The sequence below is a fragment of the Mangrovimonas sp. ST2L15 genome (genome assembly GCF_001280515.1).
GTDB classification, from domain to species: Bacteria; Bacteroidota; Bacteroidia; order Flavobacteriales; family Flavobacteriaceae; genus Mangrovimonas; species Mangrovimonas futianensis.
Genome location: NZ_LBIQ01000030.1, coordinates 1,440,172 through 1,497,842 on the forward strand (window position 1 = coordinate 1,440,172; position 57,671 = coordinate 1,497,842).

Genomic DNA, 57,671 nt, shown 5'->3' on the forward strand with positions numbered 1-57,671 from the left:
TGCCATTTTCATTGTAATCACCGGTGGTAAGTGTTATTTCTACGGTAGTATCCCCGATATTGATATAATTTTGAATGTTATAAAAATCGATATCACAATTATAAAGTTCGGAAGAATTGGTGAACGAATTAGTGCCATTAAAAGCATTATTACTTGGGTTTAATGGAGGATTGGACAAGAGGTTGCCATTTAGGAAAAGTGATTCTCCGTAATTTAGTGCGGTGTCTCCTTCCCAAGCTAAGAAACCAATTTTAGCTCCTTCGTTGTCTAAAATGTTAACATCTTCGAGGTAAATAGTTTTTTCTTGCACATTCCTATTAATTATTTCCAAACCTTGAAAAAGATTTATTTGGTTTAAAGGAAGTGTTTCATCTTCAAAGACAACATATATAGACCATCCTGCAAAATTGGTTCTATTAGCACAATACCCAGGATTAGATTCTAGCACTTCAGAAAGATCTAAATTGGATAATGTGTAATCTATATTTCCGTTCTCAAGTATAAATTCCGTTATATCTGCAAAACAAGAAAAATAGGTCAAGGTACCATTGATAGCATCTTCATAATCCACGGTATATGTTTCTGTAGCAGTAAAATCTGTATCATTCAAGGTGATATCCAAATCCCCAGATCCAGATCCCGCCCAATATAAATAAGCAGCGACTATATTAGAGTTATCATCTAAGTTTAAATTAGCGCTTGCTTGTGGTAGTATTTCGCAAAAGGAATTCCCATTGTTTTCAGCTTCGTTTAATGTGTTTCCAATTGCCAAATAATCATAATGACCATTGAATTGTTGGAAAAGGGAAATTTCCTGACAGTAAATCAAGTTTGTTAAAAGGAAGAAGCTTATTGTTTTAAGCCACGGAAATTTCATGAGAAAAGTTTCAAATAAATGTACTAAAGATTTTTCATTTATCTTTTAAGAGTAAAGTGGCTTTTAAAAATACGTCCATCCTGTAGGGTAATGAAGAACCAGTAATCATCTGTTGGTAGAGGTTCCCCGTTCAGGGTACCATCCCATCCCATTCCCAGAGGATCAATTTTTGTAATTAGTTTTCCGTATCTGTTGAAAATGAGTATTTCGGTATTGGGTTGGGTAAATTGAGTAATCCCAATAATCTGCCAAAAATCATTTTGACCATCATTGTTTGGTGTAAAATATTTTGGGAAGCCAATGACCGAGACCATATCTTCAACCACCCCGCAATCATTTTTCACATCCCTTACGGCGACTGTGTAAATACCCGGAGGAATGTTTTGAAATGTCGTTTGTGGTTGGAAATCGGCAAATAGCCCATTCTGATTGAAAAGAGCAAATTCATATGTACCCTCTCCCGAAACAACAATTGAAATGGTATTGTTTTCTGAAGCATCAGTAACATGTAAGGCTTCGATAGTTGCTATATTGGAGGGCGATACAACTATGGTCCTACTCTTGCTGCAACCCCAAACATTGGTAGCTGTAACCGTGTAGGCTCCCACGGTGTTTACCTCGATATCTGGTGTTGTTTCCCCAGTAGACCATTCAAAGGTGTTATTGGTGCTTCCATCAAAAATGCCGGCATTCAGTGTAATGGACTCCGGTGAATCATTCAGGCAATAGAAAACCTCACCATCACTTTGCAGGTTAGGAAGTTCGTGCACCCTTAAGGTCACTTCGGCAATCCCGTAGCATGCATTATTGTTTTCTGCGCGTGCATAAATAACCTGAAAGTAGGGAATTGAATTGGTGTATGAGGCTTCCAGGGCATTTTCTTCTAAAAGGGCATCATCATATGAGCTGTAGAAAGAAATAGGGAAACTGATGTTGTTGTTATTCTGTATTTGTAATGCCACCTCGTTTAAATCAAATGTATTGATACCGTCTTCAGAGTTGGGCTCATCACAAACACCGGGGACTTCATAGTCTGAAATTTGGGTGGTGCTAACTTCAAGGCTTACCTGTGAAATGCTGTAACATCCTGACGAGGGGTCAAATACCCTGGCAAAAATAATTTGAGGGTTAGTTGTATTCGAATAGTTGTAATCCAAAGGTTGCAGATTGTCTTGAGCTTCCTCAAAAGATTCAAAATAGGCAATAGAAACTTGGTCAGGAGTGTTTGAAACTAGGCTATTAGCTTCATTCAAATTGAACAGGGTGATTCCGTCAGGGCTAAAGTCTTGGTCACACTGCAAAAGAGTGGTGTCAAAGGCTTCTGGAGCTGGCAATACAGTTAAGTTAAGGGTGGTAGTACTAAAACAATCGGGGAATTGTGAATCTTCTATTCTAACATAAATGATTTGGTCATTGGGAGATGTATTTGTAAAATCGTTTGGCAATGGATTGGTATTGTTTTGAGCATGGTCTAATGATTCATGAAAGGAAATATTTAAGGAATCATTTTCACTATTGCCTTGTATTTCTTCTATCGTAGTGGTAAGATCAAAACTTGTAAATCCATTTAGATTGTCTCCATCAGAAAAATCATCACAAGACGTGAGGTTTGTTGGGGTGACAAAACTAGGACCAGAAGTTACGGTTAATACAAATGGAATGACTTCAAAGCAACCTGTTAGAGTATTTTCCATTCTTGCAAAGACCTCTTGAGGGTTAGAAGTGTTGTTGTAGATTCCAGAAATGGCATTTTCATCGATGTTGGCATCACTTTCTGATTCATAGTAGGAGACGATTACATTAGTTTGACTACCAATAATTCCTGGAGTGTTTGAATCTAAATTGAACCCAGTAACTTCATCATCATATGGAGCCAAAGTATCACAGTTTTCCAAGTTTAAACCTTCTAAAGAGCCAGTTTCATTTGTTGGTGGGCTTGAAAATTGAGCAGTTCCGGTCCATTCCAATGTGAACGGGCTATTGCCAATGGGCCTATCTATAACAATGAAATAAGAATCTCCTGCTTCAACATCTAACCATCTTACAAAACTGTTGCCATTGGAGCCTGGACCTTCAGAAGTATCTGTTTCTGTACTATTCATACCGGTTAAGTTATTATTTTGACCGGCAGCTTGCGGGTTAGTAGTGGAGCATCTAATAGCTTGAGGGAGGTTGTTGCAATCAGCATTTGGTCCAAAAACAAAAAAATCATAGTCTTCTTGGATTGAAAAACTTTGAGGTGTCAGATTAAAACCAAGGGTTCCCGAAGTAATCGGGGTTACTTTTAACCAAACACTATTGTTTTCCTGGCTAGAACAACTATTTAAACCAGAAAGTTCTTGTATTCCGATGCCTGAGACATCCAAGTTTAATTCTGAATTACCACAAACTACTATGGCATTGGTACAGTCGGTTGGAGCTTGAGAAAATAAGTTGGTGATCGGGAGCAATAGCATACAAATTGCTATCAATGTTAGTTTTTTCAAAGAAATTATCTTTTAAGAGTAAAGTGGCTTTTAAAAATACGTCCATCCTGTAGGGTAATAAAGAACCAGTAGTCATCTGTTGGTAGAGGTTCTCCGTTCAGAGTGCCATCCCATCCCATTCCCAGAGGATCAATTTTTGTAATTAGTTTTCCGTATCTGTTGAAAATGAGTATTTCGGTATTGGGTTGGGTAAATTGGGTAACCCCAATAATTTGCCAAAAGTCATTTTGGCCATCATTGTTTGGTGTAAAATATTTTGGGAAGCCAATGACCGAGACCATATCTTCAACCAGGCCGCAATCATTTTTCACATCCCTTACGGCGACTGTGTAAATTCCCGGAGGAACGTTTTGAAATGTCGTTTGTGGTTGGAAATCGGCAAATAGCCCATTCTGATTGAAAAGAGCAAATTCATATGTTCCCTCTCCCGAAACAACAATTGAAATGGTATTGTTTTCTGAAGCATCAGTAACATGTATGGCTTCGATAGTTGCTATATTGGAGGGTGATACAACTATGGTCCTGCTCTTGCTGCAACCCCAAACATTGGTAGCTGTAACCGTGTAGGCTCCCACGGTGTTTACCTGGATATCTGGTGTTGTTTCCCCAGTAGACCATTCAAAGGTGTTATTGGTGCTTCCATCAAAAATGCCAGCATTCAGTGTAATGGACTCCGGTGAATCATTTAGGCAATAGAAAACCTCAACGTCACTTTGCAGGTTAGGAAGTTCGTGCACCCTTAAGGTCACTTCGGCAATCCCGTAGCATGCATTATTGTTTTCTGCGCGTGCATAAATAACCTGAAAATAGGGAATTGAATTGGTGTATGAGGCTTCAAGGGCATTTTCTTCTAGAAGGGCATCATCATATGAGCTGTAGAAGGAAATAGGGAAACTGATGTTGTTGTTATTTTGTATTTGTAATGCCACCTCGTTTAAGTCAAACGTATTGATACCGTCTTCAGAGTTGGGCTCATCACAAACACCGGGGACTTCATAGTCTGAAATTTGGGTGGTGCTAACTTCAAGGCTTACCTGTGAAATGCTGTAACATCCTGTCGAGGGGTCAAATACCCTGGCAAAAATAATTTGAGGGTTAGTTGTATTCAAATAGTTGTAATCCAAAGGTTGCAGGTTGTCTTGAGCTTCCTCAAAAGATTCAAAATAGGCAATAGAAACTTGGTCAGGAGTGTTTGAAACTAGGCTGTTAGCTTCATTCAAATTGAACAGGGTGATTCCGTCAGGGCTAAAGTCTTGGTCACACTGCAAAAGAGTGGTGTCAAAGGCTTCGGGTGTTGGATTTATCTGAACTGTGAAAAAGTCAATATCAAAGCAATCCTCATTGTTAACATTTTTCACTTTTACATAAATATCCTGTAAAAAAGGTGTGCTATTATAATAGTTTAATGGAAGGCTATTTTCATTATTAATGGCATCGTTTTCAGATTCATAGAATGTTATGGAAAACAAATCGGGATCTTGTCCATTATATATTAAATCAATAAGAGAGGATAAATCTATTTCAGCTTGGCCATTAGTTTGGTTTCCATCGTTCAATCCTTCATCACAGAAAACGATATTTTGAAGCTCGGGGATGATGGGGGTGTCAAAAACAGTGATAAAAAATGAGGACAGATCATAGCAATTAGGGCTTCCGGTTAAATCAACTCTAACAAATATTTCTTGCGGATTGGTTGAATTGATAAAAGGGGAGCCTATTTCATTTTCTTTATTTTGTGCGTCTTCTGAAGATTGAAAAAAGTGAACGCTATATACCTCTGGATCTTGTCCATTAAGAGCTTGATCTCCCAAAGTGGAAAAGTCAAATTGTATAATACCATCATTGTTATCGTCGCACTCTAAAATATCTTCTACTTCATGGGAAATAGGATTAGGGAAGTATTCAATTAAGGCCTCTCCTTCCAAATAATCACAGTCTCCATCAATAAATTCAATTATAACATTATAGAATCCTGCCTGATTAATGACAAGATTATAACTAGTTTCAGGAATGATGTCTCCGTTAAACCTCCATGTATAGATAGCATTTTCTAGTTGTGGTGCCGTAAGCGTAAAAGAGGAGCCTTCACATAATGGAAGGTAGGTGGATGTTACTTCTTGATTTCCTATAATGTCGACCTTTTCAGTGAAAAAGGATGTTATAAAAGGCGGTAGACCTTGGGTTGCCAAATTGCTCCCGAGATTTATAGCATTATTTTCATAATCGCAATTTATGCCCGCAATATTGGGGTCATTTATAACACTTAAAAACGGAAGACCTAATTCATAAGTGGCACTCATGGTTCTATATATTTTTCCATTAGGCCCTAACTGTAAGGCACTTCTATATAAATTTTGTTGGTCAAGAAGTACTTGAGAATCGTTAATGTTTGTAGCTGTTAAATCAAATTGGACAAGTTTAGAGTGATGGTTGTTGGGGTTCTGATCACCTTCGCCAAATAGATCATTTGAAGAAGAAGCATAAAGAAGTTCGCTACTAGGAGAAAATTCAATCCCATAAGGCGTATTGTTGTTCCCGTTAATGAGTAGTTTTAGAGAATTTGATACCACCCCAGTTGCTTTATCAAAATCAAAAATATAGAGTCCATCTTGTCCATTGGCAGCAGCCATTTTAGTGCCATCGGGTGAGAACTTTAAATATCCTCTCAAATCATTAACGTTCAAATTTCCAAAACTTGAAGTAATAGCCGTCGAAGAAACCCCATTTTCATCTACACCAAATACATGAAATGTATTCATTGAGCTTGCTGAATTACCCGTTGGATTGGATAGGGTAACAACCCAAACCTTACCTGTTTCACAGCTTTGTAAAACTGCAGAAATTTTTTCTGAACATTGGTTAAGCAGATTGATATTCTTTTGAACGACATCACCGTTCCCGCCATCCAATGTCATATCTACAATTGAATATTTCAACCCAGTCAAGGATTGATTACTTCCTACCGTAAATATGTAATAAATGTTAGGGTCATCAGGTTTGGGGACAATAATGGCCGACTGACTACTAGAAGAATCCCCTAAAAGACCAAAGCCATTTGGCATGAGGGTATGATGCTTATTGTAAACAAGTGTTCCATCGGTATACAATAAAAGATTCCCATCATTATCTGAAATCGAAGCACAACCCTCCAAAGTGGTCAGTTGCCCATCATTTACAGATGTAACAGTTCCATCATCATTAAATGTTATTCCAGCATTTTGACCAAAATACCAATTAGAAGCTTCTTGTTGGGCATGGATTTTACTGAAAAAAAGGAGTATGAATATACAGAGGGTAATCGATCTCATTTTTGATAGCAATAGCTACCAAATATATTATAAATCTCGCTTTTTTAATAATCTAAAAGATAAAAATACAAATATACCCGTCCAAGCCATTACGGTCAATATTTCATGCCAATGGACTGCATAATCATAGGTAAGGTCTATCTTGTCAGGATACTTGGTCATGATGATTCTTTGAAAAGGTTGGTCTATCAATTTATACATAGAGCCTAAAGGCAATCTATTCCATACTTGCCAAGCTGCATTGGTGCTTTCGGTGATTTCATAAACTCCCCAATAGATCAACCATTCTACAATATAAAGGATAAATAGGAACCCTAGTGCAAACGCAGATTTTCTTAAAAGCATGCCTAAAAGAAGACATAGGCTGAAGAACCCAGTCAGTTTCATAAAATAGGCCAATAAAAAGTCCATTTCTCTAAAGATGATCGAGGCTTCTGTATAACTCGAATAATAGAGGCCTATAAAGAATGTTGCTAGTCCAATTAATAAGGTCGCGACCAGAGAAAAGAATACAATGGTATAAAATTTTGATAGTATGAATTCTTTCTTGCTCAAACCGTCAATAAGGTTTTGTTTTAAAGTTTTGTTGCTATATTCATTACTTATCATGCTTACTACAACGATGGCAAAGAACAGTTTAAAATAAGAAGCAAAGAAAGTTGTTATGTGCCAAATTATAGGGAAATTGAAAATTCCCAACTCTCCCAATTCCAACGTGAAAAAGCCAAAGAAATTAATTTTGATGGAGGATAGTATCAAAACAGTAAATGGCAAAATGAATGATATAAATATCAAGATTTTACTCGTTCTGTTAAGAAGCAATTTTTGTAATTCTAAATTAATTAGACGTAACATATGATCTGATGGTTTTAGTTGGGTTGGATTAATTGTCGGTTAATTGAAGGAACTGTTCTTCTAGGCTTTCTTTTCTTTTAACCAAATGGGAAAGTGTAATGCCATTTTCAAACATCAATTTATTAATGTCTTGAGCCTCCATTGGTTGGTCAAGGAAGGCCACTATCAACCCTTCTTCAATTTTGATCTTTCCAAACATTTTTTTCTCTTCTAAGAACTGAATCAATTTATCTGTATCGTTTGATCGAAGTTCCAAATAGCCATGACTACTAATCATTTCGTCTACTGGGCCTGAATAAAGTTTTTCGCCTTTTCTTAAAACAACCACATGAGAACATACTTTTTCAACTTCATCTAATAGGTGGGATGCAAGCAAAATAGTCGTGCCGTCTGATGCAATCTTTTTAATTAGGGATCTAATTTTATGAATTCCTTGTGGATCTAAACCATTGGTGGGTTCGTCCAAAATCAAAATTTCAGGATCATTTAAAAGGGCAGAGGCGATAGCTAGCCTTTGTTTCATCCCCAATGAATAAGTTCTGAATTTATGGTCCTTTCTATCCCATAAATCTACAAGTTCCAATTTTTCTTGAATTTTGCTGTAATCCACTTCTTTGATCTTACAAACCAACTTTAAATTTTCGTAAGCTGTCATGTAGGGATAAAAGTTAGGCCTTTCAATAATGGCACCTACTTTTTTCAAAGCTTCATGTGTTGACAAATTGCCATTAAACCATTGAAATTCGCCAGTGGTTTTGTTAACAACATTTAAAACAATGCCTAAAGTAGTTGATTTACCACTTCCGTTAGGACCTAAAATACCATAAACATTTCCTTTGTTTATAGTAAATGATAAATCTTTAACAGCAGTGAGGTAGCCAAATTTCTTGGTAAGATGATTGATGGTGAGTATTGGTTCCAAATTGTTTTTGATTGTTTAGTTAAAAATATGACGAACTTGTCTTCAGAATGTTACAATTTATTTGAAAAACCTAAATTTAGTTTAAATTTAAGCTATGGATGATTTAAAGATATCAAAAAAGAAACCGACTTACCCAGTAAGTAGTAAATTACATGATTATCTGCAGGAATATAACAGAAATATACGCCTGCCCATATTCTATGATGACCTGTTAAGGTTTCAAGGATCCATAGTGGTTTATGATAAAAATGATGAGGACACTATGTGGATTCGAGTTTATTATAATGAATTTGACAGGGAAGAGATAGATTTAAGCTTGAAAAGGGTCTATTCTATCTTAATTTCAGATGGAAACGAAACGATCTTTAAATATCTGAATGTAGACTCTATAGACTACTGCACTTTTGGTAACTCTAAACCTTTTAGAGTTAAAGTTAGAAACATTCTCAATGACAACTATACTTATTTCTATGTGAAAAAGGCCGATGCGTCTAGGGTATATGGTTTGGAGTTGGAGCATATGTTATCACCCTATAATTTAAATTTTTTGGTATACAAAGATACTTTGATAGAGGAGCACATAGCTGGAATACCAGGGGATGAGTTTATCAAACATATGTTGCCTGAATGTAGTCACGCTGAGAAATCTCAAATAGCGAAGGAATTTGTAAAGTTCAATGAACGCTGTATGATTAGGTTGCTAGGTGATATGCGTTCTTATAATTATGTCATTGTTCCCATTCATGATTTTGACCATGTGGTATATAAAATTAGAGCCATCGATTTTGATCAACAGTGCTATGAGGGCAAATTGAAAATTTACAGGCCGCAATTCTTCAAGGAAAATTTTAAAATGGTGGAGTTGGTCAAGGAGAAAATTCAAAAGGAGTCCATTGAACAGTATAAAATAGAAGAGCGCTCCATCGTTGCCAAAAGAATGATCAGTTATCATGAAAGAATAGAAGAACTTTTGGATTGCATGCAAAATGATACTTTGTCAACCCCTGAGCACATAGCCATCTTAAAAGAGGAAATATATAATTACACGATGGATGTCGAATTTAGGAGAAGTAAGGGAATGGGGCAGATAATGAAAAATGCCTTGGATTTCGTTAAGCGAAATTACCAAGGCATGAATATGAAAAACTTTTTTTAATTCCAGTTTTCGTCAAAATCTAGACTTTCATAATCATCAATGTCGTAATCGTCATCAAACTCATCGTTGAACTCGTCTAAATCATCGGCTTCAAAACTCCTTTCTGGAGCTTCGTCTGGAATTTGTCCATGGACAAACATTAAATTCGGATAATCGGTCCCTTCAGCTTCCTCAACAATTTCAGCCAATTCAACTAAAAATGTCCACATACTGAAAAAATCGTAAATATAGATAAGCCTGGTTTGAGCCTCATGAACCACATCGTTTAGGGTCGTTTCATTCATTAACCGGGCATTGGCTTCGTCGCTAATGTCGAACAATGAAATTTCTTCACCTTGTTCCCACTCATCATTACTAACATAAAACGAGGCCATTTCACTACCATCAAACCCAAAAGATTGAGTAATAGTATTATGGAAATCTTCTAATGTATCATTTTCACGAATCTCGATATCTCTAAAAATATCGTCTTCTGTATCGTTATCCAAAATGACTCTAAATCTGTAAATCATAGCTTTCTTTATTAATGCAAAGTTAGTAGTTTCCTTTTATTTGCTGAAACGATGCAGTGTAAAAGTCATACCCGTTAACAAGAAAAATGCACCAACTTGGTGTGCTACACCAAGCCAAACAGGAACTTGAAGCAAAATGGTGAAAACGCCCAGTAAAAATTGCAGTCCTACCAGAACAAGTAAATAGTTGATAGATTTTTTTTGTAAATCTGTTAAGGTCAATTTTTTAGATTGGTTCCATATGATCAAAATCATAAGAACCACAATATAAGCTAGTGTTCTGTGTACAAATTGAACGCCACTTTTTCCTTCAAAGAAATTTAGCCATAATGGAGATTGTTCCATCAAAACCGTTTCATGCATAAATTGACCCTCGCTCATCATGGGCCAATGGTTATGAATAAATCCAGCATCTAAACCAGCTACGAAGGCACCATATATAATTTGAATTAACAAAATGACCATGCTCCATCTTACTAAATTTCTAAAAGAAAGATTTACAGTTTTTCGGTTGGGATAAATTAAATCCAAAGCCACCCAGAAGGTATATGCAAAGGTCACAAAAGCGGTTGTTAAATGAGCTGCCAACCTAAAATGACTAACGTCTGGCCGGTCAACCAATCCGCTTTTTACCATGTACCAACCTAAGAACCCTTGGAACGCTCCCATTCCCAAAAGGATGATTGATTTTTTAATGGTTTTTGAGGTTAACTGCTTAGTCATTAAAAAATAGATAAAAGGAATTAGGAAGACAACACCTATTAACCTTCCTATTAATCTATGAAACCACTCCCAAAAATAGATGTCTTTAAAATCTTCTAAAGAAAAATGGGTATTGAGCTTTTGGTATTCTGGATATTGTTTGTAGAGGTCAAAAGCTTCATGCCATTCCTGCTCTGTGATAGGTGGGATAGCTCCCGAAATCAATTTGTAATTTGAAATGGATAATCCCGAGTGTGTCAATCTGGTAATGCCACCTACAATAACCATTATAAATATGAGAAAACAGCCCGTAAAGAGCCAGTAAATCACTTTTTTGTTGTCTTTCTTCATGATTTATTTAATTGTTTTTCAAAACAAACACTATTTTCAATTCCTTGATAGGGACCATAGTTTTCGATAATCTGATACCCATTTTTCTTGTAAAGTTGAATGGCTTCAGGTTGTTTTTTTCCGGTCTCCAATACGGCTTTTTTGAAACCTATTTCATTGGCCCAATTTTCTAGACCTAATAAAATGGTTGAGGCAAATCCTTTTCCTCTGTAATCAGGAAGTACATACATTCTTTTAATTTCGACGGAAGTAGAATCCATTTTTTTAAAGGCACCACAGCCTATAGCCATACCTCCCTGATAAAAAATTAAACAATGGTGTAGGGTGTCAATACCGTTAAATTGCGCATAAAATGAATGCTCTTCGCCATCTCTTGAAGCCAAATCCAAATCCAAAGCTTTCACTAATTCAATGAAGTCTGGATGAGAGGAATCGGTTCTAAGAAGGTCAATCATTGCTTATTTCTTGATTTATGGTAAGTCCTAGTCTTTTTCCTTCTTCTAGCATCAATTGGAAAGCAGCGTCATGTTCATTTGGAATGTCACCTTCCAGAATGGCTTCCTTAATCGCTTCCTTAATGATGCCAATTTCTTTGGATGGCTTAATATTGAAGGTGTTCATAATATCTTCGCCGCTAATAGGTGGTTGAAAGTTCCTTACGTGATCCCGTTCTTCGACTTCAATAATTTTGTCTCGTACTACTTTGAAGTTGTTATGGTATTTTCTGAATTTCTTTGGGTTTTTTGTGGTAATATCGGCTTCACAAAGTGTCATTAAATCATCCACAAAGTCACCAGCATCAAAGACGAGTCTTCTTACGGCCGAGTCCGTTACTTCTTCATTTGCTAGTACTATAGGACGCGAACTCATCATGACCATTTTTTGAACGAATTTCATTTTTTCGTTTAATGGCATTTTAAGTCTTTTGAATAATCTATAGACCATTTTTGATCCTTCAAATTCATGACCGTGGAAGGTCCATCCAATTTTCTTATGGAATTTTTTGGTAGGGGCTTTACCTATATCATGTAAAAGAGCAGCCCAACGTAACCACACGTCATCGGTATTTTCTGAAATATTGTCAACGACCTCCAAAGTATGATAAAAATTATCCTTGTGACGTTGGCCTTCAACTTCGTCGATACCTTTTAAAGCTGTTAGTTCGGGTAATATTTTATCTAAAAGCCCTGTTTTTTCCAAAAGAAGAAAACCTTTTGATGGTTTGGGGCTTTCCAAAATTTTATGAAGTTCGGTAACTATGCGTTCTTTGGTGATTATTTTGATGCGCTTGTTGTTTCTTTCAATCGCCTTTAAAGATTCTTCTTCAATCCAAAAATCCAATTGGGTAGCAAATCTAATAGCTCGCATCATTCGCAAAGGATCATCACTGTATGTGATATCTGGATCTAAAGGAGTTTTTATTGTTTTATCTTCTAAATCCTGGATTCCATTAAACGGATCCAACAATTCTCCAAAAGCATTTTTATTTAGGTTTAAAGCCAGGGCATTGATGGTGAAGTCTCTTCGATTTTGATCATCTTCCAAAGTGCCGTCTTCAACTACCGGATTTCGACTATCTTCATTATAACTTTCTTTGCGAGCACCTACAAATTCAATTTCCAAATCTTCATAACGCAGCATGGCAGTTCCGTAGGTTTTAAAGACCTGGACCTTTGGTTTGTTTGGTAAATTTTTTGAAACTTGTTTGGCTAAAGCAATGCCGCTTCCAACAGCCACAATATCTATATCTTTTTTGGAGTCTCTACCTAATAGAAAATCCCTAACAAACCCCCCAATAACATAGCTATCTAATCCTAATGTTTGAGCAGATTCAGAAATGATTTGAAAAATGGGGTGTTGTATGGCTTCTTTGTAATTCATGAGAATGAAACACTTTTACCTCGTCTTTGGTTGTAAAAGGTTGTTATTTTCTAATCACTTGAACTTTACCATCATTGCTTAATTTGATTATTGCTGATGGGTTCGTTCCAGATTTTACATTCGGCAAATTTACCACATAATCTACACCTTTTAAAATCTCCTCATTAATTTCTTTGAAGGATTTTGGAGTACTTTCACCACTGATATTTGCAGAAGTAGAAACAAGAGGTTTTCTTAACTTTTTTATGAGTTGATGAGCAAAACCTTCGCGTATAACTCTAATGGCAAGTGTGTCATCTGCAGCTACCAAATTTTCAGCTACTCTTATGGGCCTATCATAAATAATAGTTGTTGGTTTTACGGCATATTTTAAAATGTCATAGGCAACTTCAGGAACATCCTCAACATACTGATTTAACATCTTAAAGTCGCTTACAAGACAAATCATAGATTTACTTTCAGAACGGCGCTTAAGTTCATAAATTTTATTGATGGCGTCAAAATTGGTAGCGTCGCAGCCAATTCCCCAAACAGTATCTGTTGGATAGAGAAGGGTACCACCTTGTTTAAGGGTTTCCAGAGAATTTACTAGTTCTTTTTGAAATGCAGTATTCAACTTATTTATATCTTTGAAATTCATGCAAAATTAAATGAATCTAATTTATTATACGTCCAATAAAGGAAATTTTGGAGACGATTTAAATAAATGGCTTTGGCCAAAGGTGTTTGGGGATCAATTTCTTGATGAAAATAGTGATATTGCCTTTTTGGGTATCGGGTCTATTTTAATGAGGGATTCAAACTATCTTCATAAGGCATCAGAATTTTCGAAGAAGGTTGTTTTTGGAACTGGTTTGAGATCAATTGATGAGGATTTGGTTTTTGACGAATCTTGGGATTTGATGTTCTTAAGAGGGCCTTTTAGTTCTTTAAGATTGCAAAGGCAAGCCGATAATTTTATTACAGATGGAGCTTATTTTATTGCGCTCCTTGAACAATATGAAAAATATATCAATATGCCTAAGCGACATGAGGTGAGTGTTGTTCCTTATTATCAATCTGTGGATAAGGTTGATTGGAATGCAATCTGTAAGGCTAATTCTTGGAATCTTATTTTACCTACAGGTGATGATGTAGAAGGGTTCATTGAGGAGATTGCTGCAAGTAAGTATGTTATTTCTGAAGCAATGCATGGTGCGATTATTGCCGATGCACTAAGAGTTCCTTGGAAACGATTTAAATTCTACTCTCATAAAATGGAAGGTGATAAGGTAGCCGAATGGAAATGGAATGATTGGATGTTTTCTGTAGGAATTTATGAGAGCCAATATATCGATACTGAAATAAAGAGAGAGAAATTAAAATATAAGTTGGTCCCTTCCTGGTACCAGGCACGAAATCAAAAGAAAATTTTGGAGAAATTCCAAAATCATCAATTGGTGCCTTTTACGTTATCATCTGATGATCGATTTAAGGAAATCGTAAGCCAATTGGAAAGTAAAAAACAGGAATTCATTAAAAAATACCTGTCATAGATGAATAAGGATACCAAGAAAATTCTTTTTTTTTATCCTGAGAACCCACTTCAGCTTCATCAGGGTAATAATGCTCGGGCGCTTGCTTTATTGAAATATTTCAGGGAGAGGGAATTTGAAGTTGATTTTGTAGGTGAACAAAAGGAAGGAATTTCTTTATCAGAACTGGAAAGTCTGAAAAATCTTGGATTTGTAAACAATTGTTGGCTGTTACCTGATACTAAAAGCGGAGGCCTCAAATACCTTTTTCAAGTATCACTACCTAAAAAAATGTCTAAAATTCCTAAAGCCTTTGATAGAAGAAAATTAGGACATCAACAAGCATTTAATGAGATCCTTAAAGGAAACAATTATGATTTTGTTGTTATTTCCTATTCATGCTGGATTCCTTTAATATTAAATAATCCTCATTTAAAAGATTCCCAAATCATAGTAGATACTCATGATTTGCTAACCTCACAATTTAAATCTTACAAATCTTTTGAATTAGGTAGTTTTTTTAGCGCTGAGATGCAATTATTGGATGCAATGGATAGGGTTTGGGCGATTTCAATTGAGGAAAAGTACTTATTTGAACAATTTCTAAGTAGTAAGGTAGATTTAGTACCTCATATTCAGCAAAAAAATGAGTTTCACGTTGAAAAGAGTATTGATATCCTTTATGTAGCAAGTGATAATGAACATAATCGTATTGGAGCTCGTTGGTTTTTTGATCATGTTTATCCAATGTTGTCAAACGATTTGAAAATTACGGTAGTAGGTAAAGTTGGAGATTTCATTTCAGATGGTGACCAAATTAAGAAGATTAGATATGTAGAGGATTTGACAGAGGTTTATGCGCAAGCAAGGGTTGTTATTTGTCCCATGTTTAGTGGAACCGGATTAAAGATTAAGGTCGTTGAAGCCTTGTCTCATGGACTGCCAGTAGTGTGTAACGAGAGGGGAGTGGATGGTTTAATTAACAAAACAAGGAACGGTTGTTTAGTGACAAATTCTCCAACAAAGTTCTCTGGTTTCATAGATAAACTTCTGAATGATATAGATTTTTATAAGGAGCATAGTAGTTTAGCTCATTCTTTTTTTGATGAACAATTCTCCAAAGAGCAGGTTTACTCTAAACTAGATAGTATTTTTGAAATTGAATAAGATTGGGATTAATGAAAAAGATAAAAAAGACATGGTATAAGCTTGTTGATAGGGACAAGTATTTGGAAATTAAACAAGAGATCAGACAGGATAAAGTAAGGGAAAAATTTTCTCCAAGCTTAATTAATGAGTTAAGCAGAATTAATAATCAGATCGCTACAAAAACATCCCTTAATTTTGTGCATTCCGGTCATATGGGAGATTTACTATATGCCCTACCTGTCATTAAAGAACTTGCCAAAACAAAAGAGTGCCATTTGTATGTCAAGTTAGATGAACAGTATAATGAGAACTATTACAAACACCCTTCTGGTAATACTTTAATTTCTAAAAGGTCATATAATATGTTGGAGCCCCTGTTGAAGGCTCAAACTTATTTAAAGTCGGTAAAACCTTACCAAGGGGAGTCCATTGATGTTGATTTAGATTTGTTTAGGGCGTTACCTATCTCAAATCAATTTCATTCTTTTAGATGGTATTTTCATGTAACGGGTATTCATGCGGATATGACAGAACCTTATTTGGAAGTAACGCCACATGAACAAGTAAAGAATAAGGTTGTTATTGTAAGAACTTTTAGGGCAAGGAATAGTTTTGTGGATTATGGATTTTTAAAGAATTATAATGATTTACTTTTTTTGGGGACTAAGGAGGAGTATGAGGAGCTTCATAAGAGTATCCCAAATTTGGAGTTTTATGATGTTAAGGATTTCTTGGAAATGGCTCAAATAATAAAAGCTTCAAGGTTTTACATCAGTAATCAAACTATGGCTTATGCCATTGCAGAAGGCTTAAAGGTGCCAAGATTATTGGAGGCCTTTCCAGATTTTCCCGTTATTTTTCCGACGACAACCAATGGTAGGGATTTCTATTTTCAAGATCAATTTGAAAATTATGTGAAAGACATGTTTGACCGATATTAAAGACTAAAGATATTTGTCACCCATGATTTTAAAGTGTATTCTTGATATATTTCTTCTGGTAAACTTTCATAATCAGTCGATATAAATGCTTTTGAGGGTACTTTTGAATCTTCCAAAACAAAAATGTTTTCTGGTTTATAAAAGTTATATGCCTTAACAGATTTGTTGTTAGTAATGATTTTCTTTCTTAAACCCATAGCTTCAAAAAACCTAAAACTTAAGCCTGTTTGATTTTTTCTGATCAAATCAATAATGCAATGGCATTGTTCATAAAATGCTAGCATCTCATTTTGTGAAAGTGGTTGAAATTGGAAATCAATAAGATCACCGTAAGATTCAATGAGTTTTGAAAGTTTTCTTTCTTTTCCAACCACAATGCATCTATGCTTAATATTGTATGGTTTTAAGTTTTTCAATAGAGAAATTAATTCATCAAAGCGGTCGTCATAAGAACCGACAAAACCTATATCGTAAACCTCTTTAGTTTCAATAGTTTTATCAATGTAATTATAGTTTGAAGTTGGAAGGAAACCGTATTTCGCTATATCCTCTAGGTCAAAGGAATAAATTTTATCAAAAACCCCGTTCAATAAATGGTCAACGGAATATCTGGACATACTATCATAAAGGTAGGCCATATAGTTTTTTGTGAATTCTTTGATCTTGAGATGGTATTTCAACTCAATAATCTCGGGGTTGATCACCAATATCTGATCTTGTTGACCAAGTTCCTTTAATCTTTGGATAATATACTCCTGTCTTCTTATTTTTTTCAGGTTCTTTTTGGCGAAAGTTTTACTTAATGCATTCGTTATTTTGTCTTTAAGGCTTTGGTGCTGGTAGTCTCCAATTTTGATATGATGTGCTACATGCCCAAGGTTATTTAGGCAATTGACGATGTGATAATCATAATTCCAATGATCAAAACTTATGATGCAAATTTTTTGAGGCATTTATCAGGAATTTGAGTTAAAAATAAAGGAAATTAATTTATTGATGACCTAGCCTAATGTTTTTTATATTTTTGTTTGAAACATTCAAGTTCTATGAAAAAGATCCAAGTGGGATTTCTATTGTCCTATGATTATGAGAAACTCAAAAAATCTATTCCAGCGGTGTATGATGAAGCAGATTCTATTTTCTTGGCTTTGGATCAAGAAATGCGAACATGGTCTGGAAAATCATTTACTATAGAGGATTCTTTTTTTAAGTGGCTTGAAGCATTCGATCAAAAGGGGAAAATTCAAGTTTACAAGGATAATTTTTATGTGGCTGAACTATCTCCACTTCAAAACGATACAAGAGAAAGGTATATGCTATCCATGAAAATGGGCATTGGAAATTGGTTGGTGCAAATTGATGCAGATGAGGTCTTTACAGATTTTAAAACATTTGTTGCCAAATTAAGAACATTAAATCATTATTTAGATCGACCAGAAACCCATCCCATTCAACTAGGGGGATGGCATTTAAATCTTTATAAGAATCTGGAAACGGGGGTTCTATATGTGGAAAATCCTACTAAGATGGTAATAGCTACCAATTACCCCAATTACAAAGTAGCGAGAAAGACTAAGGAACGTATTATTTACACAGATGCGTTGTTAATACATGAATGTTTAGCAAGAACAGAAAAAGACCTTGCTTTTAAATTGGAAAATTGGGGTCACAGTCATCAAATCAATGAGGAATTCTTTGATAAATGGAAAAAGGCTAACGACACAAACTATGAGCAGTTTTCTGATTTGTTTTATTTAAGTAACAAAGACCTTTGGAAATCCTTAGGGTATTTCAAATCAAAGGACTTAATTGATGTTAAAAGGGAAGTTGAAAATGCACCTCATTTAAAGCCTTCTAAATTCTTTTTAGCTAAAAAGAATTTTGGTCAATGGTTTAAACATTTAAAGATTTTCAAATTGGGTAAGAAGCCTGAATTCGAATCCTATTTCTAATGACAAGTACATTAATCATAAGTACCTATAATTGGCCTCAAGCTTTGGAATTGGTTTTGAAAAGTATTCAAAATCAATCGAAGATGCCAAGTGAAATTATTGTTGCTGAAGATGGGGAGGATGAGGAAACTAAATCATTATTGACCACTTATTCGGAAAAGTTTGAGATTCCTTTAATTCATGTTAGACATGAGGATAAAGGTTTTAGAAAGGCGGTCATTCTAAACAAGGCAATTGCTGAAGCTAGTGGTGACTATATTATTCAAGCGGATGGAGATTGTATTCTACATAGGCATTTTGTGAATGACCATTTGAGTTTTGCTTCAAACAATATGTATTTATATGGTAGCCGGGTAAATATTCAAAAAAAATATTTAGAAACCTTGTTTGAAAATAAACAGGTAAAGTTTTCTCCATTTTCTAAGGGAATAAAGAAAAGAACGAGAGCTCTATACCTACCTCTATTAAGCTCATTATATAAAGAGCATTCTGAATTTTCAAACAAATATAGAGGATGTAATACATCTTACTTTAGAGAAGATGCCATAAGGGTAAATGGTTATAATGAGTCCATTCAAGGATGGGGTAGAGAAGATTCAGAATTTGCAATTCGCTTACTTAATTCTGGTGTCAATGGAAGGCGATTGAGGTATAGGGGTATTGTATTTCATATATTTCACCCAGAAAAATCAAGAGATCAATTAGATCGAAATGATAAAATTGAAAAGGAGACCATTAAAAACAATATCACTTGGTGTAAATTGGGAATAGACCAATATTTATAATCTTTAATTCAGGTGCCTGTACATTAACCATAGTTTAATGTATCTTTTAAAAACGGCAAAAGCATTAACATAACAGAGAATAAACCCTTCTTTACCATCCAAAAAACCTAATCTGAAAACAAAATTTTGAACAAATTTGTACCACGGTTTAAATAGAAAGTGGTACAAATTGGGCCTGACATTCTTTTGATATAAATCTTTAGCTTGTAGGTCACTGTATTGGGTTAACTTGCTGTTGTAATGGTCAAACCCTTGATAGCCATAATGCTCCAAAGGTTGGTTTAAAGCGCCTGTGGAGCTCTCACATACTAAAGTTTCATGAACCAAGTTGGAATTGTAATGACAATAATTTTTGTTAAACAGGCGAGCAACCTTATCGGTTTGAAAACCAGAATGTTTAATACGTTTTCCCATAAAGTGAAAGTTCCTTTTCACCTCATACGCTTGGAATTTAGGTTCGTTTTTAACCGTAGAAATTATTTCATCAGCTAAACCTGAGTTGATTAATTCATCCAAATCAAAAAAGGTAACCCAGTCATGTTTGGCCAATGAAAGCGCAAAGTTTTTTTGATCTGAAAAATTTTCAAACGTTCTTTGAATCACTTTGGCTCCCAAGGATTCTGCTAGTGAAACCGTATTGTCTGTACTATGGGAATCTACAATAATTATTTCGTCGGCAAATGATAAGCTTTTAATGTATCGCTCAATATTCTGGCTTTCGTTGTAAGTGATGGCAACCGCGCTTATCATGTTGGTTTCTGGAATGGGCTTATTATCTTTGTGTCAAAAGTAAGAAATAAGCTTAAATTTATTTGAATTAAAACCTAAACCATGGCAAAATTACCTGTTTTGATGTATCATAATGTAGTAGATAGCACTAATGAAAGTGAGGGATTGACGGTTAGTGTTTCAAAACTAGAGGAGCAATTTGCTTATTTGAAAAGTCATGGGTACACTTCCGTGCATTTTAAAGATTTGTCCGTTTTTAAATCTGAGGCTGATTTTCCTGAAAAAGCAGTCATTATTACATTTGATGATGTCTATGAAAATCAATTAATTCATGCTTATCCCTTATTGGAGAAATATGGACTAAAGGCCTGTTTTTATATTCCCTTTGCTTATGTTGGTGGCTTGGATAATTGGAATACAGGTAAGGAAAAAATCATGACGATTGACCAATTAAAATCCTTAAATGAAGAAATAGTTGAGTTGGGGCTTCATAGTTTTAATCATGGGAAATATGATCAAATGAGTGTAGAAGCAATTCAAGAGGATTTTGATCTCTGTAGGGAATTTATTCAGAATAATAGCTTAGTTGTTCATAATACTTTGGCCTATCCGTATGGGAAATATCCTAAAAAAGGAGAAGAGCAAACAACTTTTTTTAGGCTCCTTCATGAAAACAAAATAGGATATGGATTAAGAATCGGAAATCGCGTCAATCAATATCCGTTTAAAAATTTGTATGAGATACAGCGTATTGACGTGAAGGGAGAGTATGATTTGAAAACTTTTATTAAACGGCTTAAAAAAGGAAAAAGTTGGTTTTAGTTAACTCATGTTTTTCTTCAGTAACATCAATTTGGCATATCTGGAAAAAACACCATAAGCATTGATGCTCGCAATGGCTAATCCTGGAATGCCATCCAAGAATCCACCCCTTAAAATATAACTACTGAAAAAGCGGTAAAACGGTTTAAAAGCTAAATGAAAATAAGTAACCTTTTTATTTTTCTTCAATAATTGTTCAGCCTGAAACCACGCATAGCTATCTTTTTTACCGATATAATGTGCTAAGCCTTTATAGGTGAAATGTAGTACTGGAGTTTTAAGTTTTCCGATGCTGCCATCTACAATCAATTTTTCATGCACCAATCCCTCAAAATGACATTTTTCTCTTAAAACCAGACGTGTTACATCATTGTCGTGATGATATAAAAACCGATTCATAAAAAAATGGGGGAAATTAAGTTTGTAGGCAGTATGTGTACCTTTTTCCATCGCATCATAAATTTCCTTTTTTAAAGGAAAGGTGATCCTTTCATCAGCATCAACAAACAAAATCCAATCCCCAGTAGCATAGGATAAAGCATGGTTTTTTTGATTGGAAAAGTTGTCAAATTTTCTAGGTAAAACTCGGGCTCCAAAGGATTTGGCTATTTGCACTGTTTTGTCGGTACTCATGGAGTCTACGACTAATATCTCATCAGCAAATTGGACCGAATGCAACGCATCAGCAATATAGTGTTCCTCATTAAAGGTAGGAATGATGACCGATAAGGTAGGCATAGGCTGTTTTAAGGCAAAGTTATTAAAATAACTTTATCTTTGTGGTATCAAATAAATGGCCTTTTAACAGCAGTATTTTCATGAAAATTGACACATCAATAGTAATAAGTACATATAATTCTCCTGAATGGTTAGAAAAGGTTCTTATTGGATATAATAACCAGACTTATAGACAATTTGAAATAGTAATTGCAGATGATGGGTCGGGTAAAGAAACCTTTGATTTGATTGAGGAAATGTCAAATAAGGTATTTTATAAAATTCAGCATATTTGGCATGAAGACAACGGTTTTCAGAAATCACAAATTTTGAATAAAGCCATTGTTGCATGTACCACAGATTATATTTTGATGTCTGATGGCGATTGCATTCCTAGGCAAGATTTTGTTGAACAACACGTTAAGTATAGAGAGGAAGGGTTTTTTATTTCTGGAGGTTATTTTATGTTGCCCATGAATATTTCAAAACTCATTACTGAAGAAGATATTAATGAAGGGAAGTGTTTTGATGTCGCTTGGTTAAAGCATCATGGATTAAAATCGTCTTTCAAGAATAATAAGTTAACTGCTTCGGGATTTAAAGCTGCTTTTTTAAATTATGTAACACCTACTAATGCCAGTTGGAATGGTCATAACGCCTCGGGATGGAAAAAGGATATTATTGCTATTAATGGGTTTGATGAGAGAATGCAATATGGAGGCCAAGACAGAGAGTTGGGAGAGCGATTATTTAATTGCGGAATTAAAAGCAAACAAATAAGATACAGTGCAGTTTGTGTGCATTTGGATCATAAACGAGGCTATAAAAATCAAGATTCCATAGACAAAAACCTGCAGATAAGAAAGGAAACTAAAGATGAGAAAAAAGTCTGGACCGACTTTGGAATCGTCAAAAAGTAGTTTGATGTATGAAATATGATGCATCAATAATAATCAGTACTTATAACCAACCAGATTGGTTGTACAAGGTTTTATTGGGGTATGCGCAACAGACACATCAAAACTTCGAGATTATTGTAGCCGATGATGGTTCAAAAATGGATACTTATCAAATCGTTCAAAACTTCAAAAAGCAAACCTCCTATGCCATAAAGCATATTTGGCAAGAAGACGAAGGGTTTCAAAAGAACCGAATTTTAAATAAGGCCATAAGGGCGTCCAAGTCGCCTTATCTAATCTTTACTGATGGTGATTGCATCCCAAGGAAGGATTTTGTAGAAAAACATTTGACTTTAAGAAAGCCCAAAGCGTTCTTGTCTGGGGGCTATTTTAAATTACCTAAAATGATTTCCGAAAAGATTTCAAAAGAGGATATAAGTAATCAATATTGTTTTGATAAGTTTTGGTTGATCAAGCAAGGGTTAAAGAAAAATTTTAAATTGAACAAATTGACATCTAGGGGATTAAAGGAGAATCTACTTAATCAATGGACTCCTACCAAAGCCACATGGGATGGGATGAATGCATCAGGCTGGAAAAAAGACATTCTAGCGGTAAATGGATTTGATGAGCGCATGAAATATGGAGGGGAAGATAGGGAACTGGGTGAACGCTTAATGAATCTAGGAATTAAACCTATTCAGGCCAGATACAGTTTGATTTGTGTTCATTTGCATCATGAAAGAGGGTATAAAAATACTGTAGATTTCGACCGGAACAAACAAATAAGAAAGGAAACCAAATCAAAGAAAAAGACCTGGACAGATTATGGTATCAATCAGTCCTGAAGCTTTTTAGAAAACACACCGATTTTCCAATATTTATCTGAAACTTCACTTTCTACAGTTTTAAAATCAACCGAGTGAAGGTCTTTTCGTTGAAAAAAGTCCCAACATTCAGGGCGTTCTCTAAACATGGAAACTATTATAATACCGTTGGGATTCAGATAGGATTTCATCACTTCTAGAACTGGTTTTTTCTTGGAATCCATGATGTAATAAAAAATCTCATTGAAAATGATGATGTCAAACTTTTGTCTTGGTTCAAACAATTGAACATCGTTGGTTTCAAATTGAGCTTTAAAATGTTGCTTTTTAATAGCTTTTTCAATCGAAATCGCTGAAAAATCTACGCCATAAAAAAGATTGTAATCTTCAGGAAGTAAATAATCCAATAAAATAGCCTCTCCACAACCTAGAGCCAAAATATCAGGGTTTGAAATACCATAGGTTCTAATATGCTCTGAAATGGTAAGGTATCTCACACTTTCAGACTCATCCTTAAGTAAATCCCAACGGCCTGATTTATACTGCTTATCCCAGCGGAGTTTTCTTCTCCAAGAATGAAATCTATCTATTGTATTCATAAATTCATCTCTAAAAATGATTTCAATTTGGGGATAATCATATCAGGGGTTAATTTTTTATAAAGCTCGTGGGGGTCTTTTTCTATTTTTCGTCTTTCTTCAACAGTAAAAGAATCATACAGGTTGGGTTTCTCCTCTAAAAGATGAATCGATTGATGTATTTTGCCATCCTCAAAAGTGGCCCAATGATCTTTATTGACATAAGGAGAAAAAATGGTGAAAGTTGGTCTATTCAATGCCTTGGCAATATGAACCACACCTCCTTCGTTTCCTACTAGTAATTGGCATTGGTTCAACAGCTTAATTAATCCCCTTACGCTGTCTTCATAAATGTCTATAATAATCTTGTCTTTATTTTCACACTGGTTATAAATTATTAAGGCTTCATCCTTTTGGTGTGGGGCATAATTAAATATGATATTCAGGTTGTAGGTGTTAGTTATAAAGTTAATAATTTCTACAATAAAATCATAAGGCATGGTTTTTTGGGGTGTACTACCCAAAACTCCAAGCATAATGCAAGGTTTGTATAAATCTACTTTATTGTAATTTTTTTCCTTTTCTGTTAAAACAATTTTGGGTTCGTAGTCAATTTGGTCTTCCATAAGGTCAAAGACCGATTTAACCATATTCACACGATCTTCAATGGCTTTTCCACAACTTTTAGATTTCTTTTTTAGTAAGGGAATATTATGTGTGTAAAAGTTTAAAGGTGGTTTTTTTTCTCGTTTTTTAAAACCAATTCTTGTAGGGGTTTTGGATAATAGGCAAATAACTCGGCTTTGCAATTTGGCATAAGGATCAAAAATAATATCATACTTATCCTTCCTTATTTTTAAGGCTAACTGTATAAGATTGTCGGCTTTTTTAAGTTCTTTTTCATTGATTTCAATGATGTTGTCAATGGCCGGATTATGTCTTATGACATCTGCTGTATAATCATATACCAGATAATCAACCTGAGATTTTGGAAAAACCTTTTTGATGTTTTGAGCGATAACAGATGCGATTAAAACATCTCCAATTCGCTTGTTTTGTATGACCAGTATTTTCTTCATTGATGTGTAAACATACATGCAAATTATTGCTTTTTCTCCTTTTATTAAAAAATCAATTCATATATCTTTGATCGCGTATGAGTGATTCTAAAAGACATGTGGTTGTTCATCCTGATTATAAGGAATTTGAATCTGAAATTTTGGATTGTATTGAATCATTCAAAAAGGAAGGGGATCTGGTTTTAGATGGAGGAAGAAATATTATTAAATCCTTTTCATTAGGTAGTGAGATTATTAACATCAAATCGTTTAAAAAACCACAATTTTTTCAAGCATTTGTTTATAAGTATCTTAGAGAATCGAAGGCCAAAAGGTCATTTGAATATGCGAGAAAACTTATAAATCTGGGGATTTCTACGCCGTTTCCAATTGCTTTTGTTGAAGATTTTTCATCTGTAGGTTTGGATTCCAGTTTCTATGTAAGCAAACATATAGACTATGATTTTGACTTTAGGGATTTGATTCATCAACCTCGGTTTCCGGATCGCCAAAATATCTTAGAGCAATTTACCGAGTTTACTTTTCAATTACATGAGAATGGTATTAATTTTTTAGATCATTCTCCTGGAAATACTTTGATTTTGAATCAAGGCCAAGGAACATATCAATTCTTCTTAATCGATTTGAATCGTATGGTATTTGAACCGATGGGTTTTGAAAAACGGATGCACAATTTTAGGCGGTTGTGGCTTTCCAAGACCATGGTTGACATCATGTCAAAAAAATATGCCAAGCTATGTAATAGACCTGAGAGTGAAGTTTATGATGCTATGTTAAAGCATAGTAGGGCCTTCCAAAAGAAAATAGATAGTAAAAAACTTAGAAGAAGCGGAAGGAAAATGAATTTTAAAAAATAAAACCCAAAAGCGTTACACCTTTGGGTTTTCAAATTCGGTTAAATTTATTTTAAACCGCAACGTCATATTCACGAAGCGCGTTGTTTAAAGAAGTCTTTTTATCAGTGCTTTCTTTTCTTTTACCAATGATTAAAGCACATGGAACATTAAAGGTTCCTGCAGCAAATTCTTTAGAATAACTTCCTGGAATAACCACCGATCTAGCAGGAACAATACCTTTCATTTCCACAGGTTCATCGCCTGTAACATCTATTATTTTTGTTGAAGCAGTCAAAACTACATTGGCACCCAATACAGCCTCTTTTTCTACTTTTACGCCTTCCACAACGATACATCTACTACCTATAAAAGCATTGTCCTCAATAATAACAGGAGCTGCTTGCAATGGCTCTAAAACGCCACCAATACCAACGCCTCCAGAAAGGTGTACATTTTTGCCGATTTGTGCACAACTACCAACGGTAGCCCAGGTATCAACCATAGTTCCTTCATCTACAAAAGCGCCAATGTTAACATAACTTGGCATCATAATAACTCCTTTAGAAATGTAAGCACCATGACGTGCTACAGCATGAGGAACAACCCTAATTCCTTTTTCAGCATATCCGGTTTTTAATGGAATTTTATCATGGTATTCGAAAATTCCAACTTCAAAGGTTTCCATTTTTTGAATAGGGAAATATAAAACTACTGCTTTTTTAATCCATTCATTTACTTGCCAGCCATCCTCAGTAGGATTAGCAACTCTTAAAACACCTGCATCTAAAAGTGAAATCACTTCTCTTATAGCGTTAATGGTGGTTTCTTCTGTTAGCAAGGAACGATCATCCCAAGCTTTTTCTATAATGTTTTTTAAATCGGTCATCTCAAAAAATTTATTTGTGCAAAGATACAGTTTAGATCAAATATCAATAGTGCAAACAGTATAATTTGGAAAAATAGCTTCATAATGGATACTTATTATAAATTTGCAGAATGGGAAGATTATTGGCCATAGATTATGGAAAGGTACGCACAGGAATTGCAATAACTGATGAACTTCAAATCATTGCCTCTGGTTTGACTACCGTTGAAACCAAAGAGTTGTTGCCTTTTCTTAAAGATTATTGTGAGAAGGAGCAAGTGGAAAAGTTCATTGTTGGGGAACCTAAACAGATGAACAATCAAGAGTCTGAAAGTGAAGTCTTAATTAAACCTTTTTTGGAGAAACTTCAAAACCAATTTCCTAAAATACCCATAGAGAGAGTAGACGAGAGGTTTACTTCAAAAATGGCTTTTCAAACCATGATTGATAGTGGATTGTCCAAAAAAAAGCGGAGAGACAAATCGTTAATTGATGAAATTAGCGCCACCCTAATTCTTCAAAGTTACCTGTATAATCAATAGAGATGTTTAAAGCTTTCTTAAATCCCATAATTATTATGTGATTAAGCTTTAAGAATTGTATTTTTGTGCCCAATTATAAATGAATTAAAATGGTATTACCAATTGTTGCATACGGAGATCCGGTTTTAAAAAAGGTAGGGGAGGAAATAAGTAAAGATTATCCCAAGCTAAATGAACTGATTGATAATATGTATGAGACTATGGATCAAGCATTCGGAGTTGGTTTGGCAGCACCACAAATTGGTTTGGCCATCAGATTGTTTGTTGTGGATGCTTCTCCATTTGCAGAAGACGAATCTCTTTCAGATGATGAGCAAGCTTATTTAAAAACGTTTAAAAAAACGTTCATCAATGCGAAAATTTTAATGGAAGAAGGTGATGAATGGGCATTTAATGAAGGCTGTTTGAGCATTCCAGATGTGAGAGAAGATGTGTTTAGAAAACCGCGAATTACGATGGAATATCAAGATGAAAATTTTGAATCCCATACCGAAGTTTTTGAAGGATTGGCGGCTAGAATTATCCAACATGAATACGACCATATAGACGGCATTCTTTTTACTGATAAACTTTCCAGTTTGAAGAAACGTTTAATAAAAGGGAAACTATCCAATATTTCCAAAGGAAATATCAAAGTGGACTACAGAATGAAGTTTCCAAATATGAAAAAAAGAAGATAACACCCTTATTGAAGATTAATTAATTAGACTTTACAAATTTATGAGTTTAGAAAAAGTATTATCTATTGCTGGTAAACCAGGATTATACAAATTATTAACACAAACCCGCACGGGTTTTATTGCTGAATCTTTAATTGACAAGAAAAAAATATCAGTGAGTATTCATCAAAATGTTAGCCTATTAAGTGAAATTGCAGTTTATACGCTAACAGAAGAGGTGCCACTTAGGGAGGTTTTCAAAAAGATTAAGGAAAAGGAAGATGGAGGGGCAACGTCTGTTTCTCATAAGGATTCTAAGGATCAATTGGAGGAATACTTTTTTGAAGTATTACCGGACTATGATGAGGACAGAGTTTATGTGAGTGATATCAAAAAAGTAATCCAATGGTATAACTTATTACAAAAACACGATATGATGGACTTTGAAGCTAGTGAAAAAGTTAAGGCTTCAGACGAGGAAGAATAGTCCTGTCATATGTTTAAAAAATATTTATAAAATCTGGTTCTTTCAACCAGATTTTTTTCATTTATAACCTATCTTGAAAATAAAAATATGAATACAAGAGCAGACCAATTAAAGGCATTTAATAGATTATTGGATATCATGGATGATTTGAGGGAAAAATGCCCTTGGGATAAAAAACAAACCATGGAATCTCTAAGGCACTTGACTATTGAGGAAACCTATGAGTTGGGAGATGCTATTTTAGACAATGATTTGCAAGAGGTTAAGAAGGAGCTAGGTGATGTGTTGTTACATATTGTTTTTTATGCCAAAATAGGAAGTGAAACCAATGATTTTGATATAGCCGATGTCTGTCACAGTATTTGTGATAAATTGGTAGACAGACATCCCCATATTTATGGAGATGTAAAGGTTAAAGATGAAGAGGATGTGAAGCGCAATTGGGAAAATCTTAAATTAAAGGAAGGTAAGAAGAGTGTTTTGGAGGGAGTTCCTAAAAGCCTTCCTGCTTTGGTTAAGGCAAATCGCATACAAGACAAGGTTTCTGGGGTTGGATTTGATTGGGAAGAACCACATCAAGTCTGGGAAAAATTAAAGGAAGAGATTGAAGAATTGCAGCATGAGATAGTTGAGGATAATAAAGATGCCATAGAAAGTGAGTTTGGTGACGTGTTGTTTTCTATGGTGAATTATGCAAGATTTTTAAAAGTCAACCCTGAAAATGCTCTTGAACGAACGAATAAAAAATTCTCTAAAAGATTTCAATATTTAGAAGGTAAGGCTAAGGAATTGAACAAAGAATTAAAGGATATGACCCTCGCAGAAATGGACGTTTTTTGGGAGGAAGCAAAAAAAATATAATTTTTTTTAATCTTCGAAATCCAAAACAGTTTTATCGCCGTATATAATAACAAATGACACGTTCATATTCATAAGTAGATTAATAGCAGAATCATTTCTTACCTTAATTGTGTCATTTAACGTAAGTAGGTTATTTTTTAGTTGGGAAAAAAATAACTGTTTAGTTAGTTTAGTTAGAAGCTAAAACCCTATTTGGAAACTCCAGATAGGGTTTAGTTGTTTTTAGAGGTATGGTAAAATAAAGAGTTGATTAATACAACTCTTTAATTTTAACCAATTTTGTTTTCCAAATTTCAAGAGAGTCTTTGTGTTTCTGAATATTATCAAGGACTTCTTTTACCATTGGATTTGTTTCGTCAACATTTGAGAAAAATTGAAGGTTGTTTTCCAACTGATTGATTTCACTTTTGACTTCCTGAATTTTCTTTCTAATAAAGGCTCGTTCGTTATCCAGTCTGCGGCTATCATCTTCATTGTTCAGAACTTCCAATTTATTATCGAACTTAATTAATTCGGCCTCACTTCGGTCCATTTTTAATTCCTTAAAGATATGGTCGAGGGCATTGTTAAGTTTTCCTTCAATGTATCTTTTGTTAGAAGGGACATTTCCAGCTTCTTGCCACTTACTTATATATTCTTTTATAACCTCAATGGTTTCTTCCTTATTTCCTGTTAATTCAAGCCCTTTAATTTCTTTTAATAGATCATTCTTTTTGTTGTAAGCCTCCATACCTTCTTTATTGGCTTCATCTTTGGCTTCATGGAGTCTGTCAAAATAGTGATTACAGGCTTTTTTAAATTGCTTCCAGATTTTGTCACTGCTTTTTCTTGGTACATGACCAATTTTTTTCCAATCATTTTGGATTTTCTTCATGATTGGGGTAGTGGCTTCAAAATCTTCATTTTCTTGATTGTCTTCAGCAATTTGAATTAACTCCAGCTTTTTCTGTAGGTTATCATACTGCTCCTTTTTAAGATTCTTATAAAAGGCATTTTTATTTCTATTGAAGGTCCTTACGGCTTGTTTGAATTTGGCCCAAGTAGCTTCATTCACTTTAATAGGCACTTTTCCCGCACTAAAAAATTCTTCTCTTAGAGCTTCAATTTCCTTAATTTTCTTTTGCCACTCATTATGAGATTTGGCTCCTCCAGAAGTTACAGCCTCTATTTTTTCTATGATTTCCTGCTTTTTTTCTAGATTCTTCTCGTAATCTTTTTCCAATTCTGAGAAAAAGGCTTGCCTTTTTTGATGGATGGCTTTAGTTGCCGCTTTGAATCGATTCCAAACTTCTTCACGATGTTCTTTACCAACCGGCCCTAACTCTTCCTTCCACATTTTATGTAAAACCTGTAATTCTCTGAACGAATGATTGACATCATTTTCTTTGGCCAATTCCTCGGCGCGTTCAATGATTTTTAATTTCTGTTCGTAATTGTGTTTGAAATCAAGATCCCTTAGATCTCTATTTAAATGTAAAAAGTCATAAAAGCGTTCAACGTGATGGTGGTAATTGTTCCAGGTATTGTTGTATCTATCTCGAGGTATGGGACCAGCGTGCTTCCATCTTTCCTGTAATTCCTTGAAGTGTTTATAGGTTGAATTGATGTTTTCTTCAACATTTAATAAGCCTTTAATCTCTTCAATGATTTCTTCCCTTTCAACCAAATTATCCTTTAAGCTTCGTTCAATACTTTTATAATGGGTATTTAGTTTATTACGGTATTCTCTATAAGTATCCTTAAATCTTTTTTGAAGTGGACTTGAGTAATAAAAATCAATCTCATTTCCTCCATCATTTACAAACTCTTCTTTTTTCTCATCCAGAAAAGTATCAAACTTAGATTTGAACTCATTTTTTATGTCTTCTACATGAGATTTTATGGCTTGAACCTTTTCATTTTGTACCAGTTTGCTCAATTCATCGACGAGATCATCCATAGACATTTTGTCATAATCCTTTTTGACTATAACGTGTCTATCTTGGTTGCCCTCATCCTCTGCGTCCTCTGCATTGGAATCATCTATTTCTGAAATACCATCATCTTCCTCTTCGGTGGCATGATCATTATTTTCTGAAGCACTGACTTCATCCTTTTTGGTTTCTTCAACGATGGGTTGTTTGCTTTCTTCTATTCCATCTGCTTCTGGCAGGTTATCTTTCTCTGACATTTCTGAAAATGTTTAGGTTCATAAAAAATGTGTAGCGTTAAAGATAATAACAAGTTGAATATTTACAAAGACTTCAAGTCTATTTAGAGGTATTAAGATTTCCTATTCCAGATTTTCCAGGCCTTTTCGGCTTGTAACTCTAACATTTGAAGTCCGTTGATGGTTATTGCTTTTTTTTCTCTTCCGAATCGTAAAAATGTTGTTTCCTCTGGATTGTAGATAAGATCGTACAAAATATGATTTGAAGTTATACCTACGTATGGAATGTTTGGATGGTCTTCAATTTTTGGGAAGGTTCCTAGTGGGGTACAATTTATAATTATTTGATGAGAGGAGATGATATCCGAAGTCAACCCTTTATATGTGAAGTCCACTTTTTTGCTTGCGGTTCTGGAAACAAATCGGTACTCTAAATCCAACTTTTTTAATGCATAGGCAATGGCTTTACTAGCGCCTCCAGTGCCTAAAATAAGGGCTCTTTTGTGTTTTGGTTTTAAAAGGGGGGTTAGAGAGTTTTTGAAACCATAATAATCCGTATTGTGCCCAATAAGCTTGCCGTCTTCATTAATTTTGATCGTATTGACGGCTCCAATTTTTTTAGCTTTTTTATCCAAACCATCCAAAAATGGAATGAGGGATTCTTTATAAGGAATGGTGACGTTTAGCCCCTTTAGATCCCGATTATTTTTTATTATTTCTGGGAATTTTTCAATTTCAGATATATCGAAATTTTCATAAACGGCATCTATGTTTTGTCTTTCAAACTTGGTGTTAAAGTAATTTCTAGAAAAGGAATAAGAAATGTTTTTTCCTAAAAGACCGTATTTATTCATATGACTTTCTGGTTTTGTCTCCGTAGACACCCAATCCCCAAACTATGGCAATGCCTATTACGATGAATGCAAAAGCGATGTATGTTTCTCCGGTCAATTCCGGAAGAAAACGTCTGTAATTTTGAATGACTTTGGCTCCACCAGAATCATGAATGAATTCACCAGAAGCATTTATTTTATAAACCGTTTCTTTCCAAGGCCAAACGACTCCTAGCGAACCGATGATAAACCCTATAATGGATGCTGTTGTTATGCTTTTGTAATGCTTTAAAATATAATTCAAGATGTGTGAAAAAGTAACCAATCCAGCCAAGGATCCGATGGTGAAAACGGCCAGTATTTTTAACATTCGCATTCTTTCTTCATTATCAAGGAAACTGAAATCCCATTGGATGACATTCTTTATGGTATCATAAAGCGCGTTAACGGAATCGACCAAAAGCAGTACATAATTTCCTAACAAAATTAGAATAAAGGACCCAGAGAATCCCGGTAAAGTCATCCCTGTAACACTAATCATACCGCAGAAAAAAACAAATAGAAGATGATCATTTTCGGTCGCTGGGGGAAGAAAACTAATGCTTAATCCAACAATTACTCCAATGAGAACTGCGGCTCGTGTCTTCTTATTCCAGTCATTAAAGTCTTTATTAATATAATGTATAGAACCCACAATCATACCGAAAAAGGCACTCCAAACATATAATTCATAATTTCTGATAAGAAAATCCAAAAGTTTGGAAACACTAAAATAGCTGACAACCATTCCAAAAATCAGAAGGCTAAGAAATCGGCCATTGGTATATAAATAGAAGCTCTTAAAGCGTCTATTGATTAATAACTTAAGGGCTTTTCCGTTTATCCTTTGTAAGGAAAAAATAAACTCCTCGTAAAAACCAGCAACAAAAGCGACCACCCCTCCCGAAACTCCAGGAACCTTATTGGCAGCTCCCATTGCTAGTCCTTTAAGAACCAGAAAGAATTTGTCTTGGAATGTCCTTATTTTGTGTTGCATTTATTCTTGTTTGTTACCTATTCTTTCCAATAGGAAAATAGTTAAAAACCCTAAAATGGTTAAAACAATAGCCCATCCCAATTGACTTTCGACCAATTGATTATTTATAGTACTATAATGAAATGGCGAAACGCTCTGTTCAGTTACCGTTTTCAGGGTTTCAAAATTTTGCATGTCTTTTTGATAAACGGCTAATGTTCCAAATTCTGATATGTTTTGAAAGGGAACTACTTCTCCAGTGTCATTTTTTAGGACGGTTAAGGTTTTTTTCCATGGCCAAATTTTATTGAGGGAACCAATAATAAATCCTGTTAATAAGGCCAAAGTGGTATTATAGTAATTTTTGAAGAGCCATTTCAATACCCTACTGAAGGTGAGCAATCCCACAACTGCACCAACAACGAACAATAAAATCCGTTTGAAATCAAAATTGTGAAGAGCATCGCTTAGCGTTTTATACGCACCTAAAATGACTAATATAAAGGATCCTGAAATACCGGGTAAAATCATGGCGCAAATAGCTAAAGCACCAGCTAAACTCAAAAACAAAGGATGGTCATTTCCTCCCAAAGAGGGCAATGTTGTTACATAAAAGGCGATTAAAGACCCAATAATGATTGAAATAAAGGTGAGCGGGTTCCACTTTTTTATTTGCTTTCCAACAAAATAGATGCTCGCCAATATCAAACCAAAGAAAAAAGACCAGATTAGAACTGGGTGATATTCAATAAGGTATTTAGCCAGCTGCATGAAGGTTACAAAACTGGTGACAATTCCTAATAGAAGGGCTATAAGAAATCCGCCGTTTAGTTCATTCCAAAAGGCTTTAAACCCATGTTTTCTAAAGGTTGTGAATAAACTAAAATTAACATTGCCAATAGTATTGATGAGTTCTTCATAAATACCGGCAATAAAGGCAATGGTTCCCCCAGAAACGCCAGGTACGGCATCAGCGGCCCCCATAGCAACGCCCTTTAGGGATATGATAAAATAGTCCTTGAGATGTCTTTGCATTCTTTGGAATTAAAAAAACGAATTCCAAAGGTATGCAATTTTAGATACACCAATTTGTTTAACTTGCCTTTTTCAGTAAGTTTTTAACTTGGGTTGTTTCATAAATATTAGGGAACAATTCTTCCAAAATAAACGCGTATTCCGAATTTGATTTCATGGCGTTCTTCAGATGGTATCTTCCTTTATCATTTTCATGGATAAAGTAGTAAAGTCCGCCTAATCTAAATTCTATTTCCGGATTTTCTGGATAGAATTCAATGGCTTGTAAAAAGTTGTAAATGGCGGCTTCAGGTTCTCCTAGTTTCAATAAAATATCGCCTCTAGTCAACCACGTGTTCAGTTCATAATTCCCCAATTCTAAGGCTTTCTTATAACCATTTTCAGCCTCTTCAAGAAAATTCAAACGATGGTTCAGTTGGGCATATTGCTTCCAGTACAAAACATTTTCTGAATCAATATTGATAGCCTTATTGATATAATACAGGGCTTTCTTGTAATTATGTTTCTTAGTATAAAACTTTGTAATGGCCAGCCAACCTTTATCTAAAAGGGGATCTTCATGGACGGTACGTGTAAAATATTGAATGGCTAAATCATCTTGATTAAGCTTTTCATAGCAATGTCCAATTCTTAATAGGGCAAAAGAGGTGGGTTCTTCTAATTTTAATGTTAAAGAGTAATATTCCAAAGCTTCTTCATAGCGGCCTAGTTTTTCTAAAACTTTTCCTTTTTCTAGGTAGGCTCCTACAAAAGTATCGTCAGAAAAAATGGCAAATTCGTAGGCGGCCAATGCTTTTTTATACTCCTTTAATGAAAAGTATTGTTTTCCTAATTGATGCCAAGCTACCTCACAATAGGGATTTTGGTCCAAAAAGGTATTTAGATATTCAATAGCTTCTTCATGTTGCTCCAAAAAATCAAAACAATAAATCATGTTGTAAAGTGCTGAAAAATCGTTTTGATCGCACTCCATGCACTTCATGAAATAAAATTTGGCTTCTTCAAAATTGTCCAAGAAAAGATATTCCATACCGATAAGAGAATAAATATCTTCCACGTCATCCGTCAATTCTAAAGAATACTTTAGAACTTCAATAGCTTTTTCGTGCTCATCCTTTTTGGATAAAATATTGGCTTTTTGAATGTAAACCTCCTCATTAGTAGGTTCAAGGTCGTGTAACTCATCCAGTAGGACTTCTGCTTCTTCAAACTTGTTTTCAAACACATAAAGTTCAACTTTATAAAGTTTCAAGTTTGATGAGGTTGGATGCTGTTGCAACCCAAGTTTAAGCGCTTTTTTAGCTAAAGCAATTTTTCCTAAAGAAAGATAGTGATGGATGATGTCTTCAAATTCCTCTGAATCAAAAAATAAAACATTGTTAGTCTTAAGCATTGACTCGAACTTTGTCAAGGGTACATTGTTCTCGTTGGGACTAAACTCCATAGGCACATTTATAAGATTTATGCTATTAAATGTAGCATTCAAATTAGGTCATTCGTTAAAATTTTGTAAATGTTTTTAACAAAATAATCAACACGATGACATTTTAAAATTGTTATAGCTTGATAGTCAGTTGGTTGTTGGTTTTATCCGTTTTGGATTTCATCAAGTACTTCTTTGATGATTTGACACCCTTTTATAATTTCTTCATTTGAAATGGTAAGGGGAGGGGTTATTCTTATTGCTTTAGGTTCAAATAATAACCAAAATAAAATCAATCCCTTTTCTTGACAACGCAAAACAACTTCATTTGTTATATCTGCTGACGGAGTCATGGCTGCAAGCATCAAACCTTTTCCTCTGATACCGGTTATTAATGGGTGAGACAGTTCTTTTCTAAAAAGTGCTTCCTTTTCAAGGGCTTGGGTCATCAAATTATGTTGGGTAACCTCCTTCAGTGTTGCAAGAGCAGCGGCGGCAATAACAGGATGCCCACCAAAAGTGGTAATATGTCCAAATTTAGGCTCACTCATTAAAAGGTCCATTAATTTTGTAGAGGCGGTGAAGGCACCTACAGGCATGCCTCCTGCGAGTCCTTTTCCCATAACCAAAATATCAGGTACACAGTTGTAGTGTTCAAACCCAAAAAGCTTTCCTGTTCTTCCAATACCAGGTTGAATTTCATCAAGTATCAGCAAAGCACCAACTTTTTCGCAACGCTCTTTTACTTTTTTTAAGTAATCATTCTTGGGAGTAATGAAGCCAGCACCTCCTTGAATGGTTTCTAAAATAACACCTGCAGTTTGCTTGGTAATTAGTTTTAAGTGTTCCTCATTATTAAATTCAATAAATCGAATATCAGGGAGCAATGGGCGAAAGGCTCTTTTGCGTTCTTCATGGCCCATAACACTCATGGAGCCCATGGTATTTCCATGGTAGGCATTTTTGGCAGAAATAATCTCGCTTCTGCCGGTTGCGCGTTTAGCAAGTTTTAAAGCGCCTTCAATCGCTTCTGTACCAGAGTTTGTTAAATAGGTTTTTTCTAATGGACTTGGAAGGTTTTTTCCTAAAAATTTGGCTAGCTCAACAGCTGGTTTTTGAATGTATTCCCCGTATACCATAACATGAAGATACTCTTCAGCCTGATGTTTAATAGCTTCAACTACACGAGGATGGCAATGACCTAAAGTACAGGCAGATACTCCTGCAACAAAATCTAAATAAGCCTTTCCTTGACTATCATATATATAGGATCCCTTCGCATGGGAAATTTCCATGGCCAATGGATTAGGCGAGGTTTGGGCTTGATATTTAAAGAAGTCACGCTTCATATCCTAATCTATAATTTCTTCTAATTCTGCATTCCAAATTGAAAAATTGTCTTCTGCTTGTATGCCACTTATAACACATCTAAGATTGTTTCCATCATCATCTTTTTTTTCAGTAATGGAATATTTTTTCCAATGATTGGTCAAAGCTATAGATATGGATTTGTATCGGGTGTAATCTTGTCCACTTTCTTGAAAAAGTAGGTTGATATTACCCTTTCCTTTTAACCATACAGAAAAATGGAATGTTCCCGTTTTTTTATTTATTTCTTGAAGAATATGACCATCTTTATTTCCTATTCCTATAACATTACTTGCAGTTAAATCACTTATTGGAGAAGTCGTAACATAGTTTTCCAATTTTAAATCATGTTTGTACCAAATTTTATTATCAAATTCATTATTGTAAAGTAGTAGATTTTTCGTTTCAGGAGGTGTTATTTCATTACTTCGTGATGAAATGATTTTAGATATTTGACCTGCCATTTCAATTCTTTCCATCATCTCTTCATCAAAAAACTCTTCCTGAGGCACATAATCATCAATACCTTTGATTTTTGATAATTCCAAAGGAGGGTCGTCAGAGAATAAATCTTCAACACTCATAGGTCTTTCGTCGCCTCTCCAATCAAAATCTTTCAGTTTACGGGCATTTTTTGGAAATTGCGATTCTGGGTATGTGATAGCATCTGGTTGTTGCGCCCTGTAATAGCTTTCTAATTCACCATTGTTAAATTCAATAGTAATACTACCAGATTTAGCTTTGTCAATGCCAATTAATTCCTGCTTATCATCGCGTGCATAAAAAATAGATTCGGCATTTTTGTTGATATAAACTGTTTTAAGTTTATTCGTCTCATCAAAAAAGCCAGTAAGGGTTTTTCCTTTTACTTGATTAAAGCCATCATCACTTATGGTGTCTTGACTTACCAAAAAGGCATCATAAAAAACATATAAGGAATCAATTGTTTCTGTTTTAGGATTGGAATATATGTGAATGGTATCCCCGGTCATTTGATTTTCCTCATTCCATAGAACAGGACGTCGCTTTACGGCAAACGCATCTTTGGACGATAATCTCGCCAAATTAATCATTTGGGTTAATCCTTTTTCGTGGTCAACATGTATCGAATCTGCTTTTCCACTCATGTCCGATTTATACATCTTCACATTTCTAAATGCCCTAGTAATCCGTTTTTCTGGCTTTCCCGTTACCATTAAGGTATCCGCATGCATGTAAATGGAATCCTTTTCCTGAACGGAAATAGCAAGGGCTCTTTTGGTGATGAAAACGGAATCCTTGTCTTTGTAAACTTCGGCATAATGGCCTTTAATAACGCTATTATTGATGGTGTCGGTAACTTTAATGTTGTTAGTGGCAGAAGCAAAGCTCCGGTTGTTATCAAAGTACATACTATCACCTTCAAAAATTCGGTTGTCATAATCAATTCGGGTATTCTTGACTCCATGACCTATTTTCCGTTCCGTATCATAAAAACCTTTTTCACAATAAGTTTTACTATCGGCAGTCGTAATGGTTGAAGGACCATACAAATAGGCATAACCCGATTCCGAATAGAAATCAAGTTGGTTGGTATTGATGGTGTATTCTGGATGAACAAGAATGACATCCTTGACAAATTGATATTTTTTACTGTCCATGTAGTAACGACCGATTCTACTGGTAATTGTTCCTGAAGAATCTCTTACAACACGTCCTCCCGTTCTATAAAAGGATTGCTGTTTTAACCGGTCAAAGTAAAGGGTGTCTGTAGTCAATGTAGAATTAGGTTCGGTTAGAACTACATCACCACTGGCAAATGCTAATTTGGTTTGACCACTATATTCTGCATATTTAGCCGTCATATTAATGGTGTCTCCCTGCTTCATGCTTACATTCCCGTAAGCTTCCAAAAAATTCTCATTGCTGTAAAGAAGCGCTTGATCACAGTACATGTCAACTCCTTCGTGAACTACATGAACTTGACCGGAATCGTCCCTTGTCATCACTTTTAAGCCAGGTGTTTCCTCTTCTTTGATTTCCAAAAAACCACCGTACTTTATTTCAATTTTCTTAGGCTCTTGAGAATAAATTTGGGTAGCAAATAGAAAAAAGGAAAAAATAAATAACGACTTCAATATCTTCAAACTAGCTAAAATTTGGTGTCAAAAATAGTGATAAATATGATGTTTTATCGTGTGTTGTGATTTTTTTAATAATAAAAAACCTGCCAAAAAACTTTTGGCAGGTTTGAATTTCTGTGTGAAAGAAAATTATCTGAAAATCGTTTGTTTTCTATCTGGACCTACCGAAACAATGGTGATTGGGATTTCCAATTCTTTTTCTAGGAAGGCAATATAGTCATTAAGTTCTGCTGGTAATTGAGATGCTTCAAACATTTCTGTTAAATCTGCTTTCCAACCTTTAAAGTCGGTGTAAACTGGAGTGACATTTTCCTCTTCTATATTATATGGTAAATGGGTGATTGTATCTCCTTGATAGTTATAAGCGGTACAAACTTTTAAAGTCTCAAAGCCGGAAAGTACATCAGCTTTCATCATCATTAACTGGGTGACACCATTTACTTGACAAGCATATTTAAGAGCTACTAAATCTAACCACCCACACCTTCTAGGTCTTCCTGTGGTTGCACCAAATTCATGACCAACACGTGCCATGGTTTCGCCATTCTCATCAAATAATTCAGTAGGAAATGGTCCGGATCCAACTCTTGTTGTGTATGCCTTGAAAATTCCAAAAACATCTTTAATTTGGTTTGGAGCAACACCTAAACCTGTACAAGCCCCAGCTGCTGTTGTGTTACTTGAGGTTACAAATGGATAAGTTCCAAAATCGATATCCAATAAAGATCCTTGGGCACCTTCAGCTAAAATAGTTTTATTCTCCTTTTGAGCTTGGAAGATGTATTCTTCGGAATCAATAAGCTTTAAAGATTTTAAAACGCTCACAGCTTCAAAGAATTCCGTTTCCAACTCTTTAAGGTTATACTCGAGTTCAACGTTGTAGAACTCAATCATGGCTTCATGCTTATCTGCTAGAGCTCTATATTTATCTTTCCAATCTGCTAGTTCTAAATCACCAACACGAATTCCATTTCGTCCCGTTTTATCCATGTAAGTAGGGCCTATTCCTTTTAAGGTAGAGCCGATTTTGGCCTTCCCTTTTGAGGCTTCACTCGCAGCATCCAGCAAACGATGGGTTGGTAGGATGATATGAGCTTTTCTGGAAATAAATAATGTTTTTTTATAATCGACGTTTTGTTCGTCTAATTTATCAAGTTCTTTTTTAAAAATGACAGGGTCAATTACAACTCCATTTCCAACTAGGTTAATGGCATCTTCATGGAAAATTCCCGATGGGATGGTGTGTAACACATGCTTTTTTCCATTGAAAACTAGAGTGTGTCCCGCATTAGGGCCTCCTTGAAATCTTGCAATAATATTGTATTTAGAGGTTAGAACGTCAACAATTTTTCCTTTGCCTTCGTCACCCCATTGTAAACCTAGTAGTAAATCTACTGCCATTTTAATAATAAGTTATTAGTTGTTTTTTCTATTCCCGTAAAAGTAAAGTGAGTGGTTTTTTATTTCAATATCAAACACTTCTTCAATGGTTTTTTTAATGCTTTGAATCCTTGGATCACAAAACTCGATAACCTCTCCAGTATCAGTAAGGATGACGTGGTCGTGTTGTTTATCAAAATAAGATTTTTCGTAGTGGGCTTGGTTTTGGCCAAATTGATGCTTTCTTACCAATCCACATTCTAGAAGTAACTCAATGGTGTTATAAAGTGTTGCCCTACTAACACGATACTTTTTGTTTTTCATGTTAAGGTAGAGGGATTCTATATCAAAATGTTCTTCACTATCATAAATCTCTTGAAGGATGGCATATCTTTCAGGTGTTTTACGGTGCCCTTTTTCTTCTAAATAGGCCGTGAAGACATTTTTTACAATTTCTTGATTTTTACTATCTGTTTTTACACTCATAATTCCAACTGCAAATTTACACTAATTTTTAAACTCTAGACACTTTCTCGATACCATTAATTTTTTTCAAATGATCCATAAGTTTATTGAGCATGTTATTGTTCTTGACTACCACATTTATTTTTCCGTGAAATACACCGTCGTCACTTTCAAAACTGATGCTCTTCATATTAACATGCATGTTTGAGGATATTACCTGAGTAATATTGTTGACGAGCCCCAAATTGTCAATTCCTGAAAGTTTGATTTGAGTGGTAAACTCCTGTTGGGATGAATCTACCCACTTAGCAGACATGATTCGGTATGCATAATTTGATTGCAAACTCAATGCATTTGGACAATTTTTCTTATGCACCTTTAAACCATCATTAATGGTTAAGAAGCCAAAAACAGGGTCTCCTGGTATCGGATTGCAGCAACTGGCCAATTTGTACTCCAGTCTTTGTTCATCTTTACCAAACACAAGCAAATCGTAATTGGTTGTAATTTCATCCCTTTCTAATTCTTCCTTGGGAATAGAGTGGGTTTTACGTCCAATTTTTCCTTTGATATAACTCATCAAGGCATTACTTCTTGAAGAAGCATATTCCTTGATCATTTTGCTGTCTATCGTTCCTATTCCTACCCGATAAAATAAATCTAAACTGGTGCTCAATTTAAAGTAATTGACCATTTCATTAATAGACCTCTCATTGAGTTCTATTTTGAGCTGTTTTAATTTCCTTCGTAGTATTTCCTTGCCATCCTCGGCAATTCGCTTTTTATCGGCTTTAAGAACAGATTTTATTTTACTTCTGGCTCTGGCTGTTGTGGCGTAATCCAACCAATTGGTACTGGGTTTGACTGACTCTGAAGTTAATATTTCTACACGGTCACCACTTTTTAATTCGTAACTCAAAGGAACCAACTTGCTATTCACTTTGGCACCTCGGGTTTTCATTCCTACCTCAGTATGTATGCTGAAAGCAAAATCAAGTGGAGTTGCACCCTTTGGCAGAGATTTTAATTCACCCTTAGGTGTGAACACGAATATTTCTTTGGAGTATAAGTTTAGCTTAAACTGTTCAACAAAATCCACGGCACTGCCTTCCGGATTTTCTAAGGCATCCTGTAGTTTTGAAATCCAGCCGTCCAAAGAATCATCATTATCATCTCCTTCTTTGTATTTGTAATGAGCGGCATAACCTTTTTCAGCTATTTCATTCATTCGCTCACTTCTTATTTGAACTTCTACCCAACGGCTTTTTGGACCAATAACTGTAATATGAAGTGCCTCATAACCTGTTGATTTTGGTGAGGAAATCCAATCTCGAAGTCGAATTGGGTTGGGTCTGAAGTGGTCTGTTACAATCGAATAAATCTTCCAGGCCAGAAATTTTTCATTCTGCCTATCACTTCTATAAATGATTCTAACGGCGAACTTGTCATAAACTTCGTCAAAGGAAACCCCTTGATTCAACATTTTTCTCCTTATCGAGAAGATTGATTTAGGACGTCCCTTAATCACATAGTTCAAACCTTCCTTATCCAGTGATCTTTTCAAGACATCACTGAATTCAGCAATGTACTCATCCTGCTCTTCCTTACTTTCTTTCATTTTGGTAAGGATATCATTATAAGTTTCAGGTTCGGTATATTTCAAACCTAGGTCTTCTAGCTCTGTCTTGATGTTATAAAGACCAATTCTATGCGCCAAAGGGGCATAGATGTAAAGCGTTTCAGAAGCTATTTTTTCCTGTTTGTCAGACCTCATGGAATCCATGGTTTGCATGTTGTGAAGTCTGTCAGCTATTTTAATTATTATTACTCTCACATCATCATTAAGAGTGAGAAGCATTTTTCTGAAATTCTCAGCTTGAAGCGAAATATCACCAGATTGCTTTAAGGAAGAAATTTTAGTTAGCCCATCAACAATTCTGGCCACTATGGGTCCGAACATGTTATGGATGTCTTCAACAGAATAATTTTCATTGTCTTCAACTACATCGTGAAGAAGAGCAGCTGCAATAGAGGTAGCATCAAGACCAATTTCTTGAGCCACGATTTTAGCAACCGCAATAGGATGAAATATATATGCCTCACCAGACTTTCTGCGTTGATCTTTATGGGCTTCTAAAGCAACTTCAAAAGCCTTTCTTATCAATTTTTTATCCGTGGAAGAAAGGGTTCTGTAACTTACCTTAAGTAATTCCCTGTAAGCCTTGGCAATGGCAGCATTTTCCTTCTCTATGTCTACATCAGTCATCATATATCTAAAATAGCAATAAGAAAATTAATGAACAATATTTTGGTCAGAATTTAAGATGAAGTCTGGGATTGAATAGATAAATGGTTAACTACTTTTTTAAATTCTTAATACGTTGCAACAAAGTAGGGTGTGAATAATGCACAAACACATAGCTTGAATGCGGTGTGAGATTACTCAAGCTGTTTTTGGATAACTTTTTTAGTGATGTAATAAGAGGTGCTGCTCGAAAAGTATTTTTGGCATACTCATCGGCTTGATATTCAAATTTTCTAGAGAACCAATTCATAATAAGTCCTGTGATTTCTGAAATAGGAGAGTAAAGCAATCCGAAGGCTACAAGGGCAATATGAAAACTGTGTTTTTCAACGCCTAATGCTTCAGAAAGTACGGGATTGGAAATAAAAAGGGATAGAATATAAAAGGTGAATCCGGTTAATATAATGGACGTTATTAAGTTGAAAATAATATGCTTCTTTTTGTAGTGACCCACCTCATGAGCCAAAACGGAAACAATTTCATCTTCATCCAAATCGTTGATTAAAGTGTCATAAAGCGTGACACGCTTTTCACTGCCAAAACCCGAAAAATAGGCATTGGCTTTAGTGCTCCTTTTCGAACCATCAATGACAAAAATTTTGTTTAGCTGAAACCCAACGGATTCTGCGTATTCTGAGATTTTATTTCTTAAAGATCCTTCTTCCAAAGGTGTCTGTTTGTTGAAAAGTGGTACTATTAATCTGGAGTAAAACATATTCATAAAAACAGTGAATACGGTTACTATTCCCCAAGCGTAAAGCCAAAAATAATTTCCTGTCGATTTATAAAACCAAATGATAAGAGCTAAGATGCCTCCACCCAAAACAGCGGACATAAGCCATCCTTTTATTTTATCTAAAAAGAAGGTTTTTTTGGTGGTTTTGTTAAATCCAAAGGCTTCTTCAATTACAAAAGTTTTATAATATGAAAAGGGTATAGTGATAATACTGCTTGCCAGCATGATGATTCCGAAGAAAATCAAGGCTACCAAAATATCATTATCAGTTAAGGTTCTGGCTAAATTATCTACAATTTCAAATCCATCCAAAAGGATAAAACCAACTGTTAAAATCAACGAAAAAGTTGAGGAAAATAGTCCAAATTTGTAATTGGTAGCCTTATAATGTTGTGATTTCTTATACTCTTCTGGATCATAAACATCTTTTAACTCATCAGGAAGATGGTCATTAAAATGTTTGGCATTAAGTCCATCTAGAATTTTATCGATGATAAAATCAATGATAATAATAGCTAAAATGATGTATAAAAGGGAGGAGGCAGTCATTGGGTTATAAAAAATTGCGTTGTCTTTTGGCTTCAAAAATAAGAATTCCTGCTGCAACCGATACGTTCATGGAATCAATTTCTCCTTGCATCGGAATTACAATGTTTTGGGAGCTGTTATTTAACCATAAATCACTAAGGCCGGTCGCTTCGGTACCAACTACAATAGCCGATGGCTTGGTGAAATTTTGTGTCTGATAGGGGATGGAGGCCTGTAAAGCGGCACAAAAAATAGCGACTTGATTTGACTTAAGAAAGTCAATGATTTCTTGTGTGGACCCCATAGCTATGGGCTTAGTAAAAACACATCCCACACTTGAACGAATGATGTTGGGGTTGTATAAATCTGTTTTTGGGTTGGCAATAATTACGGCATCTAAGTTGGCTGCATCTGCGGTTCTTAATAAAGCACCAATATTTCCAGGTTTTTCAGGAGCTTCAGCAACCAAAATTAAGGGGGCTTCATTTTTAAATTTCAAATCACTTAAATGATGTGATTTTGATTTGGCAACAGCAATCACACCTTCAGTGGTGTCACGGTGAGCCAGTTTTTGAAAGACTTCCAGTGAAATTTCTATAATGGAAGTACCTTCCTTTTCATATTCTAAAGCATCAGATTCTGAAAAAAACTCTCCATAGAAAAGCAACATGTCCAATTGATAACCGCCTTTAATGGCTAGCGCCAATTCTCGTTGTCCCTCAATTAAAAATAGCCCCGATTTTTTACGATCGCGGGATTTGTCCTTAAGTTGAACCAGTTGTTTAATTAAAGGGTTTTGCGGACTAGAAATGTGTTTCATCAGAGTGCTTTATTTTCAAAATAATTTACCACCAAAGCTACAACATAACTATAGCTTTTCATACCATCTTGTTGATTGTTGACCTTCAAAAAATGGTTGTAACTGCTTTGGAACAATGGTTCCAAAGGATTTTGGTATTCCATCCAAAAATTTTGAACCTCTTGATAGTTTTTCAAAATACCAATGTGGATTTTTTCTTTCAAAGTTTCATAGGCTTCAGGGTCTCTTCTATAAACCTCTAACAAGCAGTGTTTTAAAGCAAAAGTGTAACCACAATAATTAAAATAAACATTTGGATGGTTAATAGCCGCTAAACTACCAATAAAGTTAGCCTCATTTTCTGCAGCATACCCCAGTTGATGAGCTACCTCATGAGAAGATACAACAGGAAATCTATAAATAGGAATGTACCCATCCACATGGGCTTCATTGGTTAGCGGATTTAAATAGCCACTAAATCCCATGTAGGTAAGCGGCAAGCTAAATAACGATTTTTTGATACTTTTAGGTTTATAGTCTAAATCTGGAAATTCTTCCCTTAGACGATGGTAGCCATCAGGAACCATTTTAAAAACTTCCATTTCTTTGAATGGCACCAATACTTTTACAGAATCATTTTTGGTAAGTTGAAGTTGTAAAGTGTTGGATTTTTCAATTAGCTTTTCAGTAACAGCCATAAGTTGTTCTGTGGAATAATCAGCTTCCAAATTCAATTTTTGATGAAGAGGAAGTCGATAATAGTTCATTCCCCATAGCAGGTGAAATGCAAAATAGATCACAGAAAAAGCCGAAAAAACATCCAGAAACCAACCTTTGGTGTCTTGCGTAATTCTTTTGGCATTGAGTATGAGCCATCTTAAAATATAAATGATGGCAATGGCATAGAAAAGGTCTCCAAAAGAAAACGGTAACCATCCTAAGGTGAATCTGAAAATTTTTGAAACTATGGGATAAAATCCCAAACTATAATGGGTTTCCACGGTTTCAGGATAAACGGAAATCCACTTAATAAAAAGGATTTGTGGAATAATGGCAAGTGCTAGGAATAATTTTGGGCTTTTCCTCATAAACCCAAAAATAGGGAATTGTTTGTTATACTTTTATGCTTATCCATACCTTTGTGAAACATTTAATACACAACTATGAATTCAGATATAAAATCTTTAGAACCGCAAGAATTGTGGCAAAACTTTGCAAAGCTTAATGCTGTACCTCGAGCCTCTAAAAAAGAAGAAAAGGTCATTGCTTTTATGAAAGCATTTGGTGAAAAGCTGGGACTTGAGACCTTTGAGGATGAGGTTGGTAATGTCATTATAAAAAAGCCGGCAACTTCTGGCATGGAAGACAGAAAAACCATCGTTATGCAATCGCATTTAGATATGGTCCACCAAAAAAATAATGATACCCAATTTAATTTTGATAATCAAGGTATTGAAATGTTTGTTGATGGCGATTGGGTAAGGGCAAAAGGAACTACATTAGGAGCTGATAATGGATTAGGAGTAGCAACAATCATGGCTATTTTGGAAAGCAAAGATATACCTCACCCAGCGATAGAAGCGCTTTTTACTATAGATGAAGAAACGGGTATGACTGGTGCGATGGGTCTAAAAGGGGGCTTTCTTCATGGTGAGATTTTATTGAATTTGGATACCGAAGAAGATGATGAGATTGGTGTGGGATGTGCAGGAGGAGTTGATGTTACGGCTACTAGAACTTATCAAGTTGAAGATACTACTCAAGATCAGATTGGGTTTGAAATTAATGTGAAAGGTCTTCAAGGCGGGCACTCGGGAATGGACATCCATAAAGGGCTAGGAAATGCCAATAAGATTATGAATCGCTTGTTGTTTGATGGATTTGAGAATTTCGGATTACGAATTTCTGAAATTGAAGGAGGGAGTCTGAGAAATGCGATTCCTAGAGAAAGCAAAGCTTTAGTTGTTATTGATAGCATTCATGAGGACGCTTTTATAATGGAAATGACCCAATTGTCACAAACTATAAAAACGGAATTAAGAACCATGGAGCCCCAGTTGGATATTTTGGTATCTAAAACCGAAATACCTAAATTGGTTATGGACTTGGGTGTTCAGGAAGGTTTCACAAAAGCTGTGTATGCTGCATGTAACGGCGTATATAGAATGAGTGCTGATATTCCAGGATTGGTTGAAACCTCAAATAATATTGCTAAAGTTTTAGTTAAAGGCGGCGAATTAAAAATTGAATGTTTAACTCGTTCATCAGTGGAGAGTTCCAAATGGGATTTGGCCAATTCCCTTAGGTCATCATTTGAAATGACCGGGTGTGATGTTGCTTTTTCAGGAGATTATCCAGGTTGGACTCCTAATATGGATTCTCCAATTCTAAAGGTTTTAGAATCCCTATATATTGAAATGACCGGAGAAAAGCCACATGTGGCAGCTTGTCATGCTGGCTTGGAATGTGGTATACTTGGACAAAATTATCCTGAGATGGATATGATCAGTTTTGGCCCCAATATTAGGGGAGCTCACTCTCCCGATGAAAGAGCTCAAATATCCTCAACTCAGAAATTCTGGGAGTTTGTAAAAGAAATTTTAAAGAATATTCCAAAGAAGTAGGTTGTAGCAAATAAAAAAGGAGCTTGATTTCAAGCTCCTTTTTTTATTTAACGGTATTTCGTTTATTCATCAATCGCCGTTAATTTGATATCAAAAATTAAATTGGAGTTGGGCGGTATTGGACCATATTGTCTATCTCCATAACCTAAATAAGATGGGATAAATGCTTTTACTTCCTCTCCAATTTTCATTTGCAACATACTTTCCCTAAAACCAGCTACTAGTGAAGCTGTTTCATTATAAGGCATCGAAAAGGGTTTGTAGGCCCCCTTATTGTCCGCTACTTCTTGATACATATTATTTTCTTGAGCCACCTCTTTCCAAGTTGTCCAAAACAGTTTTCCATTTTCAAAATATCCCGCACAATCAATTAAAACGCGTTGACTAGGATCAGGCTTGATACCATCGGTTTCTTTGGTAAAGATCATGACTAAACCGGTAGGTGATTTTATCACTCGGGAATCTTCGGTTGCAAATTTTTCAAGAAATTTCTCAGCTGAAACAGCAGCATCCTCCTTTAATTTCTGTTTCTTTTCTTCCTCAATTTGTTGTTGTCTTTCCTCAACTTTTGGAAGTTCTTCAGTATATACCTTAGCCGCATCAAAAGCTTCGGCTTCACTACCTTTTCTGATGATGTTTAGTTGAGAGATTATTACATCCTCAACTGGTTTGTTTGATCCTGGGGTTACTTTAACATTAGAGATGGAATCCAATACTTCTAGACCTATCACCAATTCTCCAAAGACAGCGTGTTTGTTGTCTAGGTGACCCGTTGGAACCTCGGTAATAAAAAATTGACTTCCGTTTGTATTTGGACCTGAGTTAGCCATAGATAAAATACCTGGTTTGTCATGCTTAAGATCAGGATAGAATTCATCAATGAATTTATATCCAGGGTCTCCCATTCCTGTTGCTGTTGGATCACCTCCTTGAATCATAAATTTGTCTATGACTCTATGAAAAGTAGTACCATTGTAATATTTTTTGTTTTTCAATGAATCTGTAACATTTGGATGCGTTCCTTCTGCAAGAGCAACAAAGTTGGCAACGGTTACAGGTACTTCTTTGTAAAATAATTTGGCAACCATAGTCCCTTTATTCGTTACGAACTCAGCATATAGTCCGTCTCTTAAATCGGGATATTTCTGACTGCAAGATGTGAAACTTGCCAATAGGGCTAGCATTAAAATTCTAAATGAATGATTTAAAAATTTCATAAATATAAATTGTAAATAAGTATAATTTTATGGTGTGTTATTATCAATAATGGAGTGTATGGTTACTTCACAAACCAAGGGAACATTCATCCCGATACGGTTCTCGTCACCATAGTACCCATATGCTTTTTGTGAAGGAAACAAGAATGTCACTGTTTCTCCAGATTTCATTAATTTGAGACCTTCTCTCAATCCTGAAAACAGTTCTTGCTTATCCATAATGTAGTTTTGGGTTTTCAAATCCTTCTTTGAGTAAATAAGGTCGCCATTGATCGTTTTGATGTTATAATCAAATTTAACCAAGTCCCCAAAATTTGGTTTTATTAAAGAGTCTTCGATTTTAGTGTTGTAAAAATACCAAAAACCATTCTGGGAAGAGAAATAGTTGATTTCAGGATTGTCTTGCATCATTTTTTCAAACACGGCCGTTTCTCTAGCATTCAATTCGATATTTCTAGCAACTGATTTATCGATAAATGAACCGCTTTTGGCAGATACTGGTCTTCTGGCTTCTGGAGATTTGCATCCCAACAGCAACAGGCTAAATATAAAACAAGTGATGAGACTACGCATTGTTCAGGGCTTTTAAATAGTTTGGTAATATACTAATAAATTTTTCAACTGTAGCCTCTAAGCTCAATTCGCTTCTTCCACCGGCAGCATTGATGTGTCCTCCACCATTGAAATGTTCCCTTGCAAAGGCGTTTACAGAAAACGTACCTTTTGATCTCAAGGATATTTTAATTATGTCATTGCCTTTATCTTCTATAAATATGGCTGCAAAGGCAATGTTTTCTATAGATAAAGCATAGTTGACAAAACCTTCGGTATCTCCTTTTTTGTAATTATATTGATTTAATTCTTCTTGGGAAAGTGTTATAAAAGCGGTTCTAAACTCTGGTTTGACCTTTAGGTTGTTCAAAGCTCTTCCTAACAGTTGCAAACGGTCAAAGCTGTTGGTGTCAAAAACGTTGTTGTAGATTTCAGAATGATTGGCTCCTTGTTCTATCAAATAAGCCACCACGCGATGGGTTTCACTGGTGGTGGAAGGAAATCTAAACGAACCGGTATCAGTCATCATCCCTGTATAGAGACAAGTAGCAATATTTTCGTCTATTAATGATTGGTCTCCCATCCAAGTTATAAAATTGTAGACCATCTCACAGGTGGAACTCATTTGCACATCAGAATACATGTAAGTAGCGTAATCTGCAGGTTCTTGGTGGTGGTCAATCATGATTTTAATTGCTGAGCTTTCAATAAGAATTTGCTCCATGTCACCAATACGGTTTAAGGCATTAAAATCCAAGGTGAATATGATATCAGCTTCCTTTATAAGTTGGTCAGAATGATCTTTTTCCAGCTCATACTTTAAAGAAAGATCATCAGCTGGCATCCACTTTAAGAATTCTGGGTAATCGTTAGGGGCAATAACTGTTACTTCTTGTCCATGTTGTTTTAAATAGTGATATAGTCCTAAACAAGATCCCATGGCATCTCCATCAGGATTCTTGTGGGGTACAACAACTATTTTTTTTGGAGAGCTGATCAGGCTTCTTATTGCAATTATATCGTCTTCAGTCATAGGGGACGAATATACAATTTTTTAAAATGGTGCATTCTTGTTTTTTTAGATAAATCCATTACTTTTGCAGCGAATTTAAAACAAGAAAATGGCAACAAATAGAACATTTACAATGCTTAAGCCAGATGCTGTTGAAAAAGGGCATGTTGGTGCAATTTTGGAAAAAATCAACGCTTCTGGGTTTAGAATTGTAGCAATGAAGTTAACCCAAATGACAAAAAATGATGCTGAAACTTTTTATGCAATCCATAAGGAGCGTCCATTTTTTGGAGAGTTGGTTGAGTATATGACAAGAGGTCCAATAGTTGCAGCAATCTTAGAAAAAGATAATGCTGTTGAAGACTTTAGAACATTGATTGGTGCTACAAATCCTGCTGAAGCAGCAGAAGGAACTATCAGAAAATTGTATGCAGCTTCCATTGGTGAAAATGCTGTACACGGAAGTGATAGTGATGATAATGCTTTAATTGAAAGTACCTTCCATTTTTCTGGTAGAGAAATGTTTTAACTTGAGGTAATACCAAGAATAAAATGAAAGCTCGAAATAATTTTATTTCGAGCTTTTTTTTAAATAATAACCTATCTTGCCGACCCAAAAAGAAGATACATGAAAAAGACAATTAGTTTTTTTATGCTCCTTGGAGTGTTCATTCAATTTACTATAGCTCAAGATAAGAGTTTCTCTTTAGCAGATTTTAAAGTACAAACAGGAGCCGAAGTTTCTGTAAACAGGCAAACCGGGACTCCAGAGTTTATACGTTTTTCCAACAATCATTTTCTACAACTTTCTGGTAGTACTTTGATTCAAAAGGTTAATGCTTTTTTTCAGTTTTATCCCATTTTTAAACATGCTGATTTCACCCATGACTTTGATGTTCAACAAGTGAAAGAGGATGGGAATGGATTCAAAACAGTTATCTTGTTACAAAAGCATATTGGGGTGCCTATTTTTGATGGTATCCTAAAATTTCACTTTAATAATGAAAATGAACTAACAGCTATTAACGGGAACTATCTAGAGCAAATAAAAATAAGTTCGGAACAAGAATTAAGTGTTAATCAAGCTAATGCCATTGCTATTAATGAGGTGCAGAGTCAAGGTTTGAATGGTTCGGGAATTGACCTAGAAGCATTTCAAAGTGATTTGATGTATTTTCAAAAGGGATTGGTTCAAAATAATATTGAAGGTGTTTTCCTTGTGTATAAGGTGGAAGTAACCAACAAACAGGATGTGCGTGAATTTGTTTTCGTTGATGCACAAACTGGACAAATTGTTGAGCAATTTACAGGAATGGCACATGCTCTTAATAGAGAATTATATGAGGCCAATACATTTAATTTGATTTGGGAAGAAGGAGATCCATTTCCTGGCACTTTAGATATCTGGCAACAAAATGAAGTGGAAGCGACTGGACATATTTACCATTTAATGAACAATGCGTTTGGTTTTGATTCATTTGACAATGCAGGAGCCACAATGATTACTATTAATAACAATCCGAATATCAATTGCCCAAATGCTAATTGGAATGGATTCACTACCAATTATTGTGATGGTACAGCTTCTGATGATGCTATTGCACATGAATGGGGACATGCCTATACCCAATATACGAGTGGGTTGATTTATGCTTATCAATCAGGAGCTATTAATGAGTCGTTTTCTGACGTCTGGGGAGAAACCGTTGATCTTATTAATGAATATGAAGATGAAGATGAAGATTTGTCTCTCCGTACTATTTGTGGAAGTTCAGATCGTTGGATTATAGGTGAGGATGCATCTTCTTTAGGTGGTGGTAACGGTATAAGAGATATGTGGTTGCCTACGTGCTATGGAAATGCGGGAAAAGTGACTGATATTCAATATTATTGTGGGTCAGGGGATTCAGGTGGTGTCCATTTAAATTCAGGCGTTCCTAATCATGCCTATGCCCTTTTGGTTGATGGCGGTAGTTATAATGGGTATGCTTTTTCTGGTTTGGGTTTAACTAAGTCGGCTCATATTTTTTGGAGAGCTCAAAGTGAATATTTAACTGCAACAAGTGATTTCTATAACCTTGCTGATGCCTTGGAAGCTGCTTGTACTGATTTGATAGGCGTGAATTTAGAAGGTTTATCAACTACAAGCACACCTGCTGGTCTTTCGGGCGAAATACTATCAGAAGAAGATTTATCGACACTTCAAGAGGTTTTATTAGCCGTTGAATTGCGTTTGGATACCAACTGTGGATATGAAACGCTTTTGGCTGAAACGGAGGATCCTTGTGAGGCTGCTGGGTCCAATCCAATATTCTTTGAAGACTGGGAAAATGGATTGGGAGATTGGACTGCGACTGAATTGCCAGAAAATCCTTCTACTTGGGAATCAAGAAATTGGATTATAGAAAGCAATCTTCCTGATGGAAGAGATGGGCAAGGAATATTTGCTTCAGATCCTGTTAATGGCGATTGTAACACAGATTTGCAGAACGGAATCTTAAGATTGGAAAGCCCGGTGATCACCATTCCAGATTATCCTACCGGTGCATTTGAAATGATGTTTGCCCATAATATGGCTACGGAGTTTGAATGGGATGGTGGTAATATAAAATATAGCTTGAATGGAGGAGAGTGGACTTTATTACCCTTAGAAGCCTTTACGGCGAATGGTTACAATGATGAAATAAATGGCATTTTTGCCGGTAATGATAACCCGATGGCCGGACAGGTCGCTTTTACTGGAACGGATGAAGGTTCGGCATCAGGAAGTTGGGGTAGGAGTTATGTGGATTTATCCAGTATCGGAGTTTTACCTAATGATACGCTTCAATTGAGATGGGAATTGGGAACTGATGGATGTAATGGTAGAGTCGGTTGGTATTTGGACGAAATAGCTATTTACAATTGTGAGTATCTTTTATCTATAAATGACAATCAATTATCAAGTCTTTCGGTTTACCCTAATCCGTCAAACGGCAGTTTTTACTTAACGAATCCACAAGGTCAATTGTTAGAAAAGGCAGATATTTTTGATATTAATGGACGTTTGATTCAAACGGTTAAACTTGGAGCGGAACCAAAACACGAGATTCGTTTTGAGGGTATTGCTTCGGGAATATATTTTATGAATATTCAATCCAATTCTGCCAATGAAGTAATCAAACTAATTGTAGAGTAGAATTAGAGAATTACCACTTAAAAAAAAAGCTTGTATTAAATACAAGCTTTTTTTTTTACCTCAAGATCAATTCATCGATAAGCTCCTTTTCAAGGTGCTCATTGAGCATGCTAATAATTTTGGATTTTCCGTAGCTGAGTTCTTCCCTAAGCGTACTCGAACTCAGTTGAACATATAGGGTTTTTCCTTTGACGGTAATGTTTGTTGTATAGTTATTCACCCCATTACCCATCATTTCTTTCCAAGCATCCCTAATATTAACTTGGTCTAGGCCTTTATCTAGATGGTTTACCTCTACAAATTCCTTAAGAACGTCCGATAGTTTGAGATGTTCGGTGTGCCTTTTGCTCATTAATCTAAAATTAAAGGTTGGTAATGTTTGTATGTATAGATTATTTGGTTTTGGTTGATGACTTTTAAGTGCTCCTCATTTAACATCAATATGGTTTCTTTCCATTGACTGTAAGGTGTTTTGTAATAGAGGTTTAAACTATCATTTTCTTTTCTTACTTCAAAGGATTCTTTTAAGTTGGATCCTTCAAAATCGCCATCAATTTTTGGCTTTAGTTTTTCTCTTATCCCGTTGACGGAATCTGTTAATTCTATATAATCAATGGTATTATTGTACGTGTAGTCCCTTTGAGATCCATCAGGTAATTGAACTTCTTCAATTTCCCAATATCCGTTTAATTGCATTAAATCAACATTGTTTTCCTTACAATTGAAGAAAACAATGAGAAGTAAAAGAGAAGCTATTTTTTTCATGAGCCTAATTTGAATATTTCATAAGATTGGTGAACTTGTTTAACAACTTGTTCAGTTCGATCTGCATGGGTATCACTAATAAAAAGTTGTCCAAAATTTTCATCATCCACCAATTTAATTATTTGAGAGACACGTTGCTCATCCAATTTATCAAAAATGTCATCGAGTAAGAGAATAGGTATTTCTCCACTTTGCTTTTTGATGAAATCAAATTGAGCTAATTTTAAAGCTATCAAAAGGGATTTTTGTTGACCTTGACTTCCAAATTTCTTAATGGGATGTCCTTCAATTTCAAAAATGAGGTCATCTTTGTGAATCCCAACACTTGTATATTGTAGTGCTTTATCTTTATTTAAATTTTCTTGTAATAAATGGTCTAAGGTTTTTTCCTGTAAGTCACTAGAATAAACAATCTCCACCTCTTCATTTCCATTGCTGATAGCTTGGTATCTAGATTTAAAAATAGGAATGAAAACTTTGATGAATTCCTTTCGCTTTTCAAAAACAGCATGTCCCAATTCGTTGAGTTGAAAATTATATACTTCAAGCGTGTCTTTGTTGAACGTATTGTTTAGTGCAAAATACTTCAGCAAGGAATTTCTTTGAGATAAAACCTTGTTGTATTTAATAAGGTTTGTAAGATAGGCTTTGTTGCTTTGTGAAATAACACTGTCTAAAAAGCTTCGTCGTGTGGAACTTCCCTCAATAATTAAATCCCTGTCCGCTGGAGAGATAATGACCAATGGCAAAAAACCGATGTGTTCACTAAACTTGTCATAGGGTTTACCGTTTCTTTTGATTACTTTTTTCTGTCCCTTTTTTAAGCTTACAATGATTTTTTCTGCTTCATCATTTTTATTGTAATCTCCCGAAATTGCAAAAAACGATTCGTCATGTTTAATGTTTTGCGAGGATACTGGGTTGAAATAACTTTTTCCGAAGGATAAATGATATATGGCATCTAGAACATTTGTTTTGCCAACACCATTATTTCCCACAAAGCAGTTAATCTTATCATTAAAATCAAATGTTTGACTGTCGAAATTCTTGTAATTGGTTAATGTCAATGACTTTAAAACCATAGAGTTGAAAAAATAAAAGGTATATGCTGAATATTATATCAAAAAGATGTGCAAATTATTGAAAATAATCAAATAATAAGGCTTTTATTTTTTAAGAAAAATTATATTTTTGCGGCGCATTAATAATGAACATATGGCGACGTACAAAAAAAGAGGCTATAAACCTAAAACAAAGAAAGAGAAGGAAGAAGTAGAGGAAGTAATTGATGGTCACTCAACTACTGAGGAGGTATTTAATACCTTAGATGAGTCTGCATCAAAAACAGAAGATTGGGTTATAGCTAACCAAAAGTATATTTTTGGAATCATTGGCGTTGTAGCTGTGGTTGTTTTAGGGTACTTAGGTTACAATGAATTTTTAGCCAAACCCCAACAAACGGAGGCTATGAATGAGATGTTTCAAGCAAAAAAATATTTCAATGAGGCGGTAACTGGTACCGAAAAAGATTCACTTTACACTTTAGCACTTAACGGTGGTAATGGTAAAATGGGAATGGTGGACATCGCTTCTGAATATAGCGGTACCTCTGCAGGAAACTTAGCAAACTATTATGCTGGTATGGCTTACTTAAATTTGAAGGACTACAAAAATGCCGTTTCTTATTTGAGTGATTTTAGTAGTGATGATCAAGTTTTATCCGCTATGGCTAAAGGCGGAATTGGAGATGCTTTTATTCAATTAAACCAAGCTAAAGATGCCTTAGGTTATTATGAGCAAGCTGCAAAAATTAAAACCAATGAGTTTACAACTCCTATGTTTTTGTTAAAAGCAGGAACTACTGCCATGGAACTTGGAGAAATGGATAAGGCTTTGACTTATTTCAATCAAATAAAAGAAAACTATCCATCTTCATCACAAGCTGCTAATGTAGATGTGTTGATAGGGAAAGCCACAGTATTGGCTAAAAAATAATATGGCAACAGCGAATAAAAATTTATCAGTTTACGATAAAGAAACAATCCCAGACGCGAAGCAATTTCGGTTTGGGATTGTTGTTTCAGAATGGAACGATTCTATAACGATTCCGCTTTGTGAAGGTGCTATCGAGGCCTTAATAGAAAACGGAGTCTTGGAAGAAAACATTATTAAATGGTATGTTCCGGGAAGTTTTGAATTGATTTATGGCTGTAAAAAAATGCAACCTTATGTAGATGCTGTCATCGCTATAGGTAGTGTGATTCAAGGTGAAACTAAACATTTTGATTTTGTATGTGAAGCCGTTTCGCAAGGAATCAAGGATTTAAATGTACTGCATGAAACTCCGGTCATTTTCTGTGTTTTAACAGACAATACCATGCAACAAGCCATTGATCGTTCTGGAGGAAAACATGGTAATAAAGGAACTGAAGCTGCCATTGCGGCCATAAAAATGGCACAACTAAGGAAGGAAGCATAAAATCCTTTCCCTGTACTGTTAACAATTTTTGGCACAACCCACTCTTTATTTCTTCGTATTTTAAGTAACTTTGAGGTTAAACAAAGGAAGCTTTGGTATGCTTTTTGGACAACGAAAGAACAAACAGTTCAATTATAAATCAAGATTTAATACTGACAAAGAATCTGCTTCGGAAAACAAACCCAAATTTGAATTTCATTGGGCCGAAGAGAGCAAACTGAGACAGCAAAAGGCGAGTAAAATTTTTTCACTCCCTATGCTAGTCTTGTTTTTGGCTATGATTTTGATTCTTTGGTTTGTTCTAAGTCGTTATGAATAATCAGCGTTATGGGTATTTTCAAGCAAAGAAAGAATAAGAAATTTAGTTACACACCTCGACATTATCAAGGGGAA

At 35.2% G+C, this 57,671-nt stretch carries 56 protein-coding genes (2 of these 56 only partly in view); 21 read left to right on the forward strand and 35 right to left on the reverse strand.

The features are described 5' to 3' along the window. The 5 genes in view from ZA07_RS10255 to ZA07_RS10275 are tightly spaced (at most 38 nt apart) and all read right to left on the reverse strand, a layout consistent with a single transcriptional unit that may run on beyond the window. On the reverse strand, positions 1-877 hold the beginning of the coding sequence (locus ZA07_RS10255) for a gliding motility-associated C-terminal domain-containing protein (protein ID WP_053971590.1). The gene continues 953 nt to the left of window position 1, outside the view; 877 of the gene's 1,830 nt are visible here — the first part of the coding sequence; the start codon lies at positions 875-877; its stop codon lies off the left edge, out of view. A 38-nt stretch (positions 878-915) separates the two neighbouring features. Beyond that, entirely contained in the window at positions 916-3,363 is a 2,448-nt protein-coding gene (locus ZA07_RS10260) for a T9SS type B sorting domain-containing protein (protein ID WP_157492112.1), read from the reverse strand. A gap of 5 nt (positions 3,364-3,368) precedes the next feature. After that, positions 3,369-6,671: a T9SS type B sorting domain-containing protein gene (locus ZA07_RS10265; RefSeq protein WP_053971592.1), complete on the reverse strand. Its 3,303-nt coding sequence runs from the start codon at positions 6,669-6,671 to the stop codon at positions 3,369-3,371. Between the two features lie 27 nt (positions 6,672-6,698). Continuing rightward, complete coding sequence (locus ZA07_RS10270; protein ID WP_053971593.1) at positions 6,699-7,526, reverse strand: ABC transporter permease; 828 nt, start codon at positions 7,524-7,526, stop codon at positions 6,699-6,701. Between the two features lie 28 nt (positions 7,527-7,554). After that, positions 7,555-8,448 carry an ABC transporter ATP-binding protein gene (locus tag ZA07_RS10275; RefSeq protein WP_053971594.1) on the reverse strand — a complete coding sequence of 298 codons (894 nt, stop codon included), beginning with the start codon at positions 8,446-8,448 and terminating at the stop codon, positions 7,555-7,557. 94 nt (positions 8,449-8,542) lie between these two features. Between ZA07_RS10275 and ZA07_RS10280 the strand changes: the two genes are divergently transcribed. Further along, on the forward strand, positions 8,543-9,604 hold the full coding sequence (locus tag ZA07_RS10280; protein ID WP_053971595.1) for a hypothetical protein: 1,062 nt from the start codon (positions 8,543-8,545) through the stop codon (positions 9,602-9,604). On the opposite strand, the gene ZA07_RS10285 is transcribed toward ZA07_RS10280, so the two are convergent. The 5 genes from ZA07_RS10285 to ZA07_RS10305 are packed head-to-tail and all read right to left on the reverse strand — an operon-like array spanning position 9,601 to position 13,690. Continuing rightward, complete coding sequence (locus ZA07_RS10285) at positions 9,601-10,116, reverse strand: plasmid pRiA4b ORF-3 family protein (RefSeq protein WP_053971596.1); 516 nt, start codon at positions 10,114-10,116, stop codon at positions 9,601-9,603. The genes ZA07_RS10280 and ZA07_RS10285 overlap by 4 nt on opposite strands. A 36-nt stretch (positions 10,117-10,152) precedes the next feature. Beyond that, on the reverse strand, positions 10,153-11,169 hold the full coding sequence (locus ZA07_RS10290; protein WP_053971597.1) for a COX15/CtaA family protein: 1,017 nt from the start codon (positions 11,167-11,169) through the stop codon (positions 10,153-10,155). After that, a complete protein-coding gene (locus tag ZA07_RS10295) occupies positions 11,166-11,624 on the reverse strand; it encodes a GNAT family N-acetyltransferase (RefSeq protein WP_053971598.1) in 459 nt (152 codons plus the stop codon). Before ZA07_RS10295 ends, ZA07_RS10290 begins: the two co-directional genes overlap by 4 nt. Next, a complete protein-coding gene (locus tag ZA07_RS10300) occupies positions 11,617-13,050 on the reverse strand; it encodes a CCA tRNA nucleotidyltransferase (RefSeq protein ID WP_053971599.1) in 1,434 nt (477 codons plus the stop codon). The genes ZA07_RS10295 and ZA07_RS10300 overlap by 8 nt, the downstream gene beginning before the upstream one ends. A gap of 43 nt (positions 13,051-13,093) precedes the next feature. Further along, positions 13,094-13,690 (reverse strand): L-threonylcarbamoyladenylate synthase, encoded by a 597-nt coding sequence (locus ZA07_RS10305; RefSeq protein ID WP_053971600.1) that lies wholly within the window; start codon positions 13,688-13,690, stop codon positions 13,094-13,096. A gap of 10 nt (positions 13,691-13,700) precedes the next feature. Here ZA07_RS10305 and ZA07_RS10310 point away from each other — a divergent pair, with 10 nt between their 5' ends. From ZA07_RS10310 to ZA07_RS10320, 3 genes are read left to right on the forward strand one after another with little or no spacing between them, the layout of a single operon-like run. After that, positions 13,701-14,585, forward strand: a complete 885-nt coding sequence (locus ZA07_RS10310; protein WP_053971601.1) for a polysaccharide pyruvyl transferase family protein — start codon at positions 13,701-13,703, stop codon at positions 14,583-14,585. Beyond that, on the forward strand, positions 14,586-15,731 hold the full coding sequence (locus ZA07_RS10315; RefSeq protein ID WP_053971602.1) for a glycosyltransferase: 1,146 nt from the start codon (positions 14,586-14,588) through the stop codon (positions 15,729-15,731). It begins immediately after the preceding gene. 11 nt (positions 15,732-15,742) lie between these two features. Beyond that, positions 15,743-16,654: a hypothetical protein gene (locus ZA07_RS10320; protein WP_053971603.1), complete on the forward strand. Its 912-nt coding sequence runs from the start codon at positions 15,743-15,745 to the stop codon at positions 16,652-16,654. Here ZA07_RS10320 and ZA07_RS10325 read toward each other — a convergent pair. Continuing rightward, positions 16,651-17,607, reverse strand: coding sequence for a hypothetical protein (locus ZA07_RS10325; protein WP_053971604.1), 957 nt, complete (start codon positions 17,605-17,607; stop codon positions 16,651-16,653). The two genes, ZA07_RS10320 and ZA07_RS10325, sit on opposite strands and share 4 nt — an antisense overlap. Positions 17,608-17,700: 93 nt before the next feature. On the opposite strand from ZA07_RS10325, the gene ZA07_RS10330 reads away from it, so the two are divergent. Beyond that, entirely contained in the window at positions 17,701-18,606 is a 906-nt protein-coding gene (locus ZA07_RS10330; RefSeq protein WP_053971605.1) for a hypothetical protein, read from the forward strand. After that, positions 18,606-19,391, forward strand: a complete 786-nt coding sequence (locus ZA07_RS10335) for a glycosyltransferase family 2 protein (RefSeq protein WP_053971606.1) — start codon at positions 18,606-18,608, stop codon at positions 19,389-19,391. Before ZA07_RS10330 ends, ZA07_RS10335 begins: the two co-directional genes overlap by 1 nt. 3 nt (positions 19,392-19,394) lie before the next feature. On the opposite strand, the gene ZA07_RS10340 is transcribed toward ZA07_RS10335, so the two are convergent. Then, positions 19,395-20,141 (reverse strand): glycosyltransferase family 2 protein, encoded by a 747-nt coding sequence (locus ZA07_RS10340; protein ID WP_053971607.1) that lies wholly within the window; start codon positions 20,139-20,141, stop codon positions 19,395-19,397. Positions 20,142-20,222: 81 nt separating this feature from the next. Here ZA07_RS10340 and ZA07_RS10345 point away from each other — a divergent pair, with 81 nt between their 5' ends. Continuing rightward, the gene (locus ZA07_RS10345) at positions 20,223-20,942 is read left to right on the forward strand and encodes a polysaccharide deacetylase family protein (protein WP_053971608.1); all 720 of its coding nucleotides are present in this window, start codon (positions 20,223-20,225) and stop codon (positions 20,940-20,942) included. On the opposite strand, the gene ZA07_RS10350 is transcribed toward ZA07_RS10345, so the two are convergent. Next, positions 20,943-21,680 carry a glycosyltransferase family 2 protein gene (locus tag ZA07_RS10350; RefSeq protein WP_053971609.1) on the reverse strand — a complete coding sequence of 246 codons (738 nt, stop codon included), beginning with the start codon at positions 21,678-21,680 and terminating at the stop codon, positions 20,943-20,945. Positions 21,681-21,760: 80 nt separating this feature from the next. Here ZA07_RS10350 and ZA07_RS10355 point away from each other — a divergent pair, with 80 nt between their 5' ends. Together ZA07_RS10355 and ZA07_RS10360 are read left to right on the forward strand one after the other, a co-directional pair. Next, positions 21,761-22,579 carry a glycosyltransferase family 2 protein gene (locus tag ZA07_RS10355; protein WP_053971610.1) on the forward strand — a complete coding sequence of 273 codons (819 nt, stop codon included), beginning with the start codon at positions 21,761-21,763 and terminating at the stop codon, positions 22,577-22,579. Between the two features lie 8 nt (positions 22,580-22,587). Further along, complete coding sequence (locus ZA07_RS10360) at positions 22,588-23,406, forward strand: glycosyltransferase family 2 protein (protein ID WP_053971611.1); 819 nt, start codon at positions 22,588-22,590, stop codon at positions 23,404-23,406. On the opposite strand, the gene ZA07_RS10365 is transcribed toward ZA07_RS10360, so the two are convergent. Together ZA07_RS10365 and ZA07_RS10370 are read right to left on the reverse strand one after the other, a co-directional pair. Next, a complete protein-coding gene (locus ZA07_RS10365) occupies positions 23,397-23,984 on the reverse strand; it encodes a class I SAM-dependent methyltransferase (RefSeq protein ID WP_053971612.1) in 588 nt (195 codons plus the stop codon). The two genes, ZA07_RS10360 and ZA07_RS10365, sit on opposite strands and share 10 nt — an antisense overlap. After that, positions 23,981-25,042, reverse strand: coding sequence for a glycosyltransferase family 9 protein (locus ZA07_RS10370; RefSeq protein ID WP_053971613.1), 1,062 nt, complete (start codon positions 25,040-25,042; stop codon positions 23,981-23,983). Before ZA07_RS10370 ends, ZA07_RS10365 begins: the two co-directional genes overlap by 4 nt. Before the next feature lie 77 nt (positions 25,043-25,119). Here ZA07_RS10370 and ZA07_RS10375 point away from each other — a divergent pair, with 77 nt between their 5' ends. Next, the gene (locus ZA07_RS10375; RefSeq protein WP_053971614.1) at positions 25,120-25,899 is read left to right on the forward strand and encodes a lipopolysaccharide kinase InaA family protein; all 780 of its coding nucleotides are present in this window, start codon (positions 25,120-25,122) and stop codon (positions 25,897-25,899) included. A gap of 49 nt (positions 25,900-25,948) precedes the next feature. Here the strand turns inward: ZA07_RS10375 and ZA07_RS10380 are convergent, their stop codons facing one another. Continuing rightward, a complete protein-coding gene (locus ZA07_RS10380) occupies positions 25,949-26,764 on the reverse strand; it encodes a 2,3,4,5-tetrahydropyridine-2,6-dicarboxylate N-succinyltransferase (RefSeq protein WP_053971615.1) in 816 nt (271 codons plus the stop codon). A 110-nt stretch (positions 26,765-26,874) separates the two neighbouring features. Between ZA07_RS10380 and ruvX the strand changes: the two genes are divergently transcribed. From ruvX to mazG, 4 genes are all read left to right on the forward strand, one after another. Further along, complete coding sequence (gene ruvX / locus ZA07_RS10385; protein WP_053971616.1) at positions 26,875-27,285, forward strand: Holliday junction resolvase RuvX; 411 nt, start codon at positions 26,875-26,877, stop codon at positions 27,283-27,285. A gap of 89 nt (positions 27,286-27,374) precedes the next feature. Further along, the gene (gene def, locus ZA07_RS10390) at positions 27,375-27,965 is read left to right on the forward strand and encodes a peptide deformylase (RefSeq protein WP_053971617.1); all 591 of its coding nucleotides are present in this window, start codon (positions 27,375-27,377) and stop codon (positions 27,963-27,965) included. Positions 27,966-28,005: 40 nt separating this feature from the next. After that, positions 28,006-28,431: a DUF5606 domain-containing protein gene (locus ZA07_RS10395; RefSeq protein WP_053971618.1), complete on the forward strand. Its 426-nt coding sequence runs from the start codon at positions 28,006-28,008 to the stop codon at positions 28,429-28,431. Positions 28,432-28,518: 87 nt separating this feature from the next. Continuing rightward, complete coding sequence (gene mazG / locus ZA07_RS10400; protein WP_053971619.1) at positions 28,519-29,292, forward strand: nucleoside triphosphate pyrophosphohydrolase; 774 nt, start codon at positions 28,519-28,521, stop codon at positions 29,290-29,292. Between the two features lie 250 nt (positions 29,293-29,542). Here mazG and ZA07_RS10405 read toward each other — a convergent pair whose 3' ends face one another. From ZA07_RS10405 to ZA07_RS10465, 13 genes are all read right to left on the reverse strand, one after another. Beyond that, the gene (locus tag ZA07_RS10405; RefSeq protein WP_053971620.1) at positions 29,543-31,462 is read right to left on the reverse strand and encodes a DUF349 domain-containing protein; all 1,920 of its coding nucleotides are present in this window, start codon (positions 31,460-31,462) and stop codon (positions 29,543-29,545) included. Positions 31,463-31,554: 92 nt separating this feature from the next. Next, on the reverse strand, positions 31,555-32,295 hold the full coding sequence (locus ZA07_RS10410) for a shikimate dehydrogenase (protein ID WP_053971621.1): 741 nt from the start codon (positions 32,293-32,295) through the stop codon (positions 31,555-31,557). Further along, a complete protein-coding gene (locus ZA07_RS10415) occupies positions 32,288-33,310 on the reverse strand; it encodes a DUF368 domain-containing protein (protein WP_053971622.1) in 1,023 nt (340 codons plus the stop codon). The genes ZA07_RS10410 and ZA07_RS10415 overlap by 8 nt, the downstream gene beginning before the upstream one ends. Beyond that, positions 33,311-34,324, reverse strand: coding sequence for a DUF368 domain-containing protein (locus tag ZA07_RS10420; protein WP_053971623.1), 1,014 nt, complete (start codon positions 34,322-34,324; stop codon positions 33,311-33,313). It abuts the gene before it with no gap. A 58-nt stretch (positions 34,325-34,382) separates the two neighbouring features. Beyond that, positions 34,383-35,768 (reverse strand): tetratricopeptide repeat protein, encoded by a 1,386-nt coding sequence (locus ZA07_RS10425; RefSeq protein ID WP_053971624.1) that lies wholly within the window; start codon positions 35,766-35,768, stop codon positions 34,383-34,385. Between the two features lie 143 nt (positions 35,769-35,911). Beyond that, positions 35,912-37,096 carry an aspartate aminotransferase family protein gene (locus ZA07_RS10430; RefSeq protein WP_053971625.1) on the reverse strand — a complete coding sequence of 395 codons (1,185 nt, stop codon included), beginning with the start codon at positions 37,094-37,096 and terminating at the stop codon, positions 35,912-35,914. A gap of 3 nt (positions 37,097-37,099) precedes the next feature. After that, positions 37,100-39,241 carry an OstA-like protein gene (locus ZA07_RS10435; RefSeq protein ID WP_231628668.1) on the reverse strand — a complete coding sequence of 714 codons (2,142 nt, stop codon included), beginning with the start codon at positions 39,239-39,241 and terminating at the stop codon, positions 37,100-37,102. Between the two features lie 126 nt (positions 39,242-39,367). Further along, positions 39,368-40,639, reverse strand: a complete 1,272-nt coding sequence (locus ZA07_RS10440; RefSeq protein ID WP_053971626.1) for an adenylosuccinate synthase — start codon at positions 40,637-40,639, stop codon at positions 39,368-39,370. A 15-nt stretch (positions 40,640-40,654) separates the two neighbouring features. Then, entirely contained in the window at positions 40,655-41,104 is a 450-nt protein-coding gene (locus tag ZA07_RS10445) for a Fur family transcriptional regulator (RefSeq protein ID WP_053971627.1), read from the reverse strand. 28 nt (positions 41,105-41,132) lie between these two features. Next, positions 41,133-43,349 carry a bifunctional (p)ppGpp synthetase/guanosine-3',5'-bis(diphosphate) 3'-pyrophosphohydrolase gene (locus tag ZA07_RS10450; RefSeq protein WP_053972120.1) on the reverse strand — a complete coding sequence of 739 codons (2,217 nt, stop codon included), beginning with the start codon at positions 43,347-43,349 and terminating at the stop codon, positions 41,133-41,135. Positions 43,350-43,440: 91 nt separating this feature from the next. Further along, on the reverse strand, positions 43,441-44,673 hold the full coding sequence (locus ZA07_RS10455; protein WP_053971628.1) for a M48 family metallopeptidase: 1,233 nt from the start codon (positions 44,671-44,673) through the stop codon (positions 43,441-43,443). A 4-nt stretch (positions 44,674-44,677) separates the two neighbouring features. Further along, on the reverse strand, positions 44,678-45,472 hold the full coding sequence (locus ZA07_RS10460; protein WP_053971629.1) for an RNA methyltransferase: 795 nt from the start codon (positions 45,470-45,472) through the stop codon (positions 44,678-44,680). Beyond that, complete coding sequence (locus ZA07_RS10465) at positions 45,472-46,539, reverse strand: DUF3810 domain-containing protein (RefSeq protein ID WP_053971630.1); 1,068 nt, start codon at positions 46,537-46,539, stop codon at positions 45,472-45,474. The genes ZA07_RS10460 and ZA07_RS10465 overlap by 1 nt, the downstream gene beginning before the upstream one ends. 75 nt (positions 46,540-46,614) lie before the next feature. Here ZA07_RS10465 and ZA07_RS10470 point away from each other — a divergent pair, with 75 nt between their 5' ends. Then, the gene (locus ZA07_RS10470; RefSeq protein WP_053971631.1) at positions 46,615-48,075 is read left to right on the forward strand and encodes an aminoacyl-histidine dipeptidase; all 1,461 of its coding nucleotides are present in this window, start codon (positions 46,615-46,617) and stop codon (positions 48,073-48,075) included. Between the two features lie 62 nt (positions 48,076-48,137). On the opposite strand, the gene ZA07_RS10475 is transcribed toward ZA07_RS10470, so the two are convergent. Genes ZA07_RS10475 through ZA07_RS10485 form a run of 3 tightly spaced genes read right to left on the reverse strand, consistent with a single transcriptional unit; the run spans position 48,138 to position 50,877 of the window. Continuing rightward, positions 48,138-49,292, reverse strand: a complete 1,155-nt coding sequence (locus ZA07_RS10475; protein WP_053971632.1) for a peptidylprolyl isomerase — start codon at positions 49,290-49,292, stop codon at positions 48,138-48,140. A gap of 27 nt (positions 49,293-49,319) precedes the next feature. Then, positions 49,320-49,865, reverse strand: a complete 546-nt coding sequence (gldI, locus tag ZA07_RS10480; protein ID WP_053971633.1) for a gliding motility-associated peptidyl-prolyl isomerase GldI — start codon at positions 49,863-49,865, stop codon at positions 49,320-49,322. Continuing rightward, complete coding sequence (locus ZA07_RS10485; RefSeq protein ID WP_053971634.1) at positions 49,858-50,877, reverse strand: bifunctional oligoribonuclease/PAP phosphatase NrnA; 1,020 nt, start codon at positions 50,875-50,877, stop codon at positions 49,858-49,860. Before ZA07_RS10485 ends, gldI begins: the two co-directional genes overlap by 8 nt. Before the next feature lie 88 nt (positions 50,878-50,965). Between ZA07_RS10485 and ZA07_RS10490 the strand changes: the two genes are divergently transcribed. Next, positions 50,966-51,385 (forward strand): nucleoside-diphosphate kinase, encoded by a 420-nt coding sequence (locus ZA07_RS10490; protein WP_053971635.1) that lies wholly within the window; start codon positions 50,966-50,968, stop codon positions 51,383-51,385. 99 nt (positions 51,386-51,484) lie between these two features. Then, positions 51,485-54,034: a M4 family metallopeptidase gene (locus ZA07_RS10495; RefSeq protein ID WP_053971636.1), complete on the forward strand. Its 2,550-nt coding sequence runs from the start codon at positions 51,485-51,487 to the stop codon at positions 54,032-54,034. Between the two features lie 55 nt (positions 54,035-54,089). Here ZA07_RS10495 and ZA07_RS10500 read toward each other — a convergent pair whose 3' ends face one another. The 3 genes from ZA07_RS10500 to ZA07_RS10510 are packed head-to-tail and all read right to left on the reverse strand — an operon-like array spanning position 54,090 to position 55,881. Then, a complete protein-coding gene (locus ZA07_RS10500) occupies positions 54,090-54,386 on the reverse strand; it encodes a DUF721 domain-containing protein (RefSeq protein ID WP_053971637.1) in 297 nt (98 codons plus the stop codon). Continuing rightward, the gene (locus tag ZA07_RS10505) at positions 54,386-54,799 is read right to left on the reverse strand and encodes a hypothetical protein (protein ID WP_053971638.1); all 414 of its coding nucleotides are present in this window, start codon (positions 54,797-54,799) and stop codon (positions 54,386-54,388) included. The genes ZA07_RS10500 and ZA07_RS10505 overlap by 1 nt, the downstream gene beginning before the upstream one ends. Next, positions 54,796-55,881, reverse strand: coding sequence for a DNA replication/repair protein RecF (locus ZA07_RS10510; RefSeq protein ID WP_053971639.1), 1,086 nt, complete (start codon positions 55,879-55,881; stop codon positions 54,796-54,798). The genes ZA07_RS10505 and ZA07_RS10510 overlap by 4 nt, the downstream gene beginning before the upstream one ends. 133 nt (positions 55,882-56,014) lie before the next feature. Between ZA07_RS10510 and ZA07_RS10515 the strand changes: the two genes are divergently transcribed. From ZA07_RS10515 to ZA07_RS10530, 4 genes are all read left to right on the forward strand, one after another. After that, complete coding sequence (locus ZA07_RS10515) at positions 56,015-56,794, forward strand: tol-pal system YbgF family protein (protein WP_053971640.1); 780 nt, start codon at positions 56,015-56,017, stop codon at positions 56,792-56,794. 1 nt (position 56,795) lies between these two features. Further along, positions 56,796-57,278 carry a 6,7-dimethyl-8-ribityllumazine synthase gene (gene ribH / locus ZA07_RS10520; protein ID WP_053971641.1) on the forward strand — a complete coding sequence of 161 codons (483 nt, stop codon included), beginning with the start codon at positions 56,796-56,798 and terminating at the stop codon, positions 57,276-57,278. A 70-nt stretch (positions 57,279-57,348) separates the two neighbouring features. Continuing rightward, positions 57,349-57,597, forward strand: coding sequence for a hypothetical protein (locus tag ZA07_RS10525; RefSeq protein WP_157492113.1), 249 nt, complete (start codon positions 57,349-57,351; stop codon positions 57,595-57,597). Between the two features lie 8 nt (positions 57,598-57,605). Further along, positions 57,606-57,671 carry the beginning of a hypothetical protein gene (locus ZA07_RS10530; RefSeq protein WP_053971643.1) on the forward strand. It continues 216 nt past the right edge of the window, so only the first 66 of its 282 coding nucleotides appear in the window; its start codon is at positions 57,606-57,608; the stop codon falls past the right edge of the window.

Coding starts and splice junctions, on each gene's coding strand:
- gldI (WP_053971633.1), bottom strand. CDS start 49,865: ATGCGTAGTCTCATCACTTGTTTTATATTTAGCCTGTTGCTGTTGGGA.
- mazG (WP_053971619.1), top strand. CDS start 28,519: ATGAATACAAGAGCAGACCAATTAAAGGCATTTAATAGATTATTGGAT.
- ZA07_RS10300 (WP_053971599.1), bottom strand. CDS start 13,050: ATGAATTACAAAGAAGCCATACAACACCCCATTTTTCAAATCATTTCT.
- ZA07_RS10465 (WP_053971630.1), bottom strand. CDS start 46,539: ATGAGGAAAAGCCCAAAATTATTCCTAGCACTTGCCATTATTCCACAA.
- ZA07_RS10360 (WP_053971611.1), top strand. CDS start 22,588: ATGAAATATGATGCATCAATAATAATCAGTACTTATAACCAACCAGAT.
- ZA07_RS10270 (WP_053971593.1), bottom strand. CDS start 7,526: ATGTTACGTCTAATTAATTTAGAATTACAAAAATTGCTTCTTAACAGA.
- ZA07_RS10280 (WP_053971595.1), top strand. CDS start 8,543: ATGGATGATTTAAAGATATCAAAAAAGAAACCGACTTACCCAGTAAGT.
- ZA07_RS10415 (WP_053971622.1), bottom strand. CDS start 33,310: ATGCAACACAAAATAAGGACATTCCAAGACAAATTCTTTCTGGTTCTT.
- ZA07_RS10325 (WP_053971604.1), bottom strand. CDS start 17,607: ATGCCTCAAAAAATTTGCATCATAAGTTTTGATCATTGGAATTATGAT.
- ZA07_RS10440 (WP_053971626.1), bottom strand. CDS start 40,639: ATGGCAGTAGATTTACTACTAGGTTTACAATGGGGTGACGAAGGCAAA.
- ZA07_RS10505 (WP_053971638.1), bottom strand. CDS start 54,799: ATGAAAAAAATAGCTTCTCTTTTACTTCTCATTGTTTTCTTCAATTGT.
- ZA07_RS10350 (WP_053971609.1), bottom strand. CDS start 21,680: ATGCCTACCTTATCGGTCATCATTCCTACCTTTAATGAGGAACACTAT.
- ZA07_RS10460 (WP_053971629.1), bottom strand. CDS start 45,472: ATGAAACACATTTCTAGTCCGCAAAACCCTTTAATTAAACAACTGGTT.
- ZA07_RS10470 (WP_053971631.1), top strand. CDS start 46,615: ATGAATTCAGATATAAAATCTTTAGAACCGCAAGAATTGTGGCAAAAC.
- ZA07_RS10510 (WP_053971639.1), bottom strand. CDS start 55,881: ATGGTTTTAAAGTCATTGACATTAACCAATTACAAGAATTTCGACAGT.
- ZA07_RS10380 (WP_053971615.1), bottom strand. CDS start 26,764: ATGACCGATTTAAAAAACATTATAGAAAAAGCTTGGGATGATCGTTCC.
- ZA07_RS10515 (WP_053971640.1), top strand. CDS start 56,015: ATGGCGACGTACAAAAAAAGAGGCTATAAACCTAAAACAAAGAAAGAG.
- ZA07_RS10290 (WP_053971597.1), bottom strand. CDS start 11,169: ATGAAGAAAGACAACAAAAAAGTGATTTACTGGCTCTTTACGGGCTGT.
- ZA07_RS10410 (WP_053971621.1), bottom strand. CDS start 32,295: ATGAATAAATACGGTCTTTTAGGAAAAAACATTTCTTATTCCTTTTCT.
- ZA07_RS10405 (WP_053971620.1), bottom strand. CDS start 31,462: ATGTCAGAGAAAGATAACCTGCCAGAAGCAGATGGAATAGAAGAAAGC.
- def (WP_053971617.1), top strand. CDS start 27,375: ATGGTATTACCAATTGTTGCATACGGAGATCCGGTTTTAAAAAAGGTA.
- ZA07_RS10455 (WP_053971628.1), bottom strand. CDS start 44,673: ATGACTGCCTCCTCCCTTTTATACATCATTTTAGCTATTATTATCATT.
- ZA07_RS10500 (WP_053971637.1), bottom strand. CDS start 54,386: ATGAGCAAAAGGCACACCGAACATCTCAAACTATCGGACGTTCTTAAG.
- ZA07_RS10320 (WP_053971603.1), top strand. CDS start 15,743: ATGAAAAAGATAAAAAAGACATGGTATAAGCTTGTTGATAGGGACAAG.
- ZA07_RS10495 (WP_053971636.1), top strand. CDS start 51,485: ATGAAAAAGACAATTAGTTTTTTTATGCTCCTTGGAGTGTTCATTCAA.
- ZA07_RS10285 (WP_053971596.1), bottom strand. CDS start 10,116: ATGATTTACAGATTTAGAGTCATTTTGGATAACGATACAGAAGACGAT.
- ZA07_RS10485 (WP_053971634.1), bottom strand. CDS start 50,877: ATGACTGAAGACGATATAATTGCAATAAGAAGCCTGATCAGCTCTCCA.
- ZA07_RS10345 (WP_053971608.1), top strand. CDS start 20,223: ATGGCAAAATTACCTGTTTTGATGTATCATAATGTAGTAGATAGCACT.
- ZA07_RS10475 (WP_053971632.1), bottom strand. CDS start 49,292: ATGAAATTTTTAAATCATTCATTTAGAATTTTAATGCTAGCCCTATTG.
- ZA07_RS10265 (WP_053971592.1), bottom strand. CDS start 6,671: ATGAGATCGATTACCCTCTGTATATTCATACTCCTTTTTTTCAGTAAA.
- ZA07_RS10490 (WP_053971635.1), top strand. CDS start 50,966: ATGGCAACAAATAGAACATTTACAATGCTTAAGCCAGATGCTGTTGAA.
- ZA07_RS10395 (WP_053971618.1), top strand. CDS start 28,006: ATGAGTTTAGAAAAAGTATTATCTATTGCTGGTAAACCAGGATTATAC.
- ribH (WP_053971641.1), top strand. CDS start 56,796: ATGGCAACAGCGAATAAAAATTTATCAGTTTACGATAAAGAAACAATC.
- ZA07_RS10355 (WP_053971610.1), top strand. CDS start 21,761: ATGAAAATTGACACATCAATAGTAATAAGTACATATAATTCTCCTGAA.
- ZA07_RS10335 (WP_053971606.1), top strand. CDS start 18,606: ATGACAAGTACATTAATCATAAGTACCTATAATTGGCCTCAAGCTTTG.
- ZA07_RS10330 (WP_053971605.1), top strand. CDS start 17,701: ATGAAAAAGATCCAAGTGGGATTTCTATTGTCCTATGATTATGAGAAA.
- ZA07_RS10370 (WP_053971613.1), bottom strand. CDS start 25,042: ATGAAGAAAATACTGGTCATACAAAACAAGCGAATTGGAGATGTTTTA.
- ZA07_RS10340 (WP_053971607.1), bottom strand. CDS start 20,141: ATGATAAGCGCGGTTGCCATCACTTACAACGAAAGCCAGAATATTGAG.
- ZA07_RS10425 (WP_053971624.1), bottom strand. CDS start 35,768: ATGGAGTTTAGTCCCAACGAGAACAATGTACCCTTGACAAAGTTCGAG.
- ZA07_RS10430 (WP_053971625.1), bottom strand. CDS start 37,096: ATGAAGCGTGACTTCTTTAAATATCAAGCCCAAACCTCGCCTAATCCA.
- ZA07_RS10310 (WP_053971601.1), top strand. CDS start 13,701: ATGAATCTAATTTATTATACGTCCAATAAAGGAAATTTTGGAGACGAT.
- ZA07_RS10445 (WP_053971627.1), bottom strand. CDS start 41,104: ATGAGTGTAAAAACAGATAGTAAAAATCAAGAAATTGTAAAAAATGTC.
- ZA07_RS10420 (WP_053971623.1), bottom strand. CDS start 34,324: ATGCAAAGACATCTCAAGGACTATTTTATCATATCCCTAAAGGGCGTT.
- ruvX (WP_053971616.1), top strand. CDS start 26,875: ATGGGAAGATTATTGGCCATAGATTATGGAAAGGTACGCACAGGAATT.
- ZA07_RS10365 (WP_053971612.1), bottom strand. CDS start 23,984: ATGAATACAATAGATAGATTTCATTCTTGGAGAAGAAAACTCCGCTGG.
- ZA07_RS10305 (WP_053971600.1), bottom strand. CDS start 13,690: ATGAATTTCAAAGATATAAATAAGTTGAATACTGCATTTCAAAAAGAA.
- ZA07_RS10315 (WP_053971602.1), top strand. CDS start 14,586: ATGAATAAGGATACCAAGAAAATTCTTTTTTTTTATCCTGAGAACCCA.
- ZA07_RS10450 (WP_053972120.1), bottom strand. CDS start 43,349: ATGACTGATGTAGACATAGAGAAGGAAAATGCTGCCATTGCCAAGGCT.
- ZA07_RS10295 (WP_053971598.1), bottom strand. CDS start 11,624: ATGATTGACCTTCTTAGAACCGATTCCTCTCATCCAGACTTCATTGAA.
- ZA07_RS10375 (WP_053971614.1), top strand. CDS start 25,120: ATGAGTGATTCTAAAAGACATGTGGTTGTTCATCCTGATTATAAGGAA.